The following is a 56255-nucleotide window of genomic DNA, read 5'->3' on the forward strand; positions in this document are numbered from 1 at the left end:
AGTGGCGCTGGTCACGAAACTCTACGGGATGTGGTGACGCATGGGACAGGCTCTTCCGAGGCCCGCGCTGCGGCCGTTTCTTCCCGCTGATGCGCCGGTTCTGGCCGCGATCTTCGTCGCCAGCATCCAGGAGCTGACCGGTGACGATTACAGCGAGGTGCAGCAGGAGGCCTGGGCTTCCGCTGCGGACGATGAGACGGGCTTCGGCAAGAGGTTGGCGTCCGAGCTCACCTTGATTGCGACCCTGCAGGGCTCGCCGGTCGGCTTCGCCGCGCTGAAGGGAAACGATCACATCGACATGCTCTACGTCCATCCGAACGCGGCGGGGCAGGGCGTCGGGGCCCTGCTATGCGACGCGCTGGAAAAGCTGGCGGGCGCGCGCGGCACGACCGGTCTGTCGGTCGACGCCAGCGACACGGCGGTCGAATTCTTCCGCAAGCGCGGCTACGTCGCGCAGCAGCGCAATAGCGTCTCCATCAATGGCGAGTGGCTCGCCAACACCACGATGAAGAAGACGCTCGGCTCCGGGGGAGCACAGGCATGAGCACGGCAGGCACAAGCAGGGAACGACTTTATCTGTTCGACACCACCCTGCGCGATGGCGCGCAGACCAACGGTGTCGATTTCACGCTGGCCGACAAGCAGGCGATCGCGCGCTTGCTCGACGATCTCGGCATCGACTATGTCGAGGGCGGCTATCCCGGCGCCAATCCGCTCGACACGGAGTTCTTCGCCGCCAAGCCCAAGCTCGGCCACGCCCGCTTCACCGCCTTCGGGATGACGCGCCGGGCGGGACGCTCGGTGTCCAACGATCCGGGCGTAGCGGCGTTGCTGGAGGCCAAGGCAGACGCGATCTGCTTCGTCGCGAAGTCATCCGCCTATCAGGTGCGCGTCGCGCTGGAGACTACCAACGAAGAGAATCTCGCCTCGATCCGCGACAGCGTGACGGCTGCAAAGGCTGCGGGGCGCGAGGTGATGCTCGACTGCGAGCATTTCTTCGACGGCTACAAGGAGAATGCGGAGTTCGCGCTGGCCTGCGCACGCGCGGCACATGAGGCCGGCGCGCGCTGGGTCGTGTTGTGCGACACCAATGGCGGCACCATGCCGCACGAGATCGAGGCGATCGTCGGCGAGGTCGTCAAGCACGTGCCGGGCGATCACCTCGGCATCCACGCCCACAACGACACCGAACAGGCGGTGGCGAATTCGCTTGCCGCGGTGCGTGCCGGCGTGCGCCAGATCCAGGGCACGCTGAACGGGCTCGGCGAGCGCTGCGGCAACGCCAATCTGTGCTCGCTGATCCCGACCTTGAAGCTGAAGACGGAGTTCTCGGATCGCTTCGAGATTGGCGTCTCCGACCGGCAGCTCGCCGGGCTGATGAAGGTCTCGCGGACGCTCGACGACATGCTGAACCGCGCGCCGAACCGCCACGCGCCCTATGTGGGCGAGAGCGCCTTCGTGACCAAGACCGGCATTCATGCCTCGGCCGTGCTCAAGGATCCACAAACCTATGAGCACATTCTGCCCGAGAGCGTCGGCAATCGTCGCAAGGTGCTGGTATCGGACCAGGCGGGCCGTTCCAACGTGATCGCGGCGCTGGAGCGTGGTGGCATTCCCTTCACCAAGAGCGATCCGAAGCTGACGCGGCTGGTCGAGGAGCTGAAGGAGCGCGAGGCCGCGGGCTATGCCTACGAGTCCGCCAACGCGTCGTTCGAGCTGCTGGCGCGGCGCACGCTGGGCTCGGTGCCCGAGTACTTCCGGGTCGAGCAGTTCGACGTCAATGTCGAGCAGCGCTACAACGCGCTCGGCGAGCGAGTCACGGTGGCGCTGGCCGTGGTCAAGGTCGACGTCGCCGGCGAGCGGCTGATCTCGGCGGCCGAGGGCAACGGTCCGGTCAATGCGCTCGACGTCGCGCTGCGCAAGGATCTCGGCAAGTACCAGGGCTATATCGATGGTCTGAAGCTGATCGACTATCGCGTCCGCATCCTCAATGGCGGCACCGAGGCGGTCACGCGCGTGCTGATCGAGAGCGAGGACGAAAAGGGCGAGCGCTGGACCACGGTCGGCGTGTCGCCGAACATCATCGATGCCTCGTTCCAGGCGCTGATGGATTCGGTATTCTACAAGCTGGTGAAGTCAGGCGCGCCGGGGTGAGATGGTGTATCCGTCATTGCGAGCGAAGCGAAGCAATCCAGAGTCTTTCCGCGGATCGAGTCTGGATTGCTTCGTCGCTCTGCTCCTCGCAATGACGGAGGAGAGGGCAGGAGGTAACGCATGATCGACCACGTCTCCGTCGGCGTCAGCGATCTCGCCCGCAGCGCCCGCTTCTATGAGCTCGCGCTGGCGCCGCTCGGGATGACGCGCCTGGTCGCGCGCCCGGCGACCATCGGCTTCGGCAAGGCCTATCCGGAGTTCTGGATCAATCTGCGCCCCGCGATGGCGCGGGTATCGTCCGACACCGGCTCGCATCTGTGCTTCCGTGCCAGGAGCACCGCCGAGGTCGATGCATTCCATGCGGCGGCGCTGGAGGCGGGCGGTGTTTCAGACGGCCTGCCTGGGCTACGGCCGCATGATCGCGTGCGCTACTACGCCGCCTTCGTGCTCGATCCCGACGGCAACCGGATCGAAGCCGTCACATTTCCCGCGGAGTAGGGATCAGAGCCGCTTGGCGATCTCCGGTGCCATTTCGGTCTCTTCCCTGGCGATGCCGGCGGCAGCCGCGCGCAGGCGCGGCAGGATGTCCTCGACGCGCTCGGCCTTCAAGAGCTCGATCGAGAAGCCGGGGCGGATGAACTCGGTCTCGCGCATATGGGCGAGCAGCGAGAACAGCGGCTCCCAGAAGCCGTCGATGTTGGCCATCAGCACCGGCTTGGCGTGGCGTCCGAGCTGTTTCCAGGTTAACTGCTCGACCAGCTCCTCGAGCGTGCCGATGCCGCCGGGCAGCGCCACGAACGCATCGGAATGCTCGAACATCAGCCGCTTGCGTTCATGCATGTCGGGCGTGACGATGAGATCCTTCAGCGGCATCATGACTTCCTTCTTCACAAGGAAGTCCGGAATGATGCCGGTGACGTCGCCGCCATGGTCGAGCACCGCCTTGGCAACCGCGCCCATCATGCCGATGGAGCCGCCGCCATAGACGAGCCTGACGCCGTTCTCGGCGAGCGCCTTGCCGAGCGCTTTCGCTGATTCGATGAAGCTGGGATTGGTCCCGGGGCCGGAGCCGCAATAGACACAGACGGTGCGGATTTCAGTCATTGGACGGATGTGACACTGCAGTTGAAAGGCGTCAAGACGAGGGCGGAGGGCGTGGATTCGCGGGCTTTCACGGAATGATGCGGACTGGATGGATCCATTTGCCTGGGAATGGAGTATGCAAATACTGCGCCGCGGCAACGGAATCCGCCGACGCACGGGTGCATCCGGCGCCCGGACACTCTATATGACCAGCAACGCCGGCATCACAACATGCCGAGACACTCGCTGTTCCAGAACGTTAGATGCCGCCCGATTCCTCCTCCGAACCAGCCGCCAGCCAGCCATCGTCCCTCGAGCAGGGAACGCTGGCCGGCACGCTGCGCCATTTGTGGCCCTTCATCTGGCCGAGCGATCGCGCCGACCTGAAGATGCGCGTGCTATGGTCGGTGGTGCTGCTGATTGTGGCGAAGGTCGCGACGCTGGTCCTGCCCTTCACCTTCAAATGGGCGACCGACGCGCTGACCGGCGCCAACACCGCGCCGATTGCGCCCGCCAACTGGGCGTTCTGGCTGGTGGCCTCGCCGCTCGTCATGACGGCAAGCTACGGCGGGATGCGCGTCCTGATGGCGGTGCTGACGCAGTGGCGAGATGGTATTTTTGCCCGCGTCGCCATGCATGCGGTGCGCAAGCTCGCGACCATCACCTTCGTCCACATGCACGAATTGTCGCTGCGCTTTCACCTGGAGCGCAAGACCGGCGGCCTGACCCGCGTGCTCGAGCGCGGCCGCAACGCGATCGAGACCATCGTGCGCATGGTGATCCTGCAGCTGATCCCGACCATCGTCGAGGTCTCGCTGCTGACGGCGGTGCTGCTCTGGCAGTTCGACTGGCGCTACGTGCTGGTCACGCTCACCATGGTCGCAGCCTATCTCTACTACACCTACATTGCGACCGAGTGGCGCATCGAGATCCGGCGCCGCATGAACGACTCGGACACCGACGCCAACACCAAGGCGATCGACTCGCTCTTGAACTATGAGACGGTGAAATATTTCGGCGCCGAGGCGCGCGAGGCCGAGCGCTATGACCGTTCCATGGAGCGCTACGAGCGCGCCAGCGTGAAGACCTATACCTCGCTCGCGGTGCTCAACGCCGGGCAGGCCGTGATCTTCACGATCGGGCTGACGGTGGCGATGCTGATGTGCGCCCAGGGCGTGCGCCAGGGCCGCAACACGGTCGGCGACTTCGTCATGATCAACAGCATGATGATCCAGCTCTACCAGCCGCTGAACTTCATGGGCATGGTCTACCGCGAGATCAAGCAGGCGATCATCGACATCGAGAAGATGTTCGGCGTGCTCACGCGCGATGCCGAGGTGAACGATTCACCCGGGGCGACGCCTTTGGTGGTAACCTCCGGCCATGTCCGCTTCGAGGACGTCCGCTTCGCCTATGAGCCGGAGCGGCCGATCCTGCAGGGCTTGAGCTTCGAGGTGCCGGCCGGCAAGACGGTCGCGATCGTGGGTCCGTCAGGTGCCGGCAAGTCGACCATCTCGCGGCTGCTGTTTCGCCTCTACGACGTCTCCGGCGGCCGCATCCTGATCGATGGGCAGGACATCCGTGACGTCACCCAGGTGTCGCTGCGCGCCCAGATCGGCATGGTGCCGCAGGACACCGTGCTGTTCAACGACACCATCCGCTACAACATCCGCTACGGACGCTGGGATGCCGACGACGCCGCCGTCGAGGAGGCGGCCCGCCTCGCGCAGATCGACGGTCTGATCCGGATGGCGCCGAAGGGGTACGAGACGCAGGTGGGCGAGCGCGGCCTCAAGCTCTCCGGTGGGGAGAAGCAGCGCGTTGCGATTGCCCGCACCATCCTGAAGGGGCCGCCGATCCTCGTGCTGGACGAGGCGACCTCGGCGCTGGACAGCCATACCGAGCACGAGATCCAGGAGGCGCTCGATAGCGTGTCGCGCAATCGCACCTCGCTCGTGATCGCGCACCGGCTTTCGACCATCGTGGCGGCCGACGAGATCATCGTGCTCGACCGGGGGCGAATTGCCGAGCGCGGCACCCATGCCGAGCTGCTGGGCAAAGGCGGGCTGTATGCCGGCATGTGGAACCGGCAGCGCGAGGCCGAGGAGGCGCGCGAAAAATTGGCGCAAATCGGCGACGATGCGGCGGCGCCGAACCGCAATCCGCCGGATCGGAGCGAGCCGGACGCGGTCGGGCCCGATCGGACCGGCCAGGTGGCGAGTGCCGCCGAATGATGCCGCGGACCGCCCTGATCTGAACTCAAGAATGCATTAAGGATTCATTTTGACCTTCGCCGGCCATCGACCTAGTCAAGGCGGCGGTCCGCTCTGAGGTCAGAGCGACAACACTCAACGAAGCAGGCCATGTCGATCAGCAATTCCATCCGCGCTCAGATCCCGCCGATCCACCCGGAAGGTTATCCCTTCATCGGGGGATTTGCCCTCGTCAGCCTGATCCTGTTCTGGATATTCACCCCGCTCGGCTGGATCGGCACGCTGCTCACCGTCTGGTGCGCGCTGTTCTTCCGCGACCCGATCCGGGTCACGCCGCAGCGGGAAGGGCTGGTGGTGGCGCCGGCCGACGGGCGCATCTCCATGATCACGCGCGCCCTGCCGCCGGCCGAGCTCGGCCTCGGCGACCGGCCGCTGCTGCGGGTCTCGATCTTCATGAGCGTGTTCAACGTGCATGTGAACCGCAGCCCGGTGGCCGGCCGGATCGAGAAGATCTCCTACCGTCCGGGGGCCTTCATCAACGCCGAGCTCGACAAGGCGAGCGAGGACAACGAGCGCAACTCGCTCGCGATCTCGACGCCGCATGGCCGCATCGGCGTGGTCCAGATCGCCGGCCTCGTGGCGCGCCGGATCGTGTCGTTCGTGCGCGAGGGGCAGACCATCGGGGCTGGCGAGCGCTTCGGCCTGATCCGCTTCGGCTCGCGGCTCGACGTCTATCTGCCTGACGGCACGGAAGTTCTGGTCTCGGAGGGGCAGACGGCCATTGCCGGCGAGACGATCCTGGCCGATTTCGACGTGCCCGTGCCCGGCCTGACCTTCCGGAGCCAGTGAACCGTCGTCGGCCGATGATGACTCATTAAAGGTCCTTGAGGCACCTTCCGACACAAGGTTCCGACCAACCCACACGTGGTGTGATCATGAGCTTCGATCCGAACTCTCCCGAACTGCGCCGGCGCCGTTTCCGCCCGATCCCGGTGCGGCTGCTGGTGCCGAACATGATTACCTTGTTGGCGATCTGCGCCGGCCTGACCGCAATCCGGCTGTCGACCGAGGGGCGGATGGAGCTCGCCGTCGGCGCCATTGTCTTCGCTGCCTTCCTGGACGGCATCGACGGCCGCATCGCCCGCATGATCAAGGGCCAGTCGAAGTTCGGCGCCGAACTCGACAGCCTGGCCGATTTCGTCAATTTCGGCGTGGCGCCCGGTCTGATCCTGTATTTCTGGCAGCTCCATGAGCTGCGCGACGGCGGCTGGATCGCCGCCATGATGTACGCCATCAGCGGCGGCCTGCGGCTGGCGCGCTTCAATGCCAGCATTGACGATCCCAATAAGCCGCCCTTCGCCGCCAATTTCTTCACCGGCGTGCCGGCCCCGCTTGGCGCCATCACGGTGCTGCTGCCGGTCTATCTGGCGTTCCTGGATCTGCCGAGGCCGCCGGCGCTGGTGACGGCTTTCTACACGCTGCTGATCGCCTTCCTGATGGTGTCGCGGCTGCCGGTGTTCTCCGGCAAGACCACGCGGATGCGCGTCTCGCCCGAACTCGTACTGCCAGTGTTCGCCTCGGTGGTGTTCTTCGTGGCGCTGCTGGTGGTCTATCCCTGGCACATCCTGTCGGCAGGATCGATCCTCTACATCCTGAGCCTTCCGTTCGGCTGGCGGCTGTATCGGCAGCAGGCGGCGCGGCACTCCGCGGTCCTTGGTGCCGCGGCTGCAGCGCCGCACGCCTCGTCTTCATCCGCGACGGCTTTTGCGCCGACCGGCGCGCCAGCGGCGGAGCAGGGGCAGCGGCCGCCGGAACGGCTGCACTGAGCGCAGGGCCCCAAGACCCAGCGCGCGCTTTGCCGGCTTCGGCGCCTCAGTTATACCGGATGGCCAAGGACGGCCGCGAATGCCGTCCGCATCATCCGGAGAAAACGCCCGTGACAAGCACTGCCGCCGCGCCCCTCGCTGCTTCCGTTCTCGAGGCGCTCGCGCGCTACGATACGCCGACCATCTGCAACGCGATGGAGATCGTGGCGCCCGAACGCCGCCTGGTCGGCTACACGACCAAGCCGCTGGTGTGTCCGTTCCCCGATCTGCCGCCCATGGTCGGCTACGCGCGAACGGCGACGATCCGGTCCGTCGTCAAATCGGGTCTGCCGGCGGACGAGCAGGCGAGGCGGCGCACAGACTACTACGAATATGTCGGCACCGGTCATGGTCCCCGCATCGTCGTGATCCAGGACATCGATGGTCCCGACATCGGCTACGGCGCGTTCTGGGGCGAGGTGCAGAGCAATGTCCACAAGGCGCTCGGCTGCCTCGGCGTGATCACGGATGGATCGATCCGCGACATTCCGCAATGGGCTGCCGGCTTCCAGGCTCTGGCGGGCTCGATCGGTCCGTCGCATGCGTGGGTGCATGCCGAGAGCTTCGGCGGCGAGGTCCGCGTCGCCGGGATGACCGTGCGCTCGGACGATCTGATCCACTCCGATCGCCATGGTGCGATCGTCATCCCGGCCGACATCGCGGCGAAGCTTCCCGAGGCGGCCGAACTGTGCGCGCGCCGCGAAACGCCGATCCTGGAGATCGCGCGGTCGGCGGATTTCTCGCTCGAGAAGCTCAAGGCCGCCTTGAAGCGGTCGGCGGAGATTCATTGAGCCTCGCTTCGCTCCGGTCCCAATGAGCGAGAGCCGTACCGCTCGGCGGTGCGGCCCGGCCGGTTCGGGCCTTGCGCAGGGCCGCTCGCCGAACTGCGACGCTGCAACCGCATCCGGATGACTACGGGGGGACGGCCGAGCTTCCGCCGAAAGTATCGGGCGTGGTGGCGAATGACCCGCAAACAGGCCGGGATTTGCCGAAGGTTAAGCGGCCGTCGCTCGTTGAGAAGATTTTATCCATCAAGCTTTACCTGATGGCCAGCCTGTCCCGATAGGCATGTCGCCCGAGGGCGAAGGACATGCGCAGGCTGATATCGAAATCGAGGCCGTTGTTCGGGCGGCTCGACCGGACCGTCGACAAGATGGTTCGGCTGATCGGACATTTCGGCAGCGCCGCGATCGGCCTCTCGGCGATCGCCCTGGTGTGGGCCGGCATCTTCTACACGGTCTCCGAAGAGTATACTCGCACCGAGCAGTCGGCGCTGAAGAACGGCGCCAACCTGGCCCGCGCGTTCGAGGAGCAGATCATCCGCTCGATCCGCGCGGCAGATCAGACCTTGCTCTACGTCCGCGACTCCTATGCCAGGGACCCGCACAACTTCGACATGTCGCTATGGTCGAAGAACAGCCAGTTCCTGTCCGACTTCTCGTTTCAGGTCGTCGTGATCGGAAAGGACGGCATCATGCTGTCCAGCAACATCGATCCGAACATGCGCGGCCTCGACCTGCGCGACCGCGAGCACTTCCGCGTTCATGCCGGCGGAAAGGATGATTTTCTCTTCATCAGCAAGCCGATCTTCGGCCGCGTCTCCAACAAATGGTCGATCCAACTGACCCGCCGCATCATCATGCCGGACGGTTCGTTCGGCGGCGTCGTCGTGGTCTCGCTCGATCCCGAATATCTGTCGAGCTTCTATAATTCGGTCGATCTCGGCAAGAAGGGCAATGTCACGCTCCTCGGTCTCGACGGCATCGTGCGCGCACGGGCCTCGGCCGGCCCGGGGGGCGTGGGATCCTCGCTCGCCGGCAGCCCGGTGATGAGCGCCATTCAGCACAGAAGCAGCGGCTTCTACACCTTCAAGAGTCTGATCGACGGCGTCACGCGCATCTACTCGTTCCAGCGCATCAAGGATCTGCCGCTGGTGGTCATCGTCGGTCAGGCCTCCGAGGAGATCTTCAGCGCCTTCAAGCTCAACCGCGATCGTGATCTGCTGGTCGGGGCGTTGCTGACGGTGGTCATCGGCATCATCACGATCCTGATTGCGCGCTATCAGGCGGGGCTTGCCGCCTCACGCGACGCCGCCGAGGCCGGCACGCGGGCGCGCTCCGAATTCCTGGCGATGATGAGCCATGAGATCCGCACGCCGATGAACGGCGTCATCGGCCTTGCCGATCTCTTGCTGTCGGCGGACCTCGCGCCGGAGCAGCGCAAGATCGCGACCACCTTGCGCGAGTCGGCCGACTACCTGTTGCAGCTGCTCAACGACGTCCTCGATTTCTCCAAGCTCGATGCCGATCGTCTGGAGATCGAGCACATCGAGTTCGACCTGCACCGGTCGGTGACGGCGACCGCCGAACTGCTGGTGTCCCGCGCCAAGGAAAAGGGTCTGCAGCTGACCACCTCGATCGCGCCGGAAGTGCCAAGCTACGTGGTCGGCGATCCCGCGCGATTGCGCCAGGTGCTGTTCAACCTGGTCGGCAATGCGCTCAAATTCACCGAATCGGGCGGCGTCCATGTCGATGTCCGTGCCGAGAACCTTGCCGGGCCGAACCTGACGCTGGTGTTCTCGGTGGCCGATACCGGCGTCGGCATTCCCGCAGACGCCGTCAGCCGGCTGTTCAAGCAGTTCTCGCAGGTCGACAATTCCATCTCGCGCCGCTTCGGCGGCACCGGTCTGGGGCTCGCGATCTGCAAGCGCCTCGTCACCTGCATGGGCGGCGACATCAAGGTGCAGAGCAAGGTGGGCGTGGGCAGCACCTTCACCTTCTCGATCCAGGTCCAGCCGCAGCCGGACGTCGAGCAGGTGAGCGCGCCCGAAGCGACCATCGCGCCGGTCGGCGAGGCGATCGCCGAGGAACGTCCGGCCAGCGTCGAGCCACTGAAGATTCTCGTTGCCGAGGACAATCTGACCAATCAGTTCGTCGTCAAGAAGCTCTTGGACAAGCTCGGTCACCGCTACGACATCGTCGAGAACGGAACGCAGGCGATCGCGGCCGTGCAGAGGCAGAGCTACGATCTCGTGCTGATGGACATGATGATGCCCGAGATGGACGGGCTCACGGCGACGCGGATGATCCGCTCGCTGCCGCCGCCTGCCCAGGACATCTACGTTATTGCCCTGACGGCCAACGCCACCAGCCAGGATCATCTGGCGTGCACGGAGGCCGGCATGAACGACTTCGTGACCAAGCCGGTCACGCGCGATCGACTGAATGCCGCTCTGCTTCGCGCGGTCGCTGCTACACACAAGGAAAGGCTTGTCGCATGACCGACTTGGTGCAATTCGACGAATCCATCTATCAGACCCTGGTCTCCGAGCTCGGCGAGGAGGATGCGCTGGAAGTCCTGCGCACGTTCCTCGACGATACCTCGGGAAAGTTCGGCACGCTTGCCGCCAAGTTCGAGGATCGCCTCGAACTGAGGCGCGAGGCGCATTCGATCAAGAGTTCGTCGGCGACGTTCGGTTTTTCAGCGCTGTCGCGCCTGTCGCGCGAACTCGAGGTCGGATCGTCGACGATGGAGCCGGCGCAGATGCTGGAGATGATCCACAAGATGCAGCGATCATTCGATCAGTCAGCCGTCTTCGCCGCGGCTAACCTGCTCAAGTCCGGAGCGTCAGCCGCTTGAGCGAGGTCGGCGTGGTCTGCGGCGCTGCCGTTTACCTTTCATTATGCCTACCGAATTCAGTAACTCGTCCTTAATGGCGGACATTTAGGGTCGTGACACGCGGTCCAGAAGCACCGCGTCGGTCCGGCAGGGTCCGTGGTTTGCGTACGCGGGTGGAGTTGACTCATGGATATTATGACGAGTGCGGGGCTCGTGGCTGGCGTGATCGTCATCGCGACGATGATGCTGCTGGGCGGCGATCTCGAGATGTTCGTCAGCGAGCACGCCGCAATCATCATCTTCGGCGGTTCGATCGCAGCCACCATGATTCGCTTCCCGCTGGGCGTCATGCTGCACGGCGTTCCGCTTGGAATGAAGTACGCTTTCACCATGAGCCGCCTGTCGGCCCGCGAGCTCGTCGACGAGCTCGCCCGCATTGCCGAGATCGCGCGCAAGCAGGGCCCGGTCGGCCTGGAAAAGGTCGAGACCGACGAGCCGTTCCTCGCCAAGGGAATCCGCTACGTGGCCGACGGCTACGATCTCGAATTCATCCGCGACAATCTCGAGCGCGACCGCGACAATTTCCTGATGCACCTGGACGAAGGCAGCAAGATCTATCGCGCCATCGGCGACTGCGCCCCGGCGTTCGGCATGGTCGGCACGCTGATCGGCATGGTGCAGATGTTCGCCAACATGACCGACCCCTCGAAGCTCGGCCCGTTCATGGCGACCGCGCTGCTCGCGACCCTGTACGGCGCGTTGGTGTCGAACCTGATCTGTCTGCCGATCGCCGACAAGCTGCATGGCAAGCTGCTGGACGAGGAAACCAACCGGACGCTGATCATCGACGGAATCCTGATGATCCGTGACTCCAAGAGCCCGGCCCTGGTCCGCGAAATGCTCCTGGCCTATCTGCCCGAGAAGCATCGCCACGCCGAAGGCGAACCCGTGCCGGCCTGATCGGCTGAGGCGGGGCGATCCGGGGTGGGGTAGGCAATGGCAAAGAAGAAGAGGGGCGATGCGCATGGCGGCGGTCACGGCTGGTTCGTGACCTTTGCCGACCTGATGGGACTTCTGGTCAGCTTCTTCGTGATGCTGGTCGCGTTCTCCACCATGGACAACAACAAGCTGAAAGTCGTCGCAGGCTCGATGCGCGACGCCTTCGGCGTGCAGTCCGAGTCGCGCTATTCGGGCATCGTGGAATCCGACGGCCTGCCGACCCGGCCGAAGCTCAAGAACGCCGCCCACATCTCGCCGGAGGAGACCGCGCGCGAGCCGAGCCCCGAGCAGGAGGAGCGCCAGCATACCAATGGCGCCAAGCTGAAGATCGATCGCCAGTTCGCGCTGGCGTCCGCCTCGCTGCGTCAGGCGCTGCAGGACATGCCGGAGATGACCGAGATCTCCAAGCACATCATGTTCGAAGAGACCAAGCAGGGGCTCAACTTGGAGATCGTCGACCAGGACGGGCGTTCGATGTTCGCGGATGGCTCGAAGGTGCCCTTCGACCGCACGCGACGACTGATCGAGAAGCTGGCCGCGCCGCTGAAGGCGACGCCGCTTCGGGTCCAGATCACCGGGCACACGGCCGCCGGCTTCGTTCCCGCCCGCAGCGATTATGGCGGTTTCGACCTGTCGGCGGATCGCGCCAACGCGGTGCGGCAGATCCTGGAGCGGGAAGGGCTGCCAGCGAGCCACATCTACGCGGTCTCCGGCAAGGCGGACACCCAGCCGCTGTTCCCGGACGACCCCTCGCTGGCCGCCAACCGCCGCGTGACGATCACCCTGATGCGGGAAGACCCGCCATTGCCGCCCGATCTGAAGCCCTAGCCGGGACGCTTCGCTTCCCGCATCATATTGCCGCATGGCGGCTTGCGAACGGCAACGAAGAGCATCGGCAGGCACTTGATTCGCCCGAGGCAGATCCGACATCTGCCTCAGGATGCTTGGGCTAAAGGCGCCTGCCGCGATGCGGCATGCGGCATGCGACATCGGCGTCAGCCGTGCCGTTTGGTTGCGGCCTGGGAACATCGGTCTGTTTACGGTAGAGGCTTGACCTGCGAACGGTCTGCGTTCACACGCGCCGGGCCAGACAGGAAGATGCGTTCCAAGCAACATGACGGCCAGCGCGACATCGACCGAAGGACAGGACACCGCGAGCACGTCGGGGTTCTGGGGACTGACGCTTGGCAGCATCGGCGTGGTGTTCGGCGACATCGGCACCTCGCCCCTCTACGCCTTTCGCGAGGCTGCGCACGGCGCTGCTCAGGGGCAGCCGGTGTCGCGGATCATCGCGCTCGGCGTGCTTTCCCTGATCCTCTGGTCGCTGTTCATCGTGGTGACGGCCAAATACGTGCTGCTGCTGCTCCGTGCCGATAACAATGGCGAGGGCGGAACGCTGTCGCTGATGGCGCTGGGACAGCGCGCCCTGGGCCGGCGCAGCCTGTTCCTGATGTCGCTGGGCGTGATCGGCGCGTCGATGTTCATCGGCGATTCGATGATCACGCCCGCGATCTCGGTGTTGTCGGCGGTCGAGGGCCTCAAGCTCGCGGCGCCCGCGCTCGAGCACTACGTCGTGCCGCTGACCGTGTTCATCCTGGTCGTGCTGTTCGCGGTCCAGAGCAAGGGGACGGCGCGCGTCGCCTCCGCGTTCGGCCCGGTCATGATCACATGGTTCACCAGCCTCGCCGTGATGGGAATCGTCCACATCAGCGACGACCCCTCCGTGCTTGCGGCCATCAATCCCTATTACGCGGTGCAGTTCCTGCTCTCGCATGGCACGATCGGCCTGATCACCCTGGGCGCGGTGTTCCTCGCGGTCACCGGCGGCGAGGCGCTCTATGCGGATCTCGGTCATTTCGGCCGCAGGCCGATCCAGTCGGCTTGGCTGTTCTTCGTGCTACCGGCGCTGCTGATCAACTATTTCGGGCAGGGCGCCCTGGTGCTGTCCGATCCCGCCGCGATCGAGAATTCGTTCTACCGGATGGTGCCTGAACTGTTGCTGCTGCCGCTGGTGGTGCTGGCGACCGCCGCGACCGTCATCGCGAGCCAGGCCGTGATCACCGGTGCCTATTCGCTGGTCGGCCAGGCGGTCCAGCTCGGCCTGCTGCCGCGTTTCGAGGTCCGCTATACGTCCGAGAGCCATGCCGGCCAGATCTATCTGCCGCGCGTCAACCGGTTGCTGCTGATCGGCGTGCTGCTACTGGTTCTGCTGTTCCGGACCTCGAGCAATCTGGCCTCCGCCTACGGCATCGCGGTGTCCACCACCATGGTGGCCGACGGCATCATGGGCTTCGTGGTGATCTGGAAGCTGTGGAACTTGCGTGCGGCCGTGGCGGCGGCCGTGATCGCTCCCTTCGTCATCGTCGACATGACCTTCTTCAGCGCCAATCTGCTGAAGCTCCTCGAAGGAGCCTGGGTTCCGCTGCTGTTCGGTGCGGCGATGGTCGTGACGATCTGGACTTGGCGGCGTGGCTCGGCGATTTTGGTGCTCAAGACGCGCAAGATCGAGGTTCCGCTGGACGACCTGATCACCAGCCTGGAGAAGAGGCCTCCTCACATCGTCAAGGGCACGGCGGTGTTTCTCACCAGCGATCCGACCTCCGTGCCGACGGCCCTGTTGCACAATCTCAAGCACAACAAGGTGCTGCACGAGCACAATGTGATCCTGACCATCGAGACCGCGCAGACGCCGCGGGTCGATGTGTCGGAGCGCGTGCGCATGGAGAAGATCAGCGAGAAGTTTTCCAAGGTGCGGCTGCGCTTCGGGTTCATGGAATCCCCGAACGTGCCGCGCGCGCTGGCGGTGGCGCGCAAGCTCGGCTGGCAGTTCGACATCATGTCGACGTCGTTCTTCGTCTCGCGCCGCTCGTTGAAGCCATCGTCCCAATCGGGCATGCCGACCTGGCAGGACCATCTCTTCATTGGCCTGAGCCGGTCGGCCAATGACGCTACGGACTACTTCCAGATTCCGACGGGCCGGGTCGTCGAGGTGGGTACCCAGGTAACGATTTAATCGATTGATCTTCCCTGGCGGCTCATGCATGCTTAATTGCATGGCTGAAGCGCATTCTCTTCAGGTCCATAGCAGCGCTCTGCCGCTATAAGCCGCGCGCTCTGCCGCGTTGTGCAGTGAAGCATTAACGAGTCCTCGAGGGGGCTACCCCATGACAGTCGACGTCGCAGCTACGCCCGCGGAAGCGCCGGCGACCAACGGGCATGGCAACGCCCATTCCACGGCCAGCTTCGCGGCGCTGACACTGGGAAGCATCGGTGTCGTCTATGGCGACATCGGCACCAGCCCGCTCTACGCGTTGCGTGAAGCGGTCATGGCTGCGAGCAGCGGCGGCGAACCTGCGCCTCACGCCGTGATGGGGGTGATCTCGCTCATCCTGTGGGCTCTCATCGTCGTCGTAACCCTCAAATACGTCGTGATCCTGCTGCGCGCCGACAACCACGGCGAGGGCGGAACGCTGGCGCTGATGGCGCTCGCCCAGCGCGCGGTCACGCGCGGCGCCAGCGTCATCGTTCTGCTCGGCATCATCTCGGGCGCGCTGTTCTATGGCGATGCGGTGATCACGCCGGCCCTGTCCGTGCTGTCGGCGATCGAGGGCATCAAGCTGGTGACGGCGGCGTTCGATCCCTACGTCGTGCCGCTCACGGTCATCATCCTGGTCATGCTGTTCGCGGTCCAGGTGCGCGGCACGGCCAAGGTGGCAGCGTTCTTCGGCCCGATCATGCTGATCTGGTTCCTGGTGATCGGGATCGCGGCGCTGCCGCCGATCCTGCGTCATCCGGAGGTACTGTGGGCGATCAATCCGATGAAGGCCGTCACCTTCATGCTGCATCACGGTATCATCGGCTTCATCACGCTGGGCGCGGTGTTTCTGGCCGTCACCGGCGCCGAGGCGCTCTATGCCGATCTGGGCCATTTCGGCAAGCGGCCGATCCAGACCGCATGGCTGTTCATCGTGTTGCCGTCGCTGGCGCTGAACTATCTGGGGCAGGGGGCGCTGGTCATCGCAGACGCGAAGGCGATCGAGAACCCGTTCTTCCTGATGTTCCCGGACTGGGCGCTGATCCCGATGGTCGCGCTCGCCACGATGGCGACGGTCATCGCGAGCCAAGCGGTCATCACCGGCGCCTATTCGCTGACGCGGCAGGCGATCCAGCTCGGCCTGCTGCCGCGCTTCGAGATCCGCCACACCTCCGAGGCGCATTCGGGTCAGATCTACATTCCGCGCATCAACAAGCTGCTGCTGATCTCGGTCATGCTGCTGGTGCTGATGTTCAAGTCGTCGAGCGCACTGGCCTCGGCCTACGGCATCTCGGTCACCGGCACGATGGTCGTCACCGCGATGATGGGCTTCGTCGTGATCTGGAAGGTCTGGCGCTGGTCGCCGTTCGCGGCGGCCGCGCTGATCGCGCCGTTCCTCTTCCTGGACCTGACCTTCCTGGCGGCGAACCTCCTGAAGGTGCTCGAAGGCGGCTGGGTGCCGCTGGCGCTGGGCGGCTTCGTGATGACGCTGATGTACACGTGGCGGCGCGGCAGCCGGCTCTTGTTCGACAAGTCGCGCAAGCTCGAGTTCCCGCTCGCCGATCTCGTTGCGATGCTCGAGAAACGTCCGCCGCAGCGGGTGGCGGGAACGGCCGTGTTCCTGACCAGCGATCCCTTGAGCGCGCCAACCGCGCTGATGCACAGCCTCAAGCACTACAAGGTGCTGCACGAGAAGAACGTGATCCTGACCATCGAGACCGCGCCGACGCCGCGCATCGATCCGTCCGAACGCGTTCGCCTCGAGCAGATCAGTCCGACTTTCTCCAAGGTGACGTTGCGCTTCGGCTTCATGGAATCGCCCAACGTGCCGCGCGCGCTGGCGATCGCGCGCAAGCTCGGCTGGCAGTTCGACATCATGTCGACCTCGTTCTTCCTGTCGCGCCGCGCGCTGAAGCCGGCTGCGCATTCGGGCATGCCGCGCTGGCAGGATCACCTGTTCATCTCGATGAGCCGCTCCGCCAACGATGCGACCGACTATTTTCAGATCCCGAGCGGACGGGTGGTGGAGGTCGGCACCCAGGTCACGATCTGAGCTCTGGACCCGCCGCGCCAGTGTGCCGAAGCGCTTGATTTTCGTAGCGTCTGGGGTGAGTTTGGCGGCCGGATCAGGGTCGGTACGGCCCTGCTGAAGGCTTGGAGGATGGGCGTGGCTGTTGTGCACGATTTGACCCCGCAGGACGTGGCCCAGGGGATCGCGGAAGGGCGAATTCTTCTGGTTGACGTGCGAGAGCCGAACGAAGTCGCTGCGGAAGCCTATCCCCACGGCGTCGTCGTTCCGCTGTCGGGCTTCGACCCGAAGCTGATCCCGGATCCCCAAGGCAAGGATGTCGTGTTCGCCTGCCGCTCCGGCAAGCGCTCGGTGACGGCCTCGCTGGCGGCGCAGGCCGCCGGTCTGCCCTACGACAAGCATCTCCAGGGGGGCATGCTCGGCTGGAAGGCGGCCGGCCTGCCGACCAGGACCGGCGGCTGACAGGCAATCATGATCTCGCAGAACAAGGTCTTCGCCGACCTGCCCGTCACCATTTTCGAGCAGATGTCGCAGCTCGCGCGCGACAACAACGCGATCAATCTGGGGCAGGGCTTTCCCGACGATCCGGGCCCGGAGGATATCCGCCGCGCGGCGGCCGACGCCGTCCTCAACGGCTACAACCAGTATCCGTCGATGATGGGCCTGCCCGAGCTGCGCCAGGCCATCGCGGCCCACTACCGGCACTGGCACAAGCTCGATCTCGACCCGATGAGCGAGGTCATGGTCACCTCCGGCGGCACCGAGGCGCTGACGTCGGCGATCCTGTCGGTGGTGGAGCCTGGCGACGAGGTGATCTGCTTCCAGCCGGTCTATGATTCATACTTGCCGATCATCCGCCAGGCCGGCGGCATTCCGCGCCTCGTCCGGCTCGAGCCGCCGCATTGGCGGCTCTCGGAGGAGATGCTGCGGCAGGCGTTCTCGCCGAAGACCAAGGCGGTGCTTTTCAACAACCCGCTCAATCCGGCCGCCGTGGTCTATCCGCGCGAGGACCTCGAGCTGTTGGCGCGCTTCTGCCAGGAGTTCGATGCGGTCGCGATCTGCGACGAGGTCTGGGAGCACGTGGTGTTCGACGGCCGCGCGCACATTCCGCTGATCACCATTCCCGGCATGCGCGACCGCACCATCAAGGTCGGCTCGGCAGGAAAGATCTTCTCGTTGACGGGCTGGAAGATCGGCTTCGTCTGCGCCGCGCCGCATCTGTTGCGCGTCGCCGCCAAGGTGCATCAATTCCTGACCTTCACGACCGCGCCGAACCTGCAGGTCGCGGTCGCCTACGGCCTCGGCAAGTCGGACGACTATTTCGTCAACATGCGCAGCGAGCTCGCGCGCAGCCGCGACCGGCTCACGGCCGGTCTCGAAAGCCTGGGCTTTCCCGTGCTGAAGGCGCAGGGAACCTACTTCCTGACCGTCGACCTTTCGCCGCTCGGCCTCAACGAGACCGACGAGCAGTTCTGCCGCCGCATCGTCCACGACTACAAGGTGGCCGCCATCCCGGTGTCGGCGTTCTACGAGACGGATGCCGTGACCTCCGTGGTGCGGTTCTGCTTCGCCAAGAAGGACGCAACCTTGGATACGGCGTTGGAGCGCCTCTCGGACGCCATCCACCGGCGCTAGGAGACAAGAGTGATGACGCGCGGCTGCATGGGTTCGGCTCTGGCGCTGGCTGTCGCGGCGTTGACGCTTTCCGTACCGGCGGGGCGCGCGGAGGAGCGCGTCGTCAACTTCTACAACTGGTCGAACTACATGGCGCCAGGTGTCCTTGACGACTTCACCAAGGAGACCGGCATCAAGGTCGTCTACGACACGTTCGACGCCAACGAGACCCTGGAGACGCGGCTGCTCGCCGGCAAATCCGGCTACGACGTCGTGGTTCCGACCGCGTATTTCCTGCAGCGCCAGATCAAGGCCAGGATCTTCCAGCCGCTCGACAAGGCGAAGCTGCCGAATCTCGCCAATGCCTGGCCTGTCGTGACCGAGCGTCTCGCCACCTACGATCCCGGCAATCAGTTCGCCGTCAACTACATGTGGGGCACGACCGGGATCGGCTACAACGTCAAGGCGGTCGAGAAGATCCTGGGTCCCGGCGCGCGGATCGACAGCTGGGACATGGTGTTCAAGCCGGAGAACCTCGCCAAGTTCAAGGATTGCGGCGTCCACATGCTGGATTCCGCCGACGACGTCTTTCCGGCGGCGCTCAACTTCCTCGGTCTCGATCCGAACTCGACCAAGCAGGCCGACCTGGAGAAGGCGGGCGACGTGGTCGGCAAGGTTGCGTCGTCTGTCCGCAAGTTTCATTCGTCGGAGTATCTGAGCGCGCTCGCCACCGGCGAGATCTGCCTGGTGGTCGGCTGGTCCGGCGACATCATGCAGGCGCGCAGCCGCGCCGAGGAGGCCAAGAACGGCATCGAGATCGGCTACGCCATCCCGACGGAGGGCGCGCAGATGTTCTTCGACAATTTTGCGATTCCCGCCGACGCCCCGCACGTGGCTGAGGCGTATGCGCTGATCAACTACCTCTACCGCCCTGAGATCGCCGCCAAGAACTCGGACTTCCTGTCCTATGCCAATGGCAACCTGGCCAGCCAGAAGCTGATCGACCCGAAGATCCTCGGCGACAAGAACATCTATCCGGACGAGGCGATGCTGAAGAAGCTGTTCGTCATCACCGCCCGCGATCCGGCCACGCAGCGGACCATCAACCGGTTGTGGACCAAGGTGAAGACGGGGCGGTGACGCGACACCTGGTGTCCGAGACGATTGTCTCTGGATGACAACATCGCGCAACAGTCAGTAGCATGGCGAAGCGTAAAGGATGGCTCGAGCCCGTAGGCGCGTGGGCGCGTACGGGCTCGTCGATGCGGTTGAACCTGACTCGAAAGGGTCACGACCAGCGCTGGAAAACGATGCTGGCGTTGACTCCGCCGAAGCCAAAGCCGTTCGAGATCGCACGGTCCATTCTCATTGATCTCGGTTCACCGCGGACCAGGTCCACACTGTCGGCCGCGGCGTCGGGCGTGGTGATATTGCGGGTCGGCGGCGCGATCTGATCGCGCAGAGCCAGAACGGTGAAGATCGATTCCAGCCCACCGGCTGCTCCGAGGAGATGGCCGGTCGATGACTTTGTCGCGCTCACGGCAATGCGCCTGTCGCACCCGAACACCGCCTTGATCGCTTCGAGCTCGCTGCGATCGCCCGACGGCGTAGAGGTCGAGTGAGCGTTCAGATGCTGCACGTCGCCCGGTTCGAGCCCGGCCTGTCGCAGCGCAGCCTCCATTGCGCGCCGCGCGCCTTCGCCGTCCTCGGGCCCGGACGTGATGTGAAAGGCGTCGCTGGTTGTGCCATAGCCGACGATCTCGGCGATTGGCGACGCCCCGCGTGCAAGCGCATGCTCCAACTCCTCGATCACCAGGACGCCGGCGCCTTCCCCCATGACGAAGCCGTCGCGGTCTCGATCGAACGGCCGGGACGCGCGGTCCGGCGTGTCATTGAAGCGGGTCGATAGCGCCCGAGCCGCGGCGAAACCTCCCAAGCTGACGAGGTCGATGCAGGCCTCCGTGCCGCCACACACCGCAATGTCAGCTTCGCCCGATCGGATCAGGCGTGCTCCATCGCCGATCGCCTGTACGCCCGCTGCGCATGCGGTAACCGGCGTTCCTACGGGCCCCTTGAAGCCAAACCGGATGCTGACATGACCCGCTGCGAGATTGGGCAGGAATGATGGTACTGTGAAAGGCGACAGCCGTTGCACACCTCGCTGCTCGGTGGTCCTGACCGCCTCGACGATAGCCGGAAAACCGCCGATGCCGGACGCGATGATCGTGGCGGTTCGTCCGGCCGCGTGTGCATCAGCGGGCACCCATCCGGCCTGGGCGATCGCCTCGGCGGCAGCCGCCAAGGCGAAAATGATGAACCGGTCCATCCTGCGCTGGTCCTTTGGCGATGCGGCAAGGTCGGCATCGAAGCCACCCTCGGCATCCTCGCTCTTGCTGGGCACGATCCCGGCGACTTTGGCCGGCAAGGCTGCAGCCCATTCGGGTAGCGCGCGGAGTCCCGACCGGCCGGACAGCAGACGCGCCCACGCAAGTTCGACGCCGCATCCCAAAGGGGACACGACACCCAATCCCGTCACGACAATCCGACGCATGCTGCTCTCCTAGCTAGTCTGGCGAGGAAGACGTCTCCGGGCGCATTGCTCTGATCGAGGCGAGACGCTTGCGCATGCCTGCGCTTGCTCGCGGACCAGGGAGAAGCACCGCGTTCGTCGGCGTGATCGGCGTCTTGCTGCAGGCATCCACCACGACCGGATCGAACGTGCGTGCGCTGTTGCGATCAGCCATGACAATCGATTTGCCCTCGGGGGCGAGGTGCCTGTTTCCCCACGCGAACATCGCCACCACGACCGGGAAGAAGTCTTGGCCCTTGGGGGTGAGAACATATTCGTATCGGGGCGGGTGTTCGTTATAGAGCCGCCGTTCGAACATGCCCGTATCGGTGAGATGCGCGAGGCGACGCGACAGGATGTTGGACGCGATACCCAGGCTGTCCTGAAATTCGTCGAAGCGAGTGAGTCCCTGGAACGCGTCGCGCAAGATCAGAATGCTCCACCACTCGCCGACGCACTCGACCGCCCGTGCGGCGGGACATTCCGCAGATTTGAATTTCTTCGGCTGCATACCGCCACCATGCCCGAGTAACTTGCTAATTGCAAGTCACAAGCCAGAGCCGTGCCCGCACACTGGTGCCGGGCGCTTCACACCATGACGGTCGGGCAACGCGGCTCGTCGCTCCCGGCGACTGAGGGGTTCGTCTGCAGGAGGGGTGGACGGCACTTCAGCGAGCTGGCGGCGTCTCGCGCGAGTGATGCGCCGCTTTGATGGCGTCGGCGCGACCAGACGACTGCGTAACCGTCACCGGCCGCGCCGAGATCCATTTAGATCAGCGTTTGGAATGACGGGGTCGTCGAGCTTGACCAGGTCTGGAGGAAAGCCCTCTTGGCGGTCCGCTGTCGCGCGGCGTCCATCTTATGCGCTGACTGGTGCGCGACCTGATCAGGCCCAACGGGCGTGTCCCAGTCGATCGTCAGCCCCGCGCCTTCATCGACCGGAACCGCCCGGCAATGGGCGATCCCCGCCGTTGGCAACCTCTCGGATCACCCCAACCGATGCATGGCGCAGAGCTTGTTGCCGTCGAGGTCGCGCAAGTAGGCGAGGTAAAGCTTGCCCGTCGAACCTTCGCGGATGCCGGGCGGATTTTCGCAGGTGGTGCCGCCGGCTTCCAGGCCCGCTGCATGCCACGCGTCAGCCTGTTCGGGCGAGCTGCAGGCAAAGCCGATGGTGCCGCCATTGGCAGGGGTCGCGGGCTGGCCGTTGATCGGCTTTGACACCGAGAAGATGCCGGTCGGCGTGATGTAGAAGATGCGGTGGCCGTCGACCCTGGCCGGGCGCACGCCCAGCGTCCCCAGCAGCTTGTCGTAGAAGGCCTTGGCCTTGTCGAGGTCGTTGGTGCCGATCATCACATGCGAAAACATTCGCGCTTATCCTCCCTGGAGCTTCCGAACAGCTATCGGATAGGTGGCCAAGGTAGCGGCCGTTGGTGCAAGAGGTAAGGGTTTTGTTCGGATGGGCCGATCGACGGAATGGGATGCTGCGGACCGGCTTCCTCGTGGTGGAATTTGGTGCGGCGCCGACTACCGCCAGCGCCGGTGCAGCCAAAGCCACTGCTCCGGATATTCGCGGATCCAGCCCTCGACGACGTCGGTGACCGCCTGCGTCGTGCCCTGGATGTCGATCTGACCGTCGGCCGTCCGCACCGGCTTCACTTCCTCCGACACTTCGGCGCGGAAGCGATTGCCGGGAAGGCGGATGATGCGGACGCCGTGCACGGGGCATTCGACCTGGCGTAACAGGCGAGCCAGCATCGGATTGGCGCGGGTCTTGCGGCCGAAGAAGGTGACCTCGACGCCACCGGTCAGATACTGATCGACCAGCATGGCAACGTGCTGGCCGTTCTTGAGCGCCTGTGCCAGCCGCAGCGGCGCGTCGCGGCCGGCCGGGACCAGTGTGCCCATCTTGACCTGCCGAATCTCCTGGATGATGCGGTCGGCGGCGGCGATGTTGGGTCGGCGATAAAGGATGGCCGTATCGAGCTTATGGGCGACCGCCGCCAGCGCCGGCATCTCCCAATTGGCGAGATGGCTGGCAAAGATCAGGGCCGGCTTGCCGTCGAGACGGAGCTGATGAAACAGCTCATGGGTGCGCGGCGACAGCTCGATCCGGCTGAGCTCGGGATGCGCCTCGTCGTAATCCCAGATCTTGTCGAGATGGGCGAACTCGGCGCCGACGCGGCCGAGATTGTCCCACACGCCGGCGAGGATCTTCTCGATCTCCGCGGGCGATTTCTCCGGGAAGGCCGCGGTGAGATTGTCGCGACCGATGCGCTGCTCGCGCAGGCGTGGCCCGATCATCTGCGCGATGCGCGCGAAGCGGTCGGCCGTCTTCTGCGGGTCGAAATAGCGCGTGGTCCTGAGCATGCCGACCGTCAGCGCGCCGACGGCGGAAGCCCCGGCCGACTTCACGACTCGGCGGATCACGAGCTTGGTCCGGAGTGGCAGGAGACTCATCGATGGCAGCGGCGGATCAGGCCGGTTCGCGCGTCAGGATCAGCGAGGCGTTCTGGCCGCCGAAGCCGAACGAATTCGACATCACGGTGGTGACCCGCGCGTCGCGGGCCTTGTTGCCGACCACGTCGAACAGGATCGCGGGATCCGGAATGTCGTAGTTGATGGTCGGCGGAATCCGCTGATGCTCGAGCGTCTGCAGCGAGAAGATCGCCTCGACCGCGCCGGCCGCCGAGATCGTATGCCCGACCATCGACTTGTTCGACGACACCGGGATCTTGCCGGTGTGCTCGCCGAACACCGCGGAGACGCCGACATATTCCATCTTGTCGTTCTCGGGCGTCGCGGTGCCGTGGGCGTTGATGTGGTCGATCTGCTCCGGCGCCATGCCGGCGTCGGCCAGCGCCTTGCGGATGCAGCCGATGATCGGCTTGCCGTCCGGCGAGGAGCGGGTGCGGTGGAAGGAGTCGGTCAGCTCGCCGCAGCCGGCGACGACGCCGAGGATCTTGGCGCCGCGCGCGACCGCCGCATCATAGCTCTCCAGCACCAGCGCCCCGGCGCCCTCGGCCATCACGAAGCCATCGCGGTTCTTCGAGAACGGCTTCGAGGCGCCTTGCGGCGGGTCGTTCTGGGTCGACAGCGCCGACAGCAGCGAGAAGCGCACGAGCCCCTCCGGATTGACCGAGCCCTCGGTGGCGGCGCACAGCGCGACGTCGGTCTCACCGCGTCGAATGGCTTCGACGCCGAGCTGGATCGCGGTCGCGCCCGAGGCGCAGGCGGTCGACAGCGAGATCGGCGAGCCCTTGGTGCCGAATGTGTCCGACAGCGAATCCGCCACCGAGCCGAACAGGAAGCGGTGGTGATAGTTGACGAACTTGCCGCCGCCGCAGACCTTCAGCAGGTCGTCATAGGTGAACTGGGTGCCGCCGACCTCGTGCGCGAGCTCGAGCCGCTGCGGCCATTCGATCTCGACCGGGGCGACGGCGAGAAACAGCGGCCCCGGGAAGTCGCCCTTGGAGCCGATCCCGGCCTGCGCGATGGCTTCCTCAACGGCCATGTGGCCCAGCCGTTCGGACAGACCCGTCGACGTGAACGGGGCCACGGGAACGAAGTCCACCGTGCCGGCCATCGTCGTCTTCAGGCCGTCGATCGGGAAGCGCGTGATGGTGCGGATGCCGGACTCGCCCGCAACGAGCTTGTTCCAATTGTCCGACTTGCCGGCCCCGAGCGAGGTGACGATCCCCATCCCGGTCACGACCACGATGGGACGTCCAAACTTGTCGCGTACACTCATGATGTCCCCCGTCGTGAATCGGTCTGCCGAGCCGCGTTCACTTGACTGCTTCGACCAAGGCCATGCCTTCGCCGCGGTAATGGCCGGCGCCGACCACTACGATCTGGGTCGGAGCCTCCTTCATGTCCGCCTCGACGCCCGAGGAGTCGCCCGGTGCGAACAGGGCACCGCGCGAGATCGACAGCGCCGCCAGCGCGAGATCGAGCGCGAAATGCGCCTCCATCGTGTGGCCGAAGCGGGTGCCGCTCGAGCGCACGGCGTAGGATTTGTGATGGTCGAGGAACGCGCGTTCCTCCGACGTCACGGGCTCGGCACCGGTCGCGCCGGTGATGATCGCGCCCGGCGCGTCATGCACGTCCAGCGCCGACCAAAGGCGGTCGAGCGTCCCGGTGACGGCACCTGCCTCCTTGCGGCGGGCGCGGTCGGCGACGACCTTGCTGAGCCGCGCCAGCGGCTTGGCGCCGCGGGCCTCGGCATGCGGCTTGGATTCCAGCACCAGGAACGCGCCGGCCGATCCGAGCGCGAAGCCCGGATGGTCCTTGCGGGCCCAGACCGGCTTGAACTCGTTCTTCAGATTGTAGTCGCCGAACTCGTACAGCACGAGCAGATCCTTGCGCTCGCCATTGTGCGAGCCGCCGACCAGCGCGATGTCGCTCTGGCCGCCGGCGATGCGGGCCAGCGCGATCTTGAAGGCGTCGACGCCCGCAACCTCCTCGCCCATGAAGGTGCGCGAGGTGCCGCAGACGCCGTGCGAGATCGCGATGTTGCCGGCGAGCAGGTTGGACAACTGCGCCAGGAACAGGGTCGGGCGCAGGTCGTTCATCAGCCGGTCGTTCAGGAAGCCGGGCGTGCAATTGCCCTGGGCTTCCGCGTTGAGGATCGCGATGTCGACGGAGATGTCGCGCTCGCCGCCGCCCGCGGCCACGATCATGTCCATCCGGGACAGGATGTCCTTGTTGCCCTTGAGGCCGGCGGAATCCAGCGCCAGCCCGGCGGCATAGGTGCCGATGCGCTGCCACGCCTCCATCTGGCGCTGCTCCTTCTTGGGGATCTGCGCTTCCAGATTCACCTTGGCCCAGGGATGCACGATGTAGGGCGCGAAACCCTGCTCGTCGATGTTGATCTGGCCGGAGTTGAGGGCGTCCCAGTTCGCATCGAGTCCCTCGCCAAGTGAGGTCGCAAGACCGATACCGGTGATCCAGACTTCGACGGGATTGGAGGTCACGGCTGTCGTCTCACTCATCGCTGCAGGACCTGTTGCGGAAAGCCGACGCGCTCGGCGACGGCGTCCATGTGTCCGCGCAGCTCCGGATTGGGGAAGGGGACGTGGCTGAAAGTGATCGTCGCGTTCGAGCGCAGCTTGCCGCCGACCTTCACGCGCGCTTCGGTCACGGCGTAGCCGGAGCCCTCGTGCAGCACGTTGGCCTCGACGGTCAGCACCTCGCCCGGCGACACGAAGCCGCGCATCTTGGCTTCCTTCACGGCGGCGAGGAACGGCATCCGCTCGAACTTCATCAGCGCGAGCAGCAGCCAGCCGGACGTCTGGGCCATGGACTCGATCAAGAGAACACCGGGCATGATCGGATAGCCCGGAAAGTGTCCTTCGAAGATCGTGCTCTCGGTGGGAACCTTGGCTTCGACAGTGATGGCCTTCTCGTCCAGTCGGAGGTCAAGAATGCGGTCGATGAGCAGGAAATATTCGATTTGCATGGCGGGCGCTCAGGCGCCCTTGGCGGCGACCAGCTCGTCGATGCGGGCGCACAGGTTCTTCAGCACGAAATACTGCTCGGTGCTGGCTTTGCCGTCGTTGACTTCCTGCGTCCACTTCTCGAGCGGCAGCTTGATCCCGAAGGCCTTGTCGATCGCAAACGCGATGTCGAGGAAATCGAGGCTGTCGATGCCCAGATCGTCGATGGCGTGGCTATCCGGCGTGATCGTGTCGCGCGGGATGTCGCAGGTTTCAGCGATGATCGTGGCGACCTGATCGAATGTTGAGGACATCACTAAGCCTTTGATATTTTGGAGCTAATCCGGTAGGTGGCGACGGGAGGACACCGCGCCCCCGGGGCCGTCTGATGCGAGCCCTTCTACCCCCCCGCCGCCCGGGAGTCGTGTGCCCGTATATCGGAGCGACGCGGTGAGTTCAATGGAGCCGGACACGGCGGTTGTGGCGGGATTGTGATGCTCCGCCGCTGGCGGCCGAGAGGCGTCCAGCAGGGATCAGGGCGTGTAGGTCTCGGTGATGATGCGGGCGCAGTCGCGCCGTCCGGTCAGCAGGCAGTCCTGGGTCTTGCGCAGGTCGGCAATGCTCATCGCCAGCCAGATGCCGATCGCGGTCAACGCGACCGTGAAGGCGATCGCCGCGATGTTGGCCAGGATGCGGTGCCGGAAATCGTCGGGCTCTTCGCGCGGCTGCTCATATCGGGAGAGATCGAGTGTCGGCCGCTCGCGCCGATGCAGCTGAATCGGTGGGCTGCCGCCCTCGGTCACGCGCCGCACCGGACTGCTGCGCGGCCGGAACGGCACCACGCGATGCTCCTCCTCCGCTGCAATGGGGCGCTGGGACTTCATGCCTCGACTCCGATGGTCCTTTTTAGCACGCGGGCCCAACCTCTCACAAAGAAACTTTGCCACAATTGAGCTGCATCAGCAAAACATCTCCCTCCTCGGATCCATCCAATCGGTGCCCGCTCCGCGGGTGATTGGAACCTGCCGCGGCCGGTCCGAACGGCGTCGCAGCTACGGGCAGATGCACTGGAACGGCTCGGCAGGCGTGGCATAATGCTGATCATCCCCCGGGAGCCCAGGCCATGGCCAATACCCGCGAGCCGCTGCTTCATCCCGTGCCGATCCTGTCGCTGCGCCCGACGCAGATGACCGTCGGCATGCGCGAAGTGAAGGAGAAGCGCGAGCGCTGGCGCGAGCACAAGTCGAAGAAGAAGCAGGCCGAGCTGCTCGGCAAGCACATGATCCCGGTGGTGCTCGGTCCCGACCAGCGGCACTACGTCGTCGACCACCATCACCTCGCCCGCGCGCTCCATGACGAGGGCGTCAAGGACGTGCTGGTCACGGTGATCGGCGATCTGTCGATGGTCGATCGCGAGGCGTTCTGGGGCGTGATGGACAACAAGCGTTGGGCCTATCCTTACGACGCCAAGGGCGAGCGGCGGCATTTCAAGGACCTGCCGAAGACCGTCGCGGATATGAAGGACGATCCGTTCCGCAGCCTGGCCGGCGAGTTGCGCCGCGCCGGCGGCTTTGCCAAGGACACGACGCCGTTCAGCGAGTTCCTATGGGCCGACTTCCTGCGCCGCAAGGTCAAGCGCAAGACGGTCGAGACCCATTTCGCCGCCGCCATGGAGCACGCGCTGGCGGCCGCAAAGAGCCACGACGCCGTCTATCTGCCCGGCTGGTGCGGACCCGCGTCGGACGACTGACTGGCTCACTTCGCCTTGGGCAGCCGCCCCATCAGATAGAACTCGTCGTTGGGCCGCATGCCCGTGACATTTGCCATCCGGTTCGACAACGCGAAGAACGCCGCGATTGCGGCGATGTCCCAGATGTCGTCGTCGCTGAAACCGTGGCCGGCCAGCGCCTTGAAATCGGCGTCCCCGACCGTCTGCGCTTCCAGCGCCACCTTCATTGCGAAATCGAGCATCGCCCGCTGCCGCGGCGTGATGTCCGCTTTCCGGTAGTTGATCGCGATCTGGTCGGCGAGCAGGGGATTCTTGGCGCGGATGCGCAGGATCGCGCCGTGCGCGATCACGCAGTACTGGCACTGGTTGGCGCTCGACGTCGCGACAACGATCATCTCGCGCTCGGCTTTGGTCAGCCCGCCGTCCTTCTCCATCAGCGCGTCGTGATACGCAAAGAACGCGCGGAACTCGTCCGGCCGGTGCGCGAGTGTCAGGAACACGTTGGGCACGAAGCCGCTCTTCTCCTGCACGCCGAGCAGCCGGGTGCGGATGTCGTCCGGCAGGGCTTCGATTGCGGGAACGGGAAAGCGGCTGATGGCGGGCTGGGTCATGGCAACGGGTCCGGCATGTGTGGCAGGGGACGAACCTTAGTGGATCGCGGCGCAGGCGCAACGTTCCAGCTCAGCCCATCACCTCGCCCCGTGGCGGAATGCCCGCGACACCTTCTCGAAGGCGTCGTCGATCGAGATTTGAGAGGGGCCGCCGCCGTATTTAGCGCAGCGGCTTCTTCAGCAGCGAGAAGCGGTCCGGATCGAGGCCCATCGAGGGCTGCAGCATCGGCGCGTCCAGCGAGGCCGACAGGTTGCCGCGATCTCCGAGGCTGCCGGCGCCGCTGTCGCCGCTCGCAGCGTCGCGGCTCGAGGTCGCTCCGCGCCAGCGCTCCAGCACGGCACTGACGAAATGCATGTCGTGTCCGGCATTGACCGAGCGGACAGTCGCGATCGTCGCCTCGCTGCGCGGCAATTGATGCAGCGGCACCTCCTTGAAGCGCAGTCGGGTTGGTAGCGCGACGCCTTCGCCGAAGGCCAGCACCTCGCGGGTGCCGAGCGAGGGAACGAAGGAGAGCAGGTTGGCGGCGGCGTCGGAGACCGCCGAGCGCAGCAGCGACTGGTCGCGCTCGTTGGCGAGGCGCATCGTGAACAGCGTGTTGCACTGGGAGATGATGGTGGCGTCGAGCTCGGCCGGCCGCTGGGTGATCAGGCCGAGATAGACGCCGTATTTGCGGCCTTCCTTGGCGATGCGCGAGATCGCCTTGCGGGTCGGACCGAAGCCGATCGAACGGTCTGCGGAGGCGTAGCGGTGCGCTTCCTCGCAGACGAACAGCAGCGGCGAGACGCCGTCGCTCCACAGGCCGAAATCGAACGCCATGCGGCACACGACCGAGACGACGGAATCGACGACCTCGGCCGGGAAGCCGGCGAGCTGCATCACCGTCATCGGGCGGCCGTTGGCCGGCAGGCGGAACAGATGGCTGATGACCTCCGCCATGGTGTCGCCGCCGACATTGGCGTTGTCGAACATGAAGGCGTAGCGCGGGTCGTTGCGCACGGTCTCGATGCGCGAGATCAGCTTGTGATAGATGATGCGCGAGGAGCGGTTCTCCAGCTTGCCCATGCGCTCGTCGATCAGGTTGATGAGGTCGACAAGGCGGTAGGGCACCGGCGTATCGACGGTGTAGCCGACCATCTTGGGATCGACGCGCTTGAGCCCGATGCGGTCCGTATTCTGGTATTGGGTGTAGATGCCCTTCGCCAGCGGGATCACCTCGGCGAGGATGTCGAGCTCCTCCGGCACGCCGGGCCGGCCGCCGAACAGGACGTCGACGATCTCCTCGAAATTGAACAGCCAGAACGGCAGCTTCAGATTGCGGGGGTTCAGCACCAGCGCGCGCTCGCCGAAGCAGCGGCCATATTCGTTGTGGACGTCGAGCAGGAAGATGCGCAGGTTCGGCCGCGCCTTGAGGATCTCGTTGAGCAAGAGCGACACGCCCGTCGATTTGCCGACGCCGGTCGAACCGAGCACGGCGAAGTGTTTCGACAGCATTTCCTCGACGTTGACACAGGCGCGCACGGAGGTGTCCTGCTGCAGCGCGCCGATGTCGATGTGGTCGCCGGCGGTCGGCGTGTAGATCGTGCGCAGCTCCTCGCTCGTGATCATGTCGACGGCGTCGCCGATGGTCGGGTAGTGGGTGACGCCGCGCTGGAACTTGGGCCGTTCGGCCGGTCCGAGGATCTCGCCCAGCAGGTCCACCGACGCCGTCGCGACGTATTCGCTGGCATGCGACAGGTCTTCGCTGGTCACCTCGGTGATGATCGCAATGATCGTGGCGCTCGGGCAGCGAATGCTGATGAAACGGCCGACTGTGGCGCGGATATCGGAAACGGTCATCTGCTGGGTCGACAGAATGCCGACGCGGGCCTGGGAGCCCCGCACCGAGATCACGCGTCCGAAGGATGTCACGGTCATGAAACCTGTGGTGAATTGTTGAGCTGACACCTTCTCTGCTGGGACTGGAAAATTTGTTAAGCGGGCAATGTTTGTGAACGTGCTGCCGCCCAGCCCGGCGGTCCGGAGGGGCGCGCGGAGCGTTGCGAATGCACCTTCTCAATGGCGCCTAACACCTTGCGGCATAAGGCTTTCTGCATCCTTCCCTAAAGCGTCGCGCGAGCCGCTCGGATTAACGTCCGGTTCACCATCTCCAAGGCTCTTCCTGGAGGCTCTTCCTGTAAGGCTCTTCAGCTCTGGGGCGCCGGCGTGGATGGACCGTCGAGGCTCCTTTGAATGATCCCGTGCCGATCGGAGTGCGTCCCGGGCCGCTCAGCGATTTGATCGCAATCAATCTGGAACCGGGGCGTGCCTGCAATATTTTTCCCGTCAAGCGCGAGGGAGCGGATGCCGGCCGATCTCGTCGAACGCAATGGTCGCGCCCATGCCGCGGCAGACCTGATCCTCGCGTGAAGCAGGAGGATGATGTCATGGCTGAACCTACCAAGCTGCCCGTCAACACCGAGAAAGCAGGTGCGCCATCCATGCAGGGATGGCGGCCGTTCGAGAACCTGCGCCGCGAGATCGATCGCGTGTTCGAGGACTTCCATGGCGGGATCTGGCGCACGCCGTCGCTGTTCGACCAACTGCCGGGTCTGGCCCGCGCACGGTCCTTTGCCGTGCCGGCGGTTGACGTCGCCGAGCACGACAATGCCTATGAGGTCACGGCTGAGCTGCCGGGCCTCGACGAGAAGAACGTCGAGGTGAAAGTTGCGAGCGGCGTGCTCTCGATCAAGGGCGAGAAGCAGGAGGAGAAGGAGGAGAAGAAGAAGGACTATTACGTCCGTGAGCGCAGCTTCGGATCCTTCGAACGTTCCTTCCAGATCCCTGACGGCGTCGACACCGACAAGATCGAGGCCGTGTTCAAGCAGGGCGTGCTCAAGGTCACCCTGCCGAAGAAGCCCGAGGTGCAGAAGGCCGCCAAGACCATCGACATCAAGGCTGCCTGACCGGGCGCGGAGTCGCGCAAGCGCGCCGCGCTGTCCCATGATCATGGGACAGACGATGGATTGGACGCCGAGGAAGGGCCGCGCGCGCGGCCCTTTTTTTCGCGGAGCTGCAGGGGTAATCTGCCTCCCAAGCAAACGGTCGGCGATGCCGGACCGGGGAACGACCGGAAGGGAGACGAGAGGATGGGCAAGCTCGCACTGGCGGCCAAGATCACGCATGTGCCGTCGATGTATCTCAGCGAGCTGGATGGTCCGGCCAAGGGCAAGCGACAGTCGGCGATCGACGGTCATATCGAGATCGGCCGGCGCTGCCGCGAGGCCGGCGTCGACACCATCGTCGTGTTCGACACCCATTGGCTGGTCAATGCCGGCTACCACATCAATTGCGCGCCGCATTTCGAGGGGCTCTACACCTCCAACGAGCTGCCGCACTTCATCGCCAACATGACGTATGAATACAACGGCAACCCGGAGCTCGGCCACATCCTGGCCGAGGGCGCCAACGCCCATGGCGTTGCCACCATGGCCCACGATGCGACGTCGCTGGCGCTGGAATACGGCACCTTGGTGCCGATGCGCTACATGAACCCCGACCGCCACTTCAAGGTCGTCTCCGTCTCGGCGCTCTGCACCTCGCATTATCTCGCCGACAGCGCCAAGCTCGGCTGGGCGTTCCGCCGCGCGGTCGAGGATCATTACGACGGCACGGTGGCCTTCTTCGCCTCGGGCTCGCTGAGCCATCGCTTTGCCCAGAACGGCACCGCCGACGAATATCGCGACCGCATGTTCAGCCCGTTCCTGGAACGGCTCGACCACGAGGTGATCCAGATGTGGGAGCACGGCGAGTGGCCGGATTTCTGCGACATGCTGCCGGAATATGCCAGCAAGGGCCATGGCGAGGGCTTCATGCACGATACAGCCATGCTGCTCGGCGCGCTCGGCTGGAACCATTACGACCGCGGCGTCGAGGTGGTGACGCCGTTCTTCCCGTCGTCGGGGACGGGCCAGATCAACGCGGTCTTCCCGGTGACCCCGATGCCGCATGTGCTCGATGATGTCGGCCGCCCGCGCGCTGCGGCGCTTGCGGGCGGACGGCTGTAGCAGGGAGCCGTCACCACACGCGTGCACGCGTCAATATGTCGATGATGTCCTCGGGGTGGACGGTGTCGGCCGCTTCCGCGAGCTCGGCCTGCCGCCACCAGTGCTGTCCTGCAATCGCGGCGCGCTCGAGTTCGGTCCAGTGCATCGACGACAGGTCGGCGCGCGCAACTCTGACGAGGAAATAGCGCTCGTCCGAGCTGACCTCCTCGCCATCGACCATCGTGAAGGTGACCAAGCGCTGCGCGATCTGCGGCCCAGGGTCGTCGATGCAAATGCCTGTCTCCTCGAACATCTCGCGGCAGGCTGCGGCCTCGTAGCTCTCGCCTGGATGGACGCCGCCGCCCGGCGTGGCCCAGAACTGCGTCCCAGTCAGCGCGCCGGCAAGGTGGACGAACTTGAACAGCAGAAGCCTGTCGTGGGGATCGAGCACCAGCAGGCGGGCGGAGGGGCGTTCACGCATCTGACGACTTTTTTCGGGTCAGCTTCGTGCAAGCATAACACCTTCTCGAATGAAGCAGGCAGTCTTGCGTGAGGGCCGCACCCATGGCCAGGCTCCATCGAGGCAGCCGATGCGCATGGCGGGCCCGGCGCAGTCGCCTATCGCGCGGCGTTGAACTGCGGCGCTCGCGGCACGACCAATCCGAGAGGAATCCGAGGCCGGTTGACCGCATGACGCTGACGAAAATTCTGTTGCTGACGGCGCTGCTCGCGGCGCCGAGCGTGGCCGCTGCGCAGGCGCCTCATCGCGAAGCCTGCAACGTCGAGGTCGACATCGCCGACCGCGATCCGAACGGCGCCAATGTCCGCGCGGAGCCGGGCGGCAGCATCATCAAGGCGCTGAAGAATCCGACCAGCGACGGCTGGATCGTCGTGCATCTCACCGCGCAGCAGGGCGACTGGTTCGAGATCGACCGGGCTGTGCTGAACGACGTCGATCAGGGCAAGGAGAGCGTGATCTTTCAGGGCAGGGGCTTCGTGCATCGGAGCGTGGTGGGCGTCGGCGGCCTGCAGAACGGTGCGGTGATCTATCGCGACCATGCCGCCTCGAGCCCGAAGCTCGATCCGCATGCGAACGGCGACCAGGCTGTCGAACTGCTCGGCTGCTTCGGCGACTTCGCCAAGATCCGCATGAAGAAAGGCGTCGGCTGGACCCGGCAGCTCTGCACCAACATGGTGACGACCTGCTCGTGAGCGGCCGCGTCCGCCGCCGACGGAAGCGGATCAAACCCCTCAGGCCGCGTGCTGCCGGTGCCGCGACAGCCGCTCGCGCTCGCGCCGGCACTTGGCCGCGAATTGGCGCAGCCGCTCGATCGTCAGCGTGTCCGTGATGCTCCGCTCGAGCCGCTCGGCCCGCTCAATCTGGTCGTCGAGGTCCGTCAGCTTGGTCATGTCACGTCTCCCTGGCCAGACAATTTGAAGCAAATTGCATCGTTCCGGCTGGATGAGGATCGTGGTGAATGACGGGTTAATTCCGTGATCGGGCGCACGTTGGCGGAATCGTGACGGCGAGCCGACGATGATCGGCGGGACTGCGTCATCGATGCACCGCAAGCGTCGGCATGGGTCGAACGGCGCACGGGCGCGACGCTGTGCCGGCCGGACGAGATCTGATTCAAGCGCTAGCCGGTCGTCGCTCGTGCGCAATAGTCACGCCAGAACGTCCGGTATCCCTGCTCCACATGCTGCGTGTAGAGCGCGCCGTTTCCGGCGGTTGAATTCAATACCCTGGCCGGCAGCTCAGCGCGGAGCTCGGCAAGCTCGCTGGGGCGGGAGCAGAATTTCAGCGCTGCCGCGAGATAGCCTTCGTCGTCATCGGCGACCCACGCGTCGAGGCCGACCGCCTTGACGATCGCTCCGCCGGCGCGTGCCGAGGGGGGGCTGCCGAGCTTGGTGACGACAGGCACGCCCATCTGCAGTGACTCCCACGTCGATATGCCGCCATTTTGCGGGAACGGATCGAGTGCGATGTCGATATCGGCGAACATCGCAAGATGCTCCTCGCGCGACGTCTTTCCGACGCAACGGAGGCGTTCCGCGGCGATGCCGTGGGCGACGAAGCGGGCGATCAATCGGTCGCGCAGCAGGGGATCGCTCATCGCATGGTTCTTGACGACGATCATAGAGCCCGGCGTCGCAGCCATCAGCTTCGACCATAGAGCCAGAGTGGGCTCCGAAAACTTGTCGGCGCGATTGAATGAGCCGAAGGTGACGTGACCGTTGCGAAGCATGGGCAGCGGCGACGGTGGAATTGGCGGCGGCGGTTCGATCGTGATCAGCGACGGTAGGTCGTAGATCCTTTCGGCAAACAGATGCCGGACCGCGGCCGGGATCGTCACCGCATCGGCCAGCAGATAGTCCATCACTGGCAGCCCCGTGCCGGTGACGCTGCCGACGGCGGAGACCTGGATCGGGGCGGGCTTGCGCGCAAACAAGGTGAGCCGATGGCCGGCGGAATGCCCCGAGAGGTCGACGAGGATGTCGACCTTGTCGGCCCGGATCTGCTCGGCGAGCCTCTCGTCGGTCAACTGCCAGGCGTCGACCCAGCGATCGACCAGCGAACGGCACAACTCCGTCTTGGCGTCCTTTGCCGGCGAACAGGAATAGGCGATGATTTCGAACTTGGCGCGATCGTGATGGCGCAGGATCGGCAGGAAGCCGAGAGCCGCCGAATGCTCGCGGAAATCGGAGGAGACGTAGCCCACGACAAGCTGCCGATCGGGGTCGAGATCTCGCCCACCGAGTTGGACACGGGGTAATCGCGAGCCGATCGCTTCCCACCAATATCTCCGTTCTGCCTGGAGACGTTCGACTCCGATCTCGGGCAGGAAATCCAGCGCGAAGATCTTCTTGGTGATCGCGTCCTCGTAGTTCGGGTTGATCGCGAGCGCGCGGTCGTAATCTGAGATTGCCGTGGCGATGTCGCCTTGCATCGCAGAGCAGACCCCGAGCAGGGTCCAGGCGCTCTCCTGCTTCGGGTTCTGCGCCAGGATCTTGTCGACGAACGAGATCGCCAGGGCGATGTTGCCGCGCACGAGCGAAACTGTGGCCTTGCCGCGCAGGGCGTCTTCGAGCAACGGTTCGAGGACCAGTGCCGCGTCAAAATCGGCTTCTGCCTCGTCGAACTTGCCCTGCTCCTGATAGGCCCGCCCGCGCTGGGCGAGGGCAGGGGCCGCATTCGGATTGATGGCCAGCGCCGCAGTCAGCGCCGCCAGTGCAGCATCGAAATTCCGCAGGTTCATGCTGACCAGGCCCTTGCCGAACAGGGCCGTCAGCAACCGCGGCTGCAGTGCAAGCGCGCGATCGAAGCTCTGGCCGGCGTCCTCGTACCGGCCCGTGAGCAGCAGCGCCATCCCGCGATTGGCGTGGGCGTCGCCATAGCCGGGCTTCAGCGCGATGGCGCGGTCATGCGCAGCAATCGCCTCCTCGAAACGCGAGAGGCTCATCAGCGTAGTGCCGAGATTGGTGAGCGCGGCCGGGAAGTTCGGCTGGAGTTCGACGGCGCGTTCGTAACGAGCGCGGGCCTCCTGATAGCGGCCGAGCCGGAACAGCGACAGACCGAGATCGGACTGGGCTTCGGCCGAGCGCGGGTCGATCTCGACCGCGCGTGTCAGGACGAGCACCGCCTGGTCGAAACGGCCGCAATCCCGTTCGGACACGCCGAGCAGATGCAGGGCGCCGAAATGATGCGGCAGGTCCTGCAGGATCTGCTGGCACAGTGCCTGAGCTTCCGGATGTCGGCCTTCGCGGTAGGCCTTGACCGCCGCTGGCAACAGCACGTCCGCCTGCTTCTTGGCGCGCTTCTGCAGCCTTGCGTTTTGAAAGGCGCGGGAGCCAACGCTGCTCTGCAAGTGCAATCCTCCGGGGAGCGCTTCATCGCTCGCAATGGTTGTTTTGTTTTCGCCGATTCGCAATCGGGAGGACTGTGTTCCCGGCAATTCGGCGCCGGGTCAGGCGGTGTCGACCATCCGCCATCGCAAGCATCGCGCTGGAGGATCTGGAAGAACAGGGCACCGCTGCGATCGAGAAAGCTCTCCGAGGACGAAGTGCGCGGAGACGCCGAGGTGCAGTGACGGGACGAAGTGTGCGCGACAACGGGGTGACATTTCGTTCGCGAGTCGAAACCGGCTGACCTCAAGAATAGTGGGTCAGCGCCGAAATGGCTGGGGAACCTGGATTCGAACCAAGACAAACAGAGTCAGAGTCTGTTGTGCTACCGTTACACCATTCCCCACCGAAGTCACTGATATCGCAGTGATTTTTTCGGAAGTTTTGCAATCAGGGCCAGAAGTTTTGCAAATCAGCCCCAACGCAGCGCCCATATAGCCGCCTAGCTGTTCGCGGTCCAGTCCCCTTTTTTCAACCTGCCAGTGGTGGAAAACTCGCCGAGTGTAAAATTCCAACACTCGCGGTTCCGGAGGCGCAGCCCCATATTCCCGGCGAAGGCGTTGAGGGGGACTCCAATGGACTGGTTTGAGCGCTTTACTGCCAGCCTCGCGGCTGGGATCTTCTTGAACTATATTCTCGTGCCCCTAATCATGTCGACGGCGCTGGGTGGAATGATCCGACTAGCCTTCGGCAAACTCAAGGATCGGAAGCAGCAAATTGCGTTCGGCGCTACATCCTTCGTCCTTTTCTTGCTGCTGATCTTTTCAGTTGGGACGCGATCTCCGCGACCCCAGTTGTCTGGTGGGATTCAAAGCGTGATGGCTGGAAATGCCGGCCAGGACGAGCGCAATACGATTGCTGTGCTTGCGCTTAACGTAGTCAATACGGGATCGATGCAGACGATCGTCAAGAACTGGAGAGTATCAGCAAGATCGAATGGTAGGATTTATGACGCTGTTTTTCCTACAATGCCCGACAACTTTGTATTCAACAACATTCCATCGACGGTTCCGGGTCAACCGGAAGCAGTCACTTTTCACAAGGTTGATAGTCTCCTCGAGAAGAGCCTGACCCCGATTCAAACGGGCGCAATGCTGCCTGGCATTCTCTTCGTAATGTTTCAGAACGTAGATCCGGCCGTATTCAAAACCGGAGTCGATTACTTAGTGACATATGAAGACGTGCTATCACATCAATATTCAATGGAGATCAAATCAAGCGGTAGCTTTGGAGCGATCGGTCTCACACCAGGGGTCAAAATGGAGGCCACGTGTCGGGTTCCACCCGGAGGCCTACCAAAGCTCGGAAATGACATAACAAGCTCTATCAAACCTGCGGATTCGCAAGCGGTCTCTCGATGATGGATTGCCTATTGCCTCCGGCCCCGGATGCAGCCACGGCGGCAGTGGGTAGCGACACCAGAGAATGCAACCTAATCCAGTGTCCCGTTCAATGAGACTAGTTAGACGGCGCTCGAGTTGTTGATTAGGCGCAGTCGCTTTTGACCATCTACCCTGACCTTCATCTGGTCCTTGAACCGCATGTAGTGCTCGACGTTCTGCCGGGACATGCCGATGTCGTTGGCGATCTGGTTGACCTTGCCCCTCGGGCTTAATCCAGCTTGAAGTTCGTTCTGGCTCCAACGAGGACCAGAGCATGAAGCGCAGCCGCTTTACGGAAGAGCAGATCATCGGGATTTTGAAAGAGCACGAGGCCGGCGTTCCGGTCGCCGATCTGTGCCGCAAGCATGGCGTGAGCGACGCCAGCATCTACAAGTGGAAGGCCAAGTTCGGCGGAATGGACGTCTCGGAGGCCAAGCGGCTGAAGACGCTGGAGGACGAGAACACGCGGCTCAAGCGGCTGCTGGCGGACGCCATGCTGGACAATGCAGCGCTGAAGGATCTCCTGGGAAAGAAGTGGTGACGCCCGCTGCGAAGCGGAAAGCTGTCGCACATCTCATGGGTGTTCACGGGATGAGCGAACGGCGGGCGTGTAAAGCCATCGGATGTTGCCGCATGACGGTCAGATATCAAACGAGCCGGGCCGATGATGCCGGGCTGCGGCAGCGCATGAGGGCGATCGCCCATGAGCGCCGCCGCTTCGGCTATCGTCGCCTGCACGTCCTGCTCAAGCGGGAGGGCTATCTGGTCAATCGCAAGAAGCTGTTCCGGCTGTACCGGGCGGAACGGCATGGCGTCGGCGAGGGCGTGTCCAACGCGGAGATGGCGCGGCAGTAGGCGAAAAGAAGCGGCGGATTATTCCGCCGCTTCCTTGACCGGACCTGCCGCTGCGGTCTCGGGCTCGTGGTCGATATGCGTGCGGCCCCAGCGCGCGAAGGCGTTGTTGACCTTGTCGAGATAGAGATAGACCACCGGCGTCGTGAACAGCGTCAGCATCTGGCTGACGATGAGGCCGCCGACCATCGCATAGCCGAGCGGCTGGCGGATCTCCGAGCCGGTGCCGTTGCCGAGCATCAGGGGCACGCCGCCGAGCAGCGCGGCCATGGTCGTCATCATGATCGGACGGAAGCGCAGCAGGGCGGCTTGGCGGATCGACTGCTCCGGCGGCAGATGCTGGTCACGTTCGGCGGCGATGGCGAAGTCGACCATCATGATGCCGTTCTTCTTCACGATGCCGATCAGCAGAATGACCCCGATCAGCGCAATCAGGCTGAAATCGTAGCCGAACGCCATCAGGATCGCGAGCGCGCCGACGCCGGCCGAGGGCAGCGTCGAGAGAATCGTGATCGGGTGGATGTAGCTCTCGTAGAGGATGCCGAGGATCAGATAGACCACGACGAGGGCGGCGAGGATCAAGAGCGGCACGGTCGACAGCGACTGCTGGAACGCCTGCGCAGTGCCCTGAAAGCTCGAGTTCAAGGTTGCCGGCGCGCCGAGCTCGACCATCGCGCGCTGCACCGCATCGGTGGCCTGGCCGAGCGCGACGCCCTGGGCGAGGTTGAAGCTGATCGTGATCGACGGGAACTGGCCCTGGTGGCTGATCGACAGCGGCCGCACCGGCACGTTGGTCCAACTGGCGAAGGTCGAGAGCGGCACCTGGTCGCCGGTGGTCGGCGATTTCACGTAGAGCTTGTTGAGCGTGTCGATGTTGCCCTGCAGCTCAGGCAGGATCTCCAGGATCACGCGGTAGGAGTTGAGCTGGGTGAAGTACTGCGCGACTTGGCGCTGGCCGAACGCGTCATACAGCGTGTCATCGATCAGCTGCGGCGAGATGCCGTACCGCGAGGCGGTGTCGCGGTTGATCGTGAGCTGCACGGTGGTGCCGTCGGCCTGCTGGTCGGTGGCGACGTCGCGCAGCTGCGGCAGCGAACGCATCTTCTCAAGGATCTTCGGCGCCCATTCGTTCAGCTCTGCGACGTTGGGATCCTGCAAGGTGAACTCGAACTGGGTGCGGGACGGGCGGCCGCCGAGCCGGATGTCCTGCGCTGCCTGCATGTAGAGCCGCGCACCCTCGACCTTCTCGAGCTGCGGCCGCAGGCGGGTGATGATCTGCTGCGCCGTCGCGTTGCGCTCCTCGCGCGGCTTCAGCGTGATGAACATGTTGCCGTTGTTGCCGGCGCGGCCGGAGCCGCCGATTGCCATGGCCACGCTGGCGACGTCGTGATCGGCCATTACAATGTTGGCGAGCGCCTCCTGGCGCGACTGCATCGCTTTGAACGAGATGTCCTGGGAGGCCTCCGAGGTCGCGGTGATCAGGCCGACGTCCTGCTGCGGGAAGAAGCCCTTCGGGATCAGGATGAACAGATAGACCGACAATCCGAGCGTGGCGAAGAACACCATCAAGGTGGCGAAGCGCCAGCGCAGCGCCACATCGAGCCCCTTCTCATAGGCGCGCAGCATCGCGTCGAACGCGGCCTCGCTCCATTGATAGAACTTGCCGTGCTGCGCGGCGTGCTCGTTGCGCAGGAAGCGCGAGGCCATCATCGGCGTCAGCGTCAGCGACACGATCATCGAGACGAAGATGGTCATCGCCAGGGTGACCGCGAATTCGCGGAACAGCCGGCCGATGATGCCGCCCATCAGCAGCAGCGGGATCAGCACCGCGACCAGCGAGATCGAGATCGAGACGATGGTGAAGCCGATCTCCTTGGCGCCCTTGTAGGCGGCGGCCATCGGCGATTCGCCTTCCTCGACATAACGCGAGATGTTCTCGAGCATGACGATGGCGTCGTCGACCACGAAGCCCACCGCGATCGTCAGTGCCATCAGCGACAGATTGTCGAGCGTGTAGCCAACCCCCCACATCATCGCGCAGGCGCCGAGCAACGCCAGCGGCACTGTGATGGTCGGGATCACCGTCGCCCAGAAGCTGCGCAGGAAGATGAAGATGACCATCACCACCAGGAAGATGGTCAGGATCAGCGTGAACTGAACGTCCTCAACGGCGGCGCGGATGGTGGTGGTCCGGTCGGAGATGAGATCGATCTTGATCGCCGGTGGGATCGCCGCGACCAGCCGCGGCAACAGCCCCTTGATGCGGTCAACGGTCTCGATGACGTTGGCGCCGGGCTGCTTGAAGATCACCAGGAACACGCCGCGCTTGCCATTGGCCCAAGCCGCCTGCTTGGCGTCCTCGGCCCCGGTCACAGCCTTGCCGATGTCGCGGATGCGCAGCGGGCCGCCATTGCGGTAGGCGATGATGACGTCGTTCCAGTCCTTCGACTCGGTGAGCTGGTCGTTGGCGTAGATCGTATAGGCCCGCCGCTCGCCGTCGATGTTGCCCTTGGGCGCGTCGACCGTGGTGATCGCGATCTGGCTGCGCACATCCTCCATCGACAGCCCTTTGGCGACGAGCTTGGCCGGGTCGATCTGGATGCGGATGGATGGTTTCTGCTGGCCGCCGATGATCACCTGGGCGACGCCCGAGATCTGGCTGATCTGCTGAGCGAGACCGGCGTCGACCGCGTCGCTGACGGTGGTCAGCGGCAGCGTCTCGGAGGTCGCCGACAGCAGCAGGATCGGCGAGTCCGCCGGGTTGACCTTGCGGTAGGTCGGCGGCGACGGCAGATTCTTCGGCAGCTGGCCGGAGGCGGCATTGATTGCGCCTTGGACGTCGTTGGCGGCGCCGTCGATGCTGCGATTGAGGTCGAACTGGATCGTGACCGATGCGGTGCCCAGGTAGCTGGTCGAGGTCATCTGGGCGATGCCCGGGATCTGGGCGAACTGCCGTTCCAGCGGCTGGGCGACCGAGGTTGCCATCGTCTCGGGGCTGCCGCCCGGCAGGTTGGCCGTGACCTGGATCGTCGGGAAGTCGACCTGCGGCAGCGGCGCGACCGGCAGCAGGGGATAGGCGACGAGGCCGATGAACAGGATGCCCGCCATCAGCAGCGAGGTACCGATGGGGTATTTGATGAAGGGTGCCGAGATGCCGCCGCCGTTCATTCCTGCCGGACCTTAGCTGGCGCCGGCTCCGAGCTGGCCACCGCGGTGGTCACGACCGAGCCTGGCTGCACTTTGAATTGACCGCCCGTAATCACCTGCTGGCCGGGGGTCAGCCCCTCTTCGACCACGGTACGGCCATCGATCGAAACGCCGACCTTCACCTTGCGCAGCTCGGCCTTGTTGTCCGGGCTCACCGTGTAGGAATAGAGCCCGTTGGTCGAATGCTGGACGGCGTCGTCGGGAACCACCGTGGCGTCCTTCAGTGTCCGCACCAGGAGCCGCGTCGACACCGACTGTCCAGGCCACAGCACGTGGTCCTTGTTGTCGAACACCGCCTTCAGCCGGATCGTTCCACTCGACGTGTCGACCTGGTTGTTCACGACCATCAGCTTGCCTTCGGCGAGCTGCTTCTTGCCGTCGGTGGTGAGCGCAATCACCTTCAGGGCAGCAACCTTCTGCGCCTCGTTGATATAGGGCAACTGCTCCTCCGGCGCGGTGAAGATCACCGCAATCGGCTCGATCTGCGCGATCGAAACGATGCCGGTCTGGGTCGAGGCATTGACGATGTTGCCGATGTCGACCTGGCGCAGGCCGGCGACGCCGGAGATCGGCGCCTTGACCTGCGTGTAGCTGAGCTGGGTCTGGGCATTGGCGATCGCGGCGTCGTCGGCTGCGATCTGAGCGGTGAGCTGCGCGACGGTGGCGCGCTGCGTGTCCTGCTGCTGCCGGGTCGCGAACTCGCCGAGCTTGGTGGTGCGCTGCAGGTCGAGATTGGCGTTGTTGAGATTGGCCTCGTCCTGCGCCCGCTTGGCCTTGGCCTGATCGAGCGCCGCCTGGAACGGCCTCGGGTCGATCTCGACCAGCAGGTCGCCCTCGTTCACGAGCTGGCCTTCGGTGAAGGCGATCTTGTCGATCTGGCCGTCGACGCGGGTGCGGACCTGGACCGTATTGAAGCCTTGCACGGTCCCCAGGCCGGTGAGGAAGACCGGGAAGTCCGTCTTCTGGACCAGCACGGTCGAGACTCGAACGGCCTGCGGCCCGGCCGATTTCTGCGCAGCCGTCTTCTTCGCTGCCTCAGCGCCCTGATAGCGCTGCCAGCCGTAATAGCCGGCGCCGCCGAGAGCCGCCAGCAGCAGGATCCAACCTATGGTTCGCGATGTCTTCATGCTGGCCCACATGCTGAGACGAACAGGATAACCGGTCTTTAAAACCATTCCCAGCACGCCAGATATAGTACGCACGCAATTAATGTGTAAACACACGAGCGCGTGGACAAACCTAAACAATCGGCAAGCTTCGAGGGATCGCAAGGGAGTTCACAGCCATGTCGCTGGATATGAGACGTCAGCTCGTTGCGCAGCTTGTCGAAAGCTCGCGCATCCTGCGCAACTATATTGATCATCGTGCCAAACAGCGCGGCACGACCCGCGCACAATGGGTGGTGCTGTTTCGGCTGCGCGCGCATGAGGGGATGTCACAGGTCGATCTCGCAGAAGTGCTGGAACTGCAGCCCATTTCGCTGGTGCGTCTGCTCGACAGGCTGGTCGAGCAGGGGCTGCTGGAGCGCCGGCACGATCCGAGGGATCGCCGCGCGAACCGTCTCCATCTCACCGCCGCGGGACGAAAGCTCGTCGATGATCTCGACGAGCTGCGCGATGCGATTGCCGGCGAGGTTCTGCACGACATTCCGGACGAGGCCGTCGCGACCAGCCTGTCCACGCTCAGGGACCTGAAGGATCGGATCAAGACGCTATCCGATCCGAAAGCCGAGGTCGCGCTCAAATAGCCGAGCCGCAGCGCGGACCGTCTTGATCCCATCTTGAGTTGCGTCGTTATACTAAAACATCTTGAGTGCGAAAAATGGCGCAGAAGCTTGCCATTGCCGCGGTGCGGCCTGCGCGAGAGCAGGGCGGTCTGCGGCATTCCTCTGCCGCCATCGTCGGCCAGCGCGCCGCGCCGGATCTGTCGCTGACCGCGCGGGTCTCTCGTGCGAAAGCCGCACTCCGACCTATTCTCGCCGTCTTGTCGCGCCCGATGGGAGCTGATTAGAAGCCGATGAGTCCGGCCGCCGTCATGGCGCCGTCGGGCAGGGGCAGGATTCAACCGGAGCGAGGCTGCGTCGCCCGACGATGCGCCGTGCGACGATAGCGAATGGGGAGCTCACGATGGAAGAACTGAATGGAAAGATGCTCGCGTGCCAGATCCTGGTCACCGGCCTGATCGCGCGCGTCGCCAACGAGCAGCGCGATCCCTTGCGCTTCCTGACCGATTTTCGCGATGAGATCAGGGCCGTCGTCAAGGGCGTGCGGATCGCGGGGGTCGATGATTCCGATCGCGTGCGCCAGATCGCGGTGCAGACCGTGGACGAGCTGTTCTCGCTGATGAAGCCGCCGAGCAGCGACGAGCCGGCTGGCTCGTCGAATTGACAAGCGCAGCGATTCGACGGCAGCGCGAGTCAATTCGCGCTGTTTAGAACGATTTCAAGTTTCGCATGTTGTTAGTTGAGCGTTTTAGAATTGTTTTGATCTGGAACTATTCAAGGCCAAATTAGGGCTCCTCAAATTGACCCCCTGAAACGCGCCCGATACCAACGACACATCGTTGCAGCGCAAATGATCCGCGTTCGCGATGTGGAATGAAAAAATCTGGGGCGCGTGAAAATAAAATGGGACAGGTGAGAGCACCGCGTTCGCTGCGTGGGGTCGCAGCGATGAAGTTCAATGACGGACGAGGAGAGGGGCCCTCCGTCACCAAGGTGTCGGCGATGGCCGGGCTGATGGCGGTGGCATCGATGTCCTCGGCCGAGGCGCAGCCGGCTTCCGACCTGCCCCCGGTCAACGTCGATGCGCCGATCGCGCGCGCCAAGCCGACGTCCTCCAAGCCGACCGCCGAGCAGGTCCGCGCGCGCAATGCCCTACGCCGCGCGGCGGCCCGTCAGCAGGCGGCGCAGCAGGCCGCGGTGGCGTTCCCGAACGCAGGCGGGCTGTCCGCGCCGGACGCCAACCCCTACGCGGACGCAGCCGAGCCCTACAAGGTCAACCGCGTGCAGGCGTCGGGCAAGTTTCCTGAGCCGCTCCTGAATACGCCCAAGACCATCACGGTGATGAGCAAGGAGGTGCTGCAGGACAAGCACATCACGGCGCTCAAGGAGATCGGCCGCTCGACCGCCGGCGTCACGCTCGGATCGGGCGAAGGCGGCAATGCGTTCGGCGACCGCTTCTTCATTCGCGGCTTCGATGCCCGCAACGACGTCTTCATCGACGGCATCCGTGATCCCGCCGTGTCGATCCGCGAGAACTTCTTCACCGAGCAGATCGAGATCCTGCGCGGTCCGGCCTCGTCCTATGCCGGACGCGGCACCGCCGGCGGCGCCATCAACATCGTCACCAAGCAGGCTGGCGATACGAACTTCAAGCGGATGGATACCGAGTTCGGCACCGACCAGCAGAAGCGCGTCACGCTCGACGTGAACCAGGTGATCTCGCCAACCTTCTCGGTGCGCACCGGCGGCCTGTTCCAGGACTCCAATGTGGCGGGGCGCAACTTCGTCACCGACGACCGCTGGGGCGCCTTCCTCTCGACCAAGTGGACGCCGATCGACGATCTCAAGATCACGACGAACTATGTCCATACCGATCTGTCGGGTTATCCGGATTTCGGCGTACCCTACTACAAGCGAGGCAACGTCCCCGTGACCTCCGCGGGCATTCCGCGCGGCACCTGGTATGGCTTCCTCAATCGCGACTTCCAGACGGCGCGGCAGGATTTCGGCACTGCCGCGGCCGAGTACAAGGTCAACGAGGCGATCACACTCAGCAGCAAGTTCCGCGGCGAGCACTCGCTGCTCAACTATATCGGCACCTTGCCGCAGAATCCGAACACGACCAGTCCCAATCCGCTGCTCTGGACCACCACGGCGAGCGCGCAGAGCCGCTATCAGACGGTGGACGTCTGGGCCAACCAGAACGACGCCACGTTCAAGCTCGATACCGGCGGCGTCAAGCATACCGCCGTTCTCGGCACCGAGTTCTCGAACGAGAACATCTCGATCGATCGCTACACCGGCCTCTCGTCCGAACTGTTCGGCGGCGGCTCGACCAGCTCGGGCGCGGTCACCGGCGTCAACGTGTACTCGCCGCAGTACACCTACATCCCATTCAGCAATACGCCGTCGCTGGTCGGCAACCCGACGCGCTACGGCGTCAACACCAACAGCGTCTACGTCATGGACACGGCCAACTGGCAGGACACGGTCATCCTGAACGGTGGGGTGCGCTATGACGGCTACACCATGAGCTCGTCGACCAATTCGCCGAAATACCTCAAGATGAACGCGGATCTGGTCAACTACAATGTCGGCCTGGTCTACAAGCCGATGCCGATCGGCAGCATCTACGCGGCCTATGCGACCTCGGCCAATCCGTTCGGCTCCGAACTCGACGCCACCGGCACCGATTACGGCGGCGTGCCCGCCAACACCGCGGTCCTGCTCGGACCCGAGCGCAACAAGGCGGCCGAGCTCGGCACCAAATGGGAGCTGGTCGACCGCCATCTGCTGGTCTCAGCCGCGCTGTTCCAGACCACCAAGGACAATGCCCGCGAGACCGTCGGCGGCCTGCTCACCTCGGGCGCGGCCTACCGCATCCAGGGCATCGACATCGAGGCGGAAGGCAAGCTCACCGATCGCTGGAGCATCTTCGGCGGCCTGGTGCTGATGCAGTCGAAGGTCACGCAGAGTGGCGTCGCTTCCAACATCGGCCTGCAGCTCGCCAACATCGCCCACCAGTCGTTCAGCATGCTGTCGAAGTACAAGCTCGACAATGGCTGGGAGATCGGCGGCCAGGCGGTCTACCGCTCCAAGGTCTATGGCGGCACCTTCGCGGCGAACACCGGCAACGAGCTACCGAGCTACTGGCGCTTCGACGCGTTCGTCGAGAAGAAGCTCGACGCGCACTGGACCATGAAGCTTTATGCCCAGAACCTGACCAACAAGCTGTACTACGACACGCTGTATCGGAGCGCGGTGCCGTTCGTCGCCGTGGCCCCGGGGCGCGCCTTCTACATCGTCACCACTGCGAAGTTCTGATCATGCTGATCTGCATCCCCGACGTTCTGTCGAAAGACGAGGTGGCCGAGTTCCGCCGCATCATGGATGCGGTGGAGTGGGAGGACGGCCGCTCGACGGCCGGGGCGCAGTCGGCCATGGTCAAGCGCAACGAGCAATTGCCGCCGGATGGCGAGGCGGCGCGGGTGCTCGGCCAGCGCGTCATCCAGGCGTTGACGAAGCATCCGCGCTTCCTGTCGGCGGCGATCCCGCTGCAGATCTTTCCGCCCTTGTTCAACCGCTACACTGCCTCGCGCGGCGACCATTTCGGCATCCATGTCGACAATGCCGTGCGCGGCGATCCGCTGACCGGCCTGCGCATCCGCACCGATCTGTCGATGACCTTGTTCCTGGCCGAGCCCGACAGCTATGACGGTGGCGAGCTTGTGATCGAGGACACCTACGGCTCGCACGAAGTCAAGTTGCCCGCGGGGCACGCGGTGCTGTATCCGTCATCGAGCCTTCACATGGTCACGCCGGTCACGCGCGGCGCCCGGGTCGCCTCTTTTTTCTGGATGCAGAGCATGATACGGGATGCCCACGTCCGGAGCATGATCTTCGATCTGGACACGGCGATCCAGAGCTTGGCGGAACGCCTCGGGAGGGACGATCCCGATGCTGTCAAGCTGACCGGCATCTATCACAATCTGATCCGGCAATGGGCCGAGGTCTAATGGGCCGAGATATGATGACATCGTTCCTCGTTAGGTTTGCAATCGTCCTGTCATGTCTGTCTGTTGCTGCGGGGCTACCTGCATATGCGCAGCAGGAGCCGGCCAGGTCCGCCCCGGCGGTCTCGACCGATCCGTCCGCGACGGCGCCGGGCACGGCACACACGATGGCACCACCGGCATCGGTCCAGGCCGCGCTGACGGCTGCTGCGCCGGCCGGCGCAGAGAGCGGCACCCGAAGCGGCAAGTCGGTTGCCACCGGACTCGACGAGCTGTCGCCACTCGGCATGTTCCTCAAGGCCGACATGGTCGTCAAAGCGGTCATGATCGCGCTGGCGCTGGCTTCGGTCGCGAGCTGGGCGATCTTGATTGCCAAGAGCATCGAGTTTTCCGTGCTGCGCCGGCGGCTCGTCGGCGCGCTGCGCAAGCTCACCGGCGCCAAGTCGCTGGCGGAAGCGCAGCTCGCGCTCGGCCATGGAAGAAACGTTGCGGCGGTACTGCTGCAGGCGGCGATATCGGAGGCCCGGCTGTCGGCAGGGCTGAACAGCGATGAGGGCATCAAGGAGCGCGCGGCCTCGAGCTTCACCGAGATCGTGCGTGCCGAGGCCCGGCGCGTGCGCGTCGGCATGGGCCTGCTCGCCACCGTCGGCGCAATCTCGCCCTTCGTCGGGCTGTTCGGCACCGTCTGGGGCATCATGAACAGCTTCATCGGCATTTCCAAATCGCAGACCACCAACCTCGCAGTGGTCGCGCCGGGCATCGCCGAGGCGCTGCTGGCGACCGCGATCGGGCTTGCCGCCGCGATCCCTGCCGTCATCATCTACAATCACTTTTCGCGCGTGACGAAGGGCTATCTTGAGCTCGTCAACCGCGCATCGGGCGCCGCCGGCCGCCTGCTGTCGCGTGATCTCGACCGCAGCCAGGTCGGCATTCACGTGCGCGCGGCGGAGTAGCAGGCGATGGCCGTTTCGCTCTCCGAAGGCGATCTCGACGACGATTTCGACGAGACCCACGACATCAACGTGACGCCGTTCATCGACGTCATCCTGGTGCTCTTGATCATCTTCATGGTGGCGGCGCCGCTGTCGACCGTCGACCTGCCGATCGACCTGCCGTCCTCCAGCGCCACGCCGCAGAAGAAGCCGGACAAGCCGACCTATGTCTCGATCAAGCCGGACCTGTCGCTGGCGATCGGGGAAAACCTGGTCAAACGCGTCGACCTGGTGCGCGAGCTCGACGCCATGACCGATCAGCCCAAGGACCGGCCGATCTTCCTGCGCGCTGACAAGCTGGTGCCCTATGGCGAGCTGATGGGAGTCCTGGAGCTGCTGCGCGCCGGCGGCTACACCAAGATCAAGCTTGTGGCCCTGGAAGCGCCGCCAGCCGCGGCCGCCCAGGGACCTGCGCCAGCGCCGCCGGCCCAGCCCGCGCAGCCGTGAGGAGCGCCGACTTGTGATGAGCGACCTCGACATCGGGCACTCCCCCTCGCGCCGTCTGTGGTTTCTGGCCATCATGGGCGCGCTGATGCTGCATGTCGGCGGCGCCGCACTGGCGCTGACGCATCTGAAGGACGACGAGGACGCCGGCGGCCTCGGCGCGGCAGGCGCTGAGGTCATCGACATCGACATGGGCTCGCCGAAGGTCGAGAACGACGAGGTTCCGGTCGGACAGGACTCGGTGGCGCAGACCGCCGCTCCGCAGATGCAGGAGCAGAAGGCCGAGGTCGAGCAGACTGATCTCCAGAAGGACGTCCCGACCACGACCGAGGAGGCCGACCGCGAGGTCACGACCTCCGACGTGAAGAAGCCGACCGAGGAGCAGAAGGTCGCGACGGTCCAGACACAGGCATCAGAGGCGCAGGAAGCCTCCGAGGACACGGCGCGCAAGGCCCTGGACGAGAAGGTTCCTGAAGCCGAGAAGACCAAAGCGCCGAATGCCGGCATCGGCAAGGACGTGCAAAGGCTGACGGCCAATTGGGGCCGCAAGATCAGCGCCTATTTCGAACTGCACAAGAAGTATCCATCCGGAAAGAAGGTTGCGGCCCAGCTCAAGCTGGCGCTCGTGCTCAACCGGCTCGGCCGTGTCGTCTCGGTGGACGTCAGGGAAACGTCCGGCGATCCGGAGTTCGATCAGGCCGCCGTCAGCATGGTCCGCCGTTCGGATCCCGTGCCAAAGCCTCCCGCGGGCCTCACCGACGACGAATTCTCCTTCATCCTGCCGGTCAAGTTCAACCCGCCGAAATGAGCGGGTAGGGTTCGGCTGACCTCACTGCCAATACAGCCTGACTCCGACATAGACCGCGCAGAGCGCGGCGAAGATCAGCGCGACCGGCAGCTTGCGCGGAGCGGTCGTTCCGCTCTGCGCGGCCTTCGGCTTCGGCGGCAGCTTGCGGAAGGCGGTGACGTTGTCGGTCACCGGCTCGGCGGCGACCGGCTTGACTTCGGGCGGGGCGCCGCCACCGCCCATCTCGGCATAATAGGCCTTGTACATCTCGCGGATGGTGGCCTCGGTGGCCTCGTCCTCCGACATGTCGCCGAGGCGGGTCTTGTAGCTTGCCAGAAAGTCCTGCGCCGCCGGCGGCAGGCCGGAGGCGCCGTTCAGTTTGGCGATCATCTTCCAGGTCGCGAAATCGGCACGGGCGCGGGTGTCGGCGCGGCGTGCGATCATCATGTCGGCGGCTTTGACCAAGAGTGCCTCGGGGCTCGTTCGTTACCATCCCTGACGGGTAGATTTAGACGTTACCCGTCAATAACAGAAGCAGCTGCTTCAGAGAATCGGTCGTGGCGCGGAGCAGCCCCGACACAAGATCAAGATTGAGACCGAACTGGGAACCCGCCAGCGGCAGAAGGATCAAAAATCCGATCAGAATCAGCATGCCATAGGGCTCGAGCCGGGCAAGAGGCCGCGCCAGCACCGACGGCAGCAGGCCGACCGCGACCCGGCCGCCGTCCAGCGGCGGTATCGGGAGCATGTTGAACACGGCGAGCAGGATGTTGAACGAGAAGGCATTCAGCAGGTTGTGGGCAACCCACTGCGCGCCCCCGGCCGGCACGAACGGCATGAGGTGAAAGGCCAGGGCGGCCGCAAGCGCCAGCGCGATGTTGGTCGCCGGGCCCGCGAGCGCCACCATCACCATGCCGGCCCGCAGCGGCTGCAGATTGCGAAAATCGACCGGCACCGGCTTGGCGTAGCCGAACAGGAACGGCGAGCCGGACAGCAGCAGCATGCCCGGCAGCAGGATCGTGCCGAACGGATCGATGTGCTTGAGCGGGTTGAAGCTGACGCGACCGAGTCGCAACGCCGTGTCGTCGCCGAAGCGCCAGGCGACGAAGGCGTGAGCGGCCTCATGAAAGGTGATGGCGATGATGATCGGCAGGATCCAGACGGAGATGCCGTAGAGGGAGATGTTCAAGGATCGGGGTTCCGGACGCGTTACGGCCCTACATAGGCACGATGGTTCCCCGATGCTACGCGGGATTCTCCGGAAATTGCGGCAGGCCGTCGTTGAGTTGCACCCAATCCATCTTTTCAGAGACCCAGATGTGCTCGGTCGGGGCAAAGGCGTTGCGGTCGTCGAAGCAGGCCAGGGCCACGCCGACCACCGCGCGCGTGTTGCGCCATGAGAACAGCCTGACGCCGCAGCGCGGGCAGAACATGCGGTCGAGCGCGTCGGAGGAGGGGAAGCGCGCGGTTTCGCCGGTGATCGTCAGCGCGTCGTGCGCGAACAGCGCGCGGGCGAAGAACGGCGCGCCCGTCGCCCGCTGGCAGTTGCGGCAGTGGCAGACGCGCACGTTGATCGGCTCGCCGGTGCATTGGAAGCGCACCGCGCCGCAGAAGCAGCCGCCGTGGTGGGTCATCAGGCAAGCTCCATGGGTCAGAAATCGTGTCGTCAGCGAGACGTGTAGGGTGGGCAAAGGCGCGAGGCAGTCATGCCTGTGTTCTCGCAATATCTCCGGCGCGCTGTGCCCACCGTCCTGATGGGCGAAAGCCGATGGTGGGCACGTCGCCGTCTGCGACGGCGCCTTTGCCCACCCTACACATGGGACGTACCAAACTAACCAAACTAATAAGTTGCGCGGCCGCCGGAAATGTCGAATACGGCGCCTGTCGAGAACGAGCATTCTTCCGAGGCGAGCCACGACACCAGCGCGGCCAGCTCCTCGACCAGCACGAAGCGGCCCTTCGGGATCTTCGACAGCATGAAATTGATGTGCGCTTCCGTCATCTGGTCGAAGATGGCGGTCTTCGCCGCGGCGGGCGTCACCGCGTTGACCGTGATGTTGTGCTGCGCCAGCTCTTTGCCGAGCGACTTGGTCAGCGCGATCAGGCCGGCTTTGGACGCCGAGTAGTGCGCAGCGTTCGGGTTGCCCTCCTTGCCGGCGATCGAGGCGATGTTGACGATGCGGCCATAGCCCTGCTTCAGCATCACCGGCACGATCGCCTTGGCGCAGATGAAGGGACCGTCGAGATTGATGCGCAGCACCTTGCGCCACTCCTCGAGATCGGTCTCCCACACCGTCTTGTTGATGCCGGCGATGCCGGCATTGTTGACCAGGATGTCGATGCCGCCCAACGCGGCCAGCGTCGCGTCACGGGCGCCTTCGACCGCTTTGGTGTCGGTGACGTCGACCTGCAGCGCCAGCACCTCCGAACCGATCGCCTGCGCGGTCTTCTCCGCCAGCGCGATGTCGTGATCCCAGATCGCGACCTTCGCGCCCGACGCCTTGAAGCGCTCGGTGATGGCGCGGCCGAAGCCCTGCGCGCCGCCGGTGACCACGGCGCAGCGGTTGGTAAGGTCGATGTGGTTCATGATGTTTCCCCGGTCGATCTTTGTTGTCGTCATTCCGGGGCGCGCGCAGCGCGAACCCGGAATCTCAAGATTCCGGGTTCAGCCCTGCGGGCTGCCCCGGAATGACGGAGCAGAACTACAGCGTCCAGCCGCCGTCGATGGTATGCGCGACGCCGGTCGTGAACGCGCTCTCGTCGCTGGCGAGATAGACCGCGAGATGGGCGATCTCCTCCGCCGTGCCGAGCCGGCCCATCGGCTGGCGCGAGATGAACATCTCCAGCCCGTTCGGGCCGGCCGAGGCCGCGCGTCCCAGCATCGAGGGCGTTTCGATCGTGCCCGGGCAGATGCAGTTGCAGCGGATGCGCTTGCCCACGAAATCGGCGGCGACCGAGCGCGTCAGCGCCGCCACGGCCGCCTTGGTCGCACCGTAGACGTAGCGGTTCGGCGCCGCCTTGAACACGCCCGCGGCGGAGGCGATGTTGACGATGGCGCCGCCGCCCTGATCGAGCATCTTCGGCAGGAAGGCGCGGATGGTGCGATGCATCGACTTGACGTTCAGATCGAACGAGAAATCCCAGTCGTCGTCGGAGCAGTCGAGGATGGTGCCGTTATGCACGAAGCCGGCGGCGTTGAGCAGGATCTCGACCTTGCCGACCCGCTCGGCCATCGCGTTCACGGCCGCGGTGTTGCGCACGTCGAGCGTCGCGACCTCGGCAATGCCTTCGCTCTTCAGCATGTTCAGGCCGTTCTCATCGATGTCGGTGGCGAATACGGTGGCGCCTTGACGCGCGAAGGCAATGGCACAGGCGCGGCCGATGCCGGCAGCGGCGGCAGTGACGAAGGCGCGCTTGCCCTTGAGACGGTCGGACATGGGGTCTCCCTGGAGATGCGATTTGATGTCTTCCGTCATCGCGAGCGCAGCGAAGCGATCCAGGGGCCGAACGAGGACTCCGGATTGCTTCGTCGCTTCGCTCCTCGCAATGACAGGGGTTGGCTTTGTGCGTTGTGATTAGTGATTATGCCGCGCCACACCGACGGTGCCGGCGATGTTGTGATAGCGCGTGGCAAGCTCCATGCAGGCGCCGGTGGACTGCTGGCCCACCGTGTTGCGATAGAGCTCCTGCCACGGCGTCTGGTTGGCGGGGTGCGGGAAGCCGCCCTTGGCCTTCAGCTCGGCGCGCCGCTTCGCGAGCTCCTCGTCCGAGATCAGGATGTTGGCCGAGCCCTTGTTGAGGTCGATGCGCACGCGGTCGCCGGTCTTGAGGATTGCGAGCCCGCCATCGGCGGCGGCCTCCGGCGACGCATTGAGGATCGAAGGCGACCCCGAGGTGCCCGACTGCCGGCCGTCGCCGATGCAGGGCAGGGACAGGATGCCACGTTTGATCAGCGCCGCCGGCGGCTGCATGTTGACCACCTCGGCGCCGCCGGGATAGCCGATCGGCCCGGCGCCGCGGATGAACAGCACGCAGTGCTCGTCGATCGCAAGCGACGCATCGTCGATGCGGTCGTGATAGTCCTCCGGACCCTCGAACACGATGGCGCGGCCCTCGAACGCGTTGGGGTCCTTCGGGTTGACGAGATAGCGGTCGCGGAATTCCTTGGAGATCACGCTGGTCTTCATGATCGCGGAATCGAACAGGTTGCCGCGCAGCACCAGGAAGCCGGCGTCCTTCACCAGCGGCTTGTCGTAGGACCAGATCACGTCGCCGTCGGGCTTCGGCGCCTCGCGGCAATTCTCACCCATGCTGCGGCCGTTGACGGTGATGACGTCCTCGTGGATGCGCTTGTGGCGCATCAACTCGCCGATCACGGCCGGCACGCCGCCGGCGCGATGGAATTCCTCGCCGAGATAGAAGCCGGCCGGCTGCATGTTGACGAGCAGCGGCACGTCATGGCCGAACGTCTGCCAGTCGTCGATGTCGAGCTCGACGCCGACATGGCGCGCCAGCGCGTTGATGTGGATCGGCGCGTTGGTCGAGCCGCCGATCGCGGAGTTGGCGACGATGCAGTTCTCGAACGCCTTGCGGGTGAGAATGTCAGAGGGCTTGAGGTCCTCCCACACCATGTCGACGATGCGTGTTCCCGTCTCGTAGGCGATCTGGCCGCGCTCGCGATAGGGCGCTGGGATCGCGGCGCAGCCGGGCAGGGACATGCCGAGCGCCTCGGCCAGCGCATTCATCGTCGATGCCGTGCCCATGGTGTTGCAATGGCCAACCGACGGCGCCGAGGAGGCGACGATCTCCATGAACTCCTCATAGCCGATCTCGCCGGCGGCGAGCCGCTCGCGCGACTTCCACACCACGGTGCCGGAGCCGGTGCGCTGACCCTCGTGCCAGCCGTTCAGCATCGGGCCGCCCGAGAGCACGATGGCGGGGATGTTCACGGTCGCCGCGGCCATCAGGCAGGCCGGCGTCGTCTTGTCGCAGCCGGTCGTCAGCACCACGCCGTCGAGCGGATAGCCGAACAGGATTTCGACCAGGCCGAGATAAGCGAGGTTGCGGTCGAGCGCGGCCGTCGGGCGCTTGCCGGTCTCCTGGATCGGATGGGTCGGAAATTCCATCGCGATGCCGCCGGCGGCGCGGATGCCCTCGCGGACGCGGTGCGCCAGCTCGATGTGATGGCGATTGCAGGGCGAGAGATCGTTGCCGGTCTGGGCAATGCCGATGATCGGCTTGCCCGACTGCAGCTCGGCGCGGGTCAGGCCGTAATTCAGATAGCGCTCGAGATAGAGCGCGGTCATGCCCGGATTGTGCGGATCGTTGAACCACGCCTGCGAGCGCAGCTTGCGGCTCTTGTCAGCGCCGTTGCCGGCATGCCCGTTCGACTTCGTCATGTGTCTTCTCCCGCAGTGCAAACGTGGCGAGGCCGGTCCGTCGTCTGCGCGCCGTCGGCCCGCTGTCGAAGATCGCCTACGTCTTTCGTTCAAGTCGTTGTTGGTTCGAGTGGTTCTAGTTCATGGTCTTTGGTTGCGCTACCATTTTGTTCCGGAAGCGCGCCCCGACGCGGGCTGCGGACTTGCGGCGGCGCGCTGCAAGGTCGAGCTCTGCCGTTCGATCACCTCGAAGCCGAGATCGACGACGCGCTCCGCCACGGGACGCCCTTCGACGGCGTCCATGATCATCGTCGCCGCGCGCCGGCCCATCTCGTAGCGATTGGTGCGCACGCTGGTGAGCGTCGGAACCGCCGCGGCCATGAATTCCATGTCGTTGAAGCCGACGATCGCGACCTGCTCGGGCACCGCGATGTGCCGGCGCTGGCATTCGAACAGCACGCCGAGGGCGAGATCGTCATTGGCGCAGAACACCGCGTCGAGATCCGGCGCCTTCATCAGCAGATCGGAGAACAGGCTGCCACCCATTGTGGTCGAGGTCGGAACAGGCGCCGTGACGATGAGACGCGGGTCGAAC

52 protein-coding genes, 1 tRNA gene and 1 pseudogene (1 of these 54 cut by a window edge) are annotated in these 56255 nt (G+C 64.7%); 29 read left to right on the plus strand and 25 right to left on the minus strand.

All coding sequences use genetic code 11. The features are described 5' to 3' along the window. Window positions 1-40: 40 nt before the first annotated feature. From QX070_RS24170 to QX070_RS24180, 3 genes are all read left to right on the plus strand, one after another. Window positions 41-544 (plus strand): GNAT family N-acetyltransferase, encoded by a 504-nt coding sequence (locus QX070_RS24170; RefSeq protein WP_315739655.1) that lies wholly within the window; start codon window positions 41-43, stop codon window positions 542-544. Next, entirely contained in the window at window positions 541-2154 is a 1614-nt protein-coding gene (gene cimA, locus QX070_RS24175; protein ID WP_315739656.1) for a citramalate synthase, read from the plus strand. Before QX070_RS24170 ends, cimA begins: the two co-directional genes overlap by 4 nt. Before the next feature lie 120 nt (window positions 2155-2274). Beyond that, window positions 2275-2652 (plus strand): VOC family protein, encoded by a 378-nt coding sequence (locus QX070_RS24180; RefSeq protein WP_315739658.1) that lies wholly within the window; start codon window positions 2275-2277, stop codon window positions 2650-2652. Window positions 2653-2655: 3 nt separating this feature from the next. On the opposite strand, the gene QX070_RS24185 is transcribed toward QX070_RS24180, so the two are convergent. Further along, window positions 2656-3258, minus strand: coding sequence for a TIGR00730 family Rossman fold protein (locus QX070_RS24185; protein ID WP_315739659.1), 603 nt, complete (start codon window positions 3256-3258; stop codon window positions 2656-2658). Between the two features lie 242 nt (window positions 3259-3500). Between QX070_RS24185 and QX070_RS24190 the strand changes: the two genes are divergently transcribed. The 13 genes from QX070_RS24190 (at window position 3501) to QX070_RS24250 (ending at window position 19749) form a co-directional block, all read left to right on the plus strand. Beyond that, entirely contained in the window at window positions 3501-5471 is a 1971-nt protein-coding gene (locus tag QX070_RS24190) for an ABC transporter ATP-binding protein/permease (protein WP_315739661.1), read from the plus strand. A gap of 93 nt (window positions 5472-5564) precedes the next feature. Next, on the plus strand, window positions 5565-6299 hold the full coding sequence (locus QX070_RS24195; protein ID WP_315739724.1) for a phosphatidylserine decarboxylase: 735 nt from the start codon (window positions 5565-5567) through the stop codon (window positions 6297-6299). Window positions 6300-6385: 86 nt separating this feature from the next. Continuing rightward, on the plus strand, window positions 6386-7276 hold the full coding sequence (locus tag QX070_RS24200; protein WP_315739662.1) for a phosphatidylcholine/phosphatidylserine synthase: 891 nt from the start codon (window positions 6386-6388) through the stop codon (window positions 7274-7276). 110 nt (window positions 7277-7386) lie between these two features. After that, entirely contained in the window at window positions 7387-8106 is a 720-nt protein-coding gene (locus tag QX070_RS24205; RefSeq protein WP_315739663.1) for an RraA family protein, read from the plus strand. Window positions 8107-8405: 299 nt separating this feature from the next. After that, window positions 8406-10595, plus strand: coding sequence for a hybrid sensor histidine kinase/response regulator (locus tag QX070_RS24210; protein WP_315739665.1), 2190 nt, complete (start codon window positions 8406-8408; stop codon window positions 10593-10595). After that, complete coding sequence (locus tag QX070_RS24215) at window positions 10592-10954, plus strand: Hpt domain-containing protein (RefSeq protein ID WP_315739666.1); 363 nt, start codon at window positions 10592-10594, stop codon at window positions 10952-10954. The genes QX070_RS24210 and QX070_RS24215 overlap by 4 nt, the downstream gene beginning before the upstream one ends. 165 nt (window positions 10955-11119) lie before the next feature. Continuing rightward, window positions 11120-11893: a motility protein A gene (locus tag QX070_RS24220; protein WP_315714499.1), complete on the plus strand. Its 774-nt coding sequence runs from the start codon at window positions 11120-11122 to the stop codon at window positions 11891-11893. A 36-nt stretch (window positions 11894-11929) separates the two neighbouring features. Continuing rightward, window positions 11930-12760 (plus strand): flagellar motor protein MotB, encoded by an 831-nt coding sequence (locus QX070_RS24225; protein ID WP_315739667.1) that lies wholly within the window; start codon window positions 11930-11932, stop codon window positions 12758-12760. A 286-nt stretch (window positions 12761-13046) separates the two neighbouring features. Then, a complete protein-coding gene (locus QX070_RS24230; RefSeq protein WP_315739668.1) occupies window positions 13047-14945 on the plus strand; it encodes a potassium transporter Kup in 1899 nt (632 codons plus the stop codon). Window positions 14946-15096: 151 nt separating this feature from the next. Then, window positions 15097-17019, plus strand: a complete 1923-nt coding sequence (locus tag QX070_RS24235) for a potassium transporter Kup (protein WP_315739669.1) — start codon at window positions 15097-15099, stop codon at window positions 17017-17019. A 108-nt stretch (window positions 17020-17127) separates the two neighbouring features. Beyond that, the gene (locus QX070_RS24240; RefSeq protein WP_315739670.1) at window positions 17128-17457 is read left to right on the plus strand and encodes a rhodanese-like domain-containing protein; all 330 of its coding nucleotides are present in this window, start codon (window positions 17128-17130) and stop codon (window positions 17455-17457) included. 9 nt (window positions 17458-17466) lie between these two features. Continuing rightward, window positions 17467-18630 carry an aminotransferase gene (locus QX070_RS24245; protein ID WP_315739671.1) on the plus strand — a complete coding sequence of 388 codons (1164 nt, stop codon included), beginning with the start codon at window positions 17467-17469 and terminating at the stop codon, window positions 18628-18630. 12 nt (window positions 18631-18642) lie between these two features. Beyond that, on the plus strand, window positions 18643-19749 hold the full coding sequence (locus tag QX070_RS24250; protein ID WP_315739672.1) for a polyamine ABC transporter substrate-binding protein: 1107 nt from the start codon (window positions 18643-18645) through the stop codon (window positions 19747-19749). Between the two features lie 148 nt (window positions 19750-19897). On the opposite strand, the gene fabF is transcribed toward QX070_RS24250, so the two are convergent. The 9 genes from fabF to QX070_RS24295 all read right to left on the minus strand — a co-directional run bounded on the left by fabF (window position 19898) and on the right by QX070_RS24295 (window position 27497). Continuing rightward, window positions 19898-21160, minus strand: a complete 1263-nt coding sequence (gene fabF / locus QX070_RS24255) for a beta-ketoacyl-ACP synthase II (protein ID WP_315739673.1) — start codon at window positions 21158-21160, stop codon at window positions 19898-19900. Between the two features lie 13 nt (window positions 21161-21173). Then, window positions 21174-21689: a helix-turn-helix domain-containing protein gene (locus QX070_RS24260; protein WP_315739674.1), complete on the minus strand. Its 516-nt coding sequence runs from the start codon at window positions 21687-21689 to the stop codon at window positions 21174-21176. Window positions 21690-22165: 476 nt separating this feature from the next. Then, the gene (locus QX070_RS24265) at window positions 22166-22543 is read right to left on the minus strand and encodes a VOC family protein (RefSeq protein ID WP_315739675.1); all 378 of its coding nucleotides are present in this window, start codon (window positions 22541-22543) and stop codon (window positions 22166-22168) included. Between the two features lie 159 nt (window positions 22544-22702). Beyond that, on the minus strand, window positions 22703-23635 hold the full coding sequence (locus QX070_RS24270) for a lipid A biosynthesis lauroyl acyltransferase (protein WP_315739676.1): 933 nt from the start codon (window positions 23633-23635) through the stop codon (window positions 22703-22705). Window positions 23636-23651: 16 nt separating this feature from the next. Beyond that, the gene (locus QX070_RS24275) at window positions 23652-24926 is read right to left on the minus strand and encodes a beta-ketoacyl-ACP synthase (protein ID WP_409997704.1); all 1275 of its coding nucleotides are present in this window, start codon (window positions 24924-24926) and stop codon (window positions 23652-23654) included. A 37-nt stretch (window positions 24927-24963) separates the two neighbouring features. After that, window positions 24964-26169: a beta-ketoacyl-ACP synthase gene (locus QX070_RS24280; protein ID WP_315739677.1), complete on the minus strand. Its 1206-nt coding sequence runs from the start codon at window positions 26167-26169 to the stop codon at window positions 24964-24966. Further along, window positions 26166-26636, minus strand: coding sequence for a 3-hydroxyacyl-ACP dehydratase FabZ family protein (locus tag QX070_RS24285; RefSeq protein WP_315739678.1), 471 nt, complete (start codon window positions 26634-26636; stop codon window positions 26166-26168). The genes QX070_RS24280 and QX070_RS24285 overlap by 4 nt, the downstream gene beginning before the upstream one ends. Window positions 26637-26645: 9 nt before the next feature. Continuing rightward, window positions 26646-26927: an acyl carrier protein gene (locus tag QX070_RS24290; RefSeq protein ID WP_006609130.1), complete on the minus strand. Its 282-nt coding sequence runs from the start codon at window positions 26925-26927 to the stop codon at window positions 26646-26648. Between the two features lie 219 nt (window positions 26928-27146). Continuing rightward, window positions 27147-27497 (minus strand): hypothetical protein, encoded by a 351-nt coding sequence (locus QX070_RS24295; protein WP_315739679.1) that lies wholly within the window; start codon window positions 27495-27497, stop codon window positions 27147-27149. 239 nt (window positions 27498-27736) lie between these two features. On the opposite strand from QX070_RS24295, the gene QX070_RS24300 reads away from it, so the two are divergent. Continuing rightward, entirely contained in the window at window positions 27737-28363 is a 627-nt protein-coding gene (locus QX070_RS24300) for a ParB-like protein (protein WP_315739680.1), read from the plus strand. Window positions 28364-28368: 5 nt separating this feature from the next. Here QX070_RS24300 and QX070_RS24305 read toward each other — a convergent pair whose 3' ends face one another. Together QX070_RS24305 and QX070_RS24310 are read right to left on the minus strand one after the other, a co-directional pair. Then, window positions 28369-28953, minus strand: coding sequence for a peroxidase-related enzyme (locus QX070_RS24305; RefSeq protein WP_315739681.1), 585 nt, complete (start codon window positions 28951-28953; stop codon window positions 28369-28371). 160 nt (window positions 28954-29113) lie between these two features. Beyond that, window positions 29114-30868 carry an ATP-binding protein gene (locus tag QX070_RS24310; RefSeq protein WP_315739682.1) on the minus strand — a complete coding sequence of 585 codons (1755 nt, stop codon included), beginning with the start codon at window positions 30866-30868 and terminating at the stop codon, window positions 29114-29116. Window positions 30869-31377: 509 nt separating this feature from the next. On the opposite strand from QX070_RS24310, the gene QX070_RS24315 reads away from it, so the two are divergent. Together QX070_RS24315 and hpaD are read left to right on the plus strand one after the other, a co-directional pair. Next, entirely contained in the window at window positions 31378-31896 is a 519-nt protein-coding gene (locus QX070_RS24315) for an Hsp20/alpha crystallin family protein (protein ID WP_315739683.1), read from the plus strand. Between the two features lie 183 nt (window positions 31897-32079). Then, on the plus strand, window positions 32080-32997 hold the full coding sequence (hpaD, locus tag QX070_RS24320; RefSeq protein ID WP_315739684.1) for a 3,4-dihydroxyphenylacetate 2,3-dioxygenase: 918 nt from the start codon (window positions 32080-32082) through the stop codon (window positions 32995-32997). Between the two features lie 10 nt (window positions 32998-33007). Here the strand turns inward: hpaD and QX070_RS24325 are convergent, their stop codons facing one another. Beyond that, window positions 33008-33457 carry an NUDIX hydrolase gene (locus QX070_RS24325; RefSeq protein ID WP_315739685.1) on the minus strand — a complete coding sequence of 150 codons (450 nt, stop codon included), beginning with the start codon at window positions 33455-33457 and terminating at the stop codon, window positions 33008-33010. A gap of 209 nt (window positions 33458-33666) precedes the next feature. Here QX070_RS24325 and QX070_RS24330 point away from each other — a divergent pair, with 209 nt between their 5' ends. Then, window positions 33667-34188 carry a hypothetical protein gene (locus QX070_RS24330; RefSeq protein WP_315739686.1) on the plus strand — a complete coding sequence of 174 codons (522 nt, stop codon included), beginning with the start codon at window positions 33667-33669 and terminating at the stop codon, window positions 34186-34188. A gap of 39 nt (window positions 34189-34227) precedes the next feature. Here QX070_RS24330 and QX070_RS24335 read toward each other — a convergent pair whose 3' ends face one another. The 3 genes from QX070_RS24335 to QX070_RS24345 form a co-directional block, all read right to left on the minus strand. Continuing rightward, window positions 34228-34386 carry a hypothetical protein gene (locus QX070_RS24335; RefSeq protein ID WP_315739687.1) on the minus strand — a complete coding sequence of 53 codons (159 nt, stop codon included), beginning with the start codon at window positions 34384-34386 and terminating at the stop codon, window positions 34228-34230. Between the two features lie 230 nt (window positions 34387-34616). After that, window positions 34617-36845, minus strand: coding sequence for a tetratricopeptide repeat protein (locus tag QX070_RS24340; protein WP_315739688.1), 2229 nt, complete (start codon window positions 36843-36845; stop codon window positions 34617-34619). 309 nt (window positions 36846-37154) lie between these two features. Then, window positions 37155-37228, minus strand: a tRNA-Gln gene (locus QX070_RS24345). A 229-nt stretch (window positions 37229-37457) separates the two neighbouring features. Between QX070_RS24345 and QX070_RS24350 the strand changes: the two genes are divergently transcribed. Both QX070_RS24350 and QX070_RS24355 read left to right on the plus strand, forming a co-directional pair. Next, window positions 37458-38243: a hypothetical protein gene (locus tag QX070_RS24350; protein ID WP_315739689.1), complete on the plus strand. Its 786-nt coding sequence runs from the start codon at window positions 37458-37460 to the stop codon at window positions 38241-38243. Between the two features lie 295 nt (window positions 38244-38538). Beyond that, window positions 38539-39071 (plus strand): annotated as a pseudogene (locus QX070_RS24355) (transposase); the annotation flags it as partial. 66 nt (window positions 39072-39137) lie between these two features. On the opposite strand, the gene QX070_RS24360 reads toward QX070_RS24355, so the two are convergent. Beyond that, window positions 39138-42284 (minus strand): multidrug efflux RND transporter permease subunit, encoded by a 3147-nt coding sequence (locus QX070_RS24360; protein ID WP_315739690.1) that lies wholly within the window; start codon window positions 42282-42284, stop codon window positions 39138-39140. Then, window positions 42281-43450, minus strand: coding sequence for an efflux RND transporter periplasmic adaptor subunit (locus QX070_RS24365; RefSeq protein WP_315739691.1), 1170 nt, complete (start codon window positions 43448-43450; stop codon window positions 42281-42283). The genes QX070_RS24360 and QX070_RS24365 overlap by 4 nt, the downstream gene beginning before the upstream one ends. A gap of 158 nt (window positions 43451-43608) precedes the next feature. On the opposite strand from QX070_RS24365, the gene QX070_RS24370 reads away from it, so the two are divergent. From QX070_RS24370 to QX070_RS24400, 7 genes are all read left to right on the plus strand, one after another. Next, window positions 43609-44070: a MarR family transcriptional regulator gene (locus QX070_RS24370; RefSeq protein WP_315739692.1), complete on the plus strand. Its 462-nt coding sequence runs from the start codon at window positions 43609-43611 to the stop codon at window positions 44068-44070. Window positions 44071-44449: 379 nt separating this feature from the next. Next, entirely contained in the window at window positions 44450-44710 is a 261-nt protein-coding gene (locus QX070_RS24375; RefSeq protein WP_315739693.1) for a hypothetical protein, read from the plus strand. Window positions 44711-44949: 239 nt separating this feature from the next. Beyond that, window positions 44950-47370: a TonB-dependent receptor gene (locus QX070_RS24380; RefSeq protein ID WP_315739694.1), complete on the plus strand. Its 2421-nt coding sequence runs from the start codon at window positions 44950-44952 to the stop codon at window positions 47368-47370. A 2-nt stretch (window positions 47371-47372) separates the two neighbouring features. Beyond that, window positions 47373-48062, plus strand: coding sequence for a Fe2+-dependent dioxygenase (locus tag QX070_RS24385; protein WP_315739695.1), 690 nt, complete (start codon window positions 47373-47375; stop codon window positions 48060-48062). 11 nt (window positions 48063-48073) lie between these two features. Then, window positions 48074-49012: a tonB-system energizer ExbB gene (gene exbB / locus QX070_RS24390; RefSeq protein ID WP_315739696.1), complete on the plus strand. Its 939-nt coding sequence runs from the start codon at window positions 48074-48076 to the stop codon at window positions 49010-49012. Between the two features lie 6 nt (window positions 49013-49018). Then, a complete protein-coding gene (exbD, locus tag QX070_RS24395) occupies window positions 49019-49498 on the plus strand; it encodes a TonB system transport protein ExbD (protein ID WP_315739697.1) in 480 nt (159 codons plus the stop codon). A gap of 16 nt (window positions 49499-49514) precedes the next feature. After that, window positions 49515-50303 carry a TonB family protein gene (locus QX070_RS24400; RefSeq protein WP_315739698.1) on the plus strand — a complete coding sequence of 263 codons (789 nt, stop codon included), beginning with the start codon at window positions 49515-49517 and terminating at the stop codon, window positions 50301-50303. A 21-nt stretch (window positions 50304-50324) separates the two neighbouring features. On the opposite strand, the gene QX070_RS24405 is transcribed toward QX070_RS24400, so the two are convergent. From QX070_RS24405 to QX070_RS24435, 7 genes are all read right to left on the minus strand, one after another. After that, window positions 50325-50729 carry a hypothetical protein gene (locus QX070_RS24405; RefSeq protein ID WP_315739726.1) on the minus strand — a complete coding sequence of 135 codons (405 nt, stop codon included), beginning with the start codon at window positions 50727-50729 and terminating at the stop codon, window positions 50325-50327. 61 nt (window positions 50730-50790) lie between these two features. Continuing rightward, window positions 50791-51471, minus strand: a complete 681-nt coding sequence (locus tag QX070_RS24410; RefSeq protein WP_315739699.1) for a site-2 protease family protein — start codon at window positions 51469-51471, stop codon at window positions 50791-50793. 55 nt (window positions 51472-51526) lie between these two features. Continuing rightward, window positions 51527-51916 (minus strand): GFA family protein, encoded by a 390-nt coding sequence (locus QX070_RS24415; protein ID WP_315739700.1) that lies wholly within the window; start codon window positions 51914-51916, stop codon window positions 51527-51529. 206 nt (window positions 51917-52122) lie between these two features. Continuing rightward, window positions 52123-52869 (minus strand): SDR family NAD(P)-dependent oxidoreductase, encoded by a 747-nt coding sequence (locus QX070_RS24420; protein ID WP_315739701.1) that lies wholly within the window; start codon window positions 52867-52869, stop codon window positions 52123-52125. A 115-nt stretch (window positions 52870-52984) separates the two neighbouring features. Next, on the minus strand, window positions 52985-53719 hold the full coding sequence (locus tag QX070_RS24425) for an SDR family oxidoreductase (protein ID WP_315739702.1): 735 nt from the start codon (window positions 53717-53719) through the stop codon (window positions 52985-52987). Window positions 53720-53857: 138 nt separating this feature from the next. Beyond that, window positions 53858-55681, minus strand: a complete 1824-nt coding sequence (locus tag QX070_RS24430) for an IlvD/Edd family dehydratase (RefSeq protein ID WP_315739703.1) — start codon at window positions 55679-55681, stop codon at window positions 53858-53860. A 138-nt stretch (window positions 55682-55819) separates the two neighbouring features. Then, a protein-coding gene (locus tag QX070_RS24435; RefSeq protein ID WP_315739704.1) for a LacI family DNA-binding transcriptional regulator crosses the window boundary here: on the minus strand, window positions 55820-56255 show its 3' end. It continues 644 nt past the right edge of the window; only the last 436 of its 1080 coding nucleotides appear in the window; its start codon lies off the right edge, out of view; the stop codon is at window positions 55820-55822.

This window comes from Bradyrhizobium sp. SZCCHNR1093, from assembly GCF_032381175.1.
In the GTDB taxonomy this organism is placed as follows: Bacteria; Pseudomonadota; Alphaproteobacteria; order Rhizobiales; family Xanthobacteraceae; genus Bradyrhizobium.

What these genes read in the sequence shown, in the direction of transcription:
- QX070_RS24295 (WP_315739679.1), bottom strand. Translation starts at nt 27,497, where the DNA reads ATGAAGTCCCAGCGCCCCATTGCAGCGGAGGAGGAGCATCGCGTGGTG.
- QX070_RS24220 (WP_315714499.1), top strand. Translation starts at nt 11,120, where the DNA reads ATGGATATTATGACGAGTGCGGGGCTCGTGGCTGGCGTGATCGTCATC.
- QX070_RS24370 (WP_315739692.1), top strand. Translation starts at nt 43,609, where the DNA reads ATGTCGCTGGATATGAGACGTCAGCTCGTTGCGCAGCTTGTCGAAAGC.
- QX070_RS24280 (WP_315739677.1), bottom strand. Translation starts at nt 26,169, where the DNA reads ATGAGTGAGACGACAGCCGTGACCTCCAATCCCGTCGAAGTCTGGATC.
- QX070_RS24330 (WP_315739686.1), top strand. Translation starts at nt 33,667, where the DNA reads ATGACGCTGACGAAAATTCTGTTGCTGACGGCGCTGCTCGCGGCGCCG.
- QX070_RS24430 (WP_315739703.1), bottom strand. Translation starts at nt 55,681, where the DNA reads ATGACGAAGTCGAACGGGCATGCCGGCAACGGCGCTGACAAGAGCCGC.
- QX070_RS24250 (WP_315739672.1), top strand. Translation starts at nt 18,643, where the DNA reads ATGACGCGCGGCTGCATGGGTTCGGCTCTGGCGCTGGCTGTCGCGGCG.
- hpaD (WP_315739684.1), top strand. Translation starts at nt 32,080, where the DNA reads ATGGGCAAGCTCGCACTGGCGGCCAAGATCACGCATGTGCCGTCGATG.
- QX070_RS24335 (WP_315739687.1), bottom strand. Translation starts at nt 34,386, where the DNA reads ATGACCAAGCTGACGGACCTCGACGACCAGATTGAGCGGGCCGAGCGG.
- QX070_RS24425 (WP_315739702.1), bottom strand. Translation starts at nt 53,719, where the DNA reads ATGTCCGACCGTCTCAAGGGCAAGCGCGCCTTCGTCACTGCCGCCGCT.
- QX070_RS24380 (WP_315739694.1), top strand. Translation starts at nt 44,950, where the DNA reads ATGGGACAGGTGAGAGCACCGCGTTCGCTGCGTGGGGTCGCAGCGATG.
- cimA (WP_315739656.1), top strand. Translation starts at nt 541, where the DNA reads ATGAGCACGGCAGGCACAAGCAGGGAACGACTTTATCTGTTCGACACC.
- QX070_RS24275 (WP_409997704.1), bottom strand. Translation starts at nt 24,926, where the DNA reads ATGAGTGTACGCGACAAGTTTGGACGTCCCATCGTGGTCGTGACCGGG.
- QX070_RS24385 (WP_315739695.1), top strand. Translation starts at nt 47,373, where the DNA reads ATGCTGATCTGCATCCCCGACGTTCTGTCGAAAGACGAGGTGGCCGAG.
- QX070_RS24405 (WP_315739726.1), bottom strand. Translation starts at nt 50,729, where the DNA reads ATGATGATCGCACGCCGCGCCGACACCCGCGCCCGTGCCGATTTCGCG.
- QX070_RS24305 (WP_315739681.1), bottom strand. Translation starts at nt 28,953, where the DNA reads ATGACCCAGCCCGCCATCAGCCGCTTTCCCGTTCCCGCAATCGAAGCC.
- QX070_RS24230 (WP_315739668.1), top strand. Translation starts at nt 13,047, where the DNA reads ATGACGGCCAGCGCGACATCGACCGAAGGACAGGACACCGCGAGCACG.
- QX070_RS24225 (WP_315739667.1), top strand. Translation starts at nt 11,930, where the DNA reads ATGGCAAAGAAGAAGAGGGGCGATGCGCATGGCGGCGGTCACGGCTGG.
- QX070_RS24235 (WP_315739669.1), top strand. Translation starts at nt 15,097, where the DNA reads ATGACAGTCGACGTCGCAGCTACGCCCGCGGAAGCGCCGGCGACCAAC.
- QX070_RS24200 (WP_315739662.1), top strand. Translation starts at nt 6,386, where the DNA reads ATGAGCTTCGATCCGAACTCTCCCGAACTGCGCCGGCGCCGTTTCCGC.
- QX070_RS24420 (WP_315739701.1), bottom strand. Translation starts at nt 52,869, where the DNA reads ATGAACCACATCGACCTTACCAACCGCTGCGCCGTGGTCACCGGCGGC.
- QX070_RS24210 (WP_315739665.1), top strand. Translation starts at nt 8,406, where the DNA reads ATGCGCAGGCTGATATCGAAATCGAGGCCGTTGTTCGGGCGGCTCGAC.
- QX070_RS24270 (WP_315739676.1), bottom strand. Translation starts at nt 23,635, where the DNA reads ATGAGTCTCCTGCCACTCCGGACCAAGCTCGTGATCCGCCGAGTCGTG.
- QX070_RS24290 (WP_006609130.1), bottom strand. Translation starts at nt 26,927, where the DNA reads ATGTCCTCAACATTCGATCAGGTCGCCACGATCATCGCTGAAACCTGC.
- QX070_RS24375 (WP_315739693.1), top strand. Translation starts at nt 44,450, where the DNA reads ATGGAAGAACTGAATGGAAAGATGCTCGCGTGCCAGATCCTGGTCACC.
- QX070_RS24180 (WP_315739658.1), top strand. Translation starts at nt 2,275, where the DNA reads ATGATCGACCACGTCTCCGTCGGCGTCAGCGATCTCGCCCGCAGCGCC.
- QX070_RS24285 (WP_315739678.1), bottom strand. Translation starts at nt 26,636, where the DNA reads ATGCAAATCGAATATTTCCTGCTCATCGACCGCATTCTTGACCTCCGA.
- QX070_RS24365 (WP_315739691.1), bottom strand. Translation starts at nt 43,450, where the DNA reads ATGAAGACATCGCGAACCATAGGTTGGATCCTGCTGCTGGCGGCTCTC.
- QX070_RS24315 (WP_315739683.1), top strand. Translation starts at nt 31,378, where the DNA reads ATGGCTGAACCTACCAAGCTGCCCGTCAACACCGAGAAAGCAGGTGCG.
- exbB (WP_315739696.1), top strand. Translation starts at nt 48,074, where the DNA reads ATGATGACATCGTTCCTCGTTAGGTTTGCAATCGTCCTGTCATGTCTG.
- QX070_RS24185 (WP_315739659.1), bottom strand. Translation starts at nt 3,258, where the DNA reads ATGACTGAAATCCGCACCGTCTGTGTCTATTGCGGCTCCGGCCCCGGG.
- QX070_RS24310 (WP_315739682.1), bottom strand. Translation starts at nt 30,868, where the DNA reads ATGACCGTGACATCCTTCGGACGCGTGATCTCGGTGCGGGGCTCCCAG.
- QX070_RS24190 (WP_315739661.1), top strand. Translation starts at nt 3,501, where the DNA reads ATGCCGCCCGATTCCTCCTCCGAACCAGCCGCCAGCCAGCCATCGTCC.
- fabF (WP_315739673.1), bottom strand. Translation starts at nt 21,160, where the DNA reads ATGCGTCGGATTGTCGTGACGGGATTGGGTGTCGTGTCCCCTTTGGGA.
- QX070_RS24415 (WP_315739700.1), bottom strand. Translation starts at nt 51,916, where the DNA reads ATGACCCACCACGGCGGCTGCTTCTGCGGCGCGGTGCGCTTCCAATGC.
- QX070_RS24360 (WP_315739690.1), bottom strand. Translation starts at nt 42,284, where the DNA reads ATGAACGGCGGCGGCATCTCGGCACCCTTCATCAAATACCCCATCGGT.
- QX070_RS24215 (WP_315739666.1), top strand. Translation starts at nt 10,592, where the DNA reads ATGACCGACTTGGTGCAATTCGACGAATCCATCTATCAGACCCTGGTC.
- exbD (WP_315739697.1), top strand. Translation starts at nt 49,019, where the DNA reads ATGGCCGTTTCGCTCTCCGAAGGCGATCTCGACGACGATTTCGACGAG.
- QX070_RS24260 (WP_315739674.1), bottom strand. Translation starts at nt 21,689, where the DNA reads ATGCAGCCGAAGAAATTCAAATCTGCGGAATGTCCCGCCGCACGGGCG.
- QX070_RS24170 (WP_315739655.1), top strand. Translation starts at nt 41, where the DNA reads ATGGGACAGGCTCTTCCGAGGCCCGCGCTGCGGCCGTTTCTTCCCGCT.
- QX070_RS24400 (WP_315739698.1), top strand. Translation starts at nt 49,515, where the DNA reads ATGAGCGACCTCGACATCGGGCACTCCCCCTCGCGCCGTCTGTGGTTT.
- QX070_RS24350 (WP_315739689.1), top strand. Translation starts at nt 37,458, where the DNA reads ATGGACTGGTTTGAGCGCTTTACTGCCAGCCTCGCGGCTGGGATCTTC.
- QX070_RS24245 (WP_315739671.1), top strand. Translation starts at nt 17,467, where the DNA reads ATGATCTCGCAGAACAAGGTCTTCGCCGACCTGCCCGTCACCATTTTC.
- QX070_RS24240 (WP_315739670.1), top strand. Translation starts at nt 17,128, where the DNA reads ATGGGCGTGGCTGTTGTGCACGATTTGACCCCGCAGGACGTGGCCCAG.
- QX070_RS24325 (WP_315739685.1), bottom strand. Translation starts at nt 33,457, where the DNA reads ATGCGTGAACGCCCCTCCGCCCGCCTGCTGGTGCTCGATCCCCACGAC.
- QX070_RS24265 (WP_315739675.1), bottom strand. Translation starts at nt 22,543, where the DNA reads ATGTTTTCGCATGTGATGATCGGCACCAACGACCTCGACAAGGCCAAG.
- QX070_RS24300 (WP_315739680.1), top strand. Translation starts at nt 27,737, where the DNA reads ATGGCCAATACCCGCGAGCCGCTGCTTCATCCCGTGCCGATCCTGTCG.